Annotated in this window: 49 protein-coding genes and 1 other annotated feature (2 of these 50 only partly in view); of the genes, 30 read left to right on the plus strand and 19 right to left on the minus strand. The window is 46.6% G+C overall.

Features of this window, described 5'->3' with window-relative positions; genetic code table 11:
* The 5 genes from JOE49_RS10950 to JOE49_RS10970 form a co-directional block, all read right to left on the minus strand.
* On the minus strand, positions 1-1,270 hold the 5' portion of the coding sequence (locus JOE49_RS10950; protein ID WP_209941085.1) for a sugar porter family MFS transporter. It extends 131 nt beyond the left edge of the window; the window shows 1,270 of its 1,401 coding nt (coding positions 1-1,270); its start codon is at positions 1,268-1,270; its stop codon lies off the left edge, out of view.
* A 227-nt stretch (positions 1,271-1,497) separates the two neighbouring features.
* Positions 1,498-2,835, minus strand: coding sequence for a response regulator transcription factor (locus JOE49_RS10955; protein WP_023987285.1), 1,338 nt, complete (start codon positions 2,833-2,835; stop codon positions 1,498-1,500).
* Positions 2,810-4,255 (minus strand): sensor histidine kinase, encoded by a 1,446-nt coding sequence (locus tag JOE49_RS10960; protein ID WP_209941087.1) that lies wholly within the window; start codon positions 4,253-4,255, stop codon positions 2,810-2,812. Before JOE49_RS10960 ends, JOE49_RS10955 begins: the two co-directional genes overlap by 26 nt.
* Positions 4,252-5,250, minus strand: coding sequence for a sugar-binding protein (locus JOE49_RS10965; RefSeq protein ID WP_209941096.1), 999 nt, complete (start codon positions 5,248-5,250; stop codon positions 4,252-4,254). Before JOE49_RS10965 ends, JOE49_RS10960 begins: the two co-directional genes overlap by 4 nt.
* Positions 5,251-5,584: 334 nt before the next feature.
* Positions 5,585-6,430: a Cof-type HAD-IIB family hydrolase gene (locus tag JOE49_RS10970; protein ID WP_023987289.1), complete on the minus strand. Its 846-nt coding sequence runs from the start codon at positions 6,428-6,430 to the stop codon at positions 5,585-5,587.
* A 263-nt stretch (positions 6,431-6,693) separates the two neighbouring features.
* On the opposite strand from JOE49_RS10970, the gene melA reads away from it, so the two are divergent.
* From melA to JOE49_RS11005, 7 genes are all read left to right on the plus strand, one after another.
* The gene (melA, locus tag JOE49_RS10975; protein WP_068938525.1) at positions 6,694-8,193 is read left to right on the plus strand and encodes an alpha-glucosidase/alpha-galactosidase; all 1,500 of its coding nucleotides are present in this window, start codon (positions 6,694-6,696) and stop codon (positions 8,191-8,193) included.
* A gap of 544 nt (positions 8,194-8,737) precedes the next feature.
* Positions 8,738-10,891, plus strand: a complete 2,154-nt coding sequence (locus JOE49_RS10980) for a glycoside hydrolase family 6 protein (protein ID WP_209941098.1) — start codon at positions 8,738-8,740, stop codon at positions 10,889-10,891.
* Between the two features lie 174 nt (positions 10,892-11,065).
* Complete coding sequence (locus JOE49_RS10985; RefSeq protein WP_028543206.1) at positions 11,066-12,001, plus strand: nucleoside hydrolase; 936 nt, start codon at positions 11,066-11,068, stop codon at positions 11,999-12,001.
* A gap of 164 nt (positions 12,002-12,165) precedes the next feature.
* Positions 12,166-14,841, plus strand: coding sequence for a PAS domain S-box protein (locus tag JOE49_RS10990; protein WP_023987293.1), 2,676 nt, complete (start codon positions 12,166-12,168; stop codon positions 14,839-14,841).
* Positions 14,842-15,002: 161 nt separating this feature from the next.
* Positions 15,003-15,392, plus strand: coding sequence for a GntR family transcriptional regulator (locus JOE49_RS10995; RefSeq protein WP_023987294.1), 390 nt, complete (start codon positions 15,003-15,005; stop codon positions 15,390-15,392).
* Positions 15,385-16,287: an ABC transporter ATP-binding protein gene (locus JOE49_RS11000; protein ID WP_209941100.1), complete on the plus strand. Its 903-nt coding sequence runs from the start codon at positions 15,385-15,387 to the stop codon at positions 16,285-16,287. The genes JOE49_RS10995 and JOE49_RS11000 overlap by 8 nt, the downstream gene beginning before the upstream one ends.
* Positions 16,262-18,358: a DUF6449 domain-containing protein gene (locus tag JOE49_RS11005; protein WP_160789078.1), complete on the plus strand. Its 2,097-nt coding sequence runs from the start codon at positions 16,262-16,264 to the stop codon at positions 18,356-18,358. The genes JOE49_RS11000 and JOE49_RS11005 overlap by 26 nt, the downstream gene beginning before the upstream one ends.
* Positions 18,359-18,688: 330 nt before the next feature.
* Here JOE49_RS11005 and JOE49_RS11010 read toward each other — a convergent pair whose 3' ends face one another.
* Entirely contained in the window at positions 18,689-18,961 is a 273-nt protein-coding gene (locus tag JOE49_RS11010) for a hypothetical protein (protein ID WP_209941102.1), read from the minus strand.
* A gap of 99 nt (positions 18,962-19,060) precedes the next feature.
* On the opposite strand from JOE49_RS11010, the gene JOE49_RS11015 reads away from it, so the two are divergent.
* From JOE49_RS11015 to JOE49_RS11030, 4 genes are all read left to right on the plus strand, one after another.
* Positions 19,061-20,515: a PstS family phosphate ABC transporter substrate-binding protein gene (locus tag JOE49_RS11015; RefSeq protein ID WP_209941104.1), complete on the plus strand. Its 1,455-nt coding sequence runs from the start codon at positions 19,061-19,063 to the stop codon at positions 20,513-20,515.
* A gap of 146 nt (positions 20,516-20,661) precedes the next feature.
* Positions 20,662-21,891, plus strand: a complete 1,230-nt coding sequence (locus JOE49_RS11020) for a beta propeller repeat protein (RefSeq protein ID WP_209941106.1) — start codon at positions 20,662-20,664, stop codon at positions 21,889-21,891.
* Positions 21,892-21,903: 12 nt separating this feature from the next.
* Complete coding sequence (locus tag JOE49_RS11025; protein WP_209941108.1) at positions 21,904-22,767, plus strand: aldo/keto reductase; 864 nt, start codon at positions 21,904-21,906, stop codon at positions 22,765-22,767.
* Positions 22,768-22,781: 14 nt separating this feature from the next.
* Positions 22,782-23,318, plus strand: a complete 537-nt coding sequence (locus JOE49_RS11030) for a mismatch-specific DNA-glycosylase (RefSeq protein WP_028543200.1) — start codon at positions 22,782-22,784, stop codon at positions 23,316-23,318.
* A gap of 91 nt (positions 23,319-23,409) precedes the next feature.
* On the opposite strand, the gene ald is transcribed toward JOE49_RS11030, so the two are convergent.
* Positions 23,410-24,540 (minus strand): alanine dehydrogenase, encoded by a 1,131-nt coding sequence (gene ald / locus JOE49_RS11035; RefSeq protein WP_209941116.1) that lies wholly within the window; start codon positions 24,538-24,540, stop codon positions 23,410-23,412.
* Between the two features lie 244 nt (positions 24,541-24,784).
* Here ald and JOE49_RS11040 point away from each other — a divergent pair, with 244 nt between their 5' ends.
* The 8 genes from JOE49_RS11040 to JOE49_RS11075 all read left to right on the plus strand — a co-directional run bounded on the left by JOE49_RS11040 (position 24,785) and on the right by JOE49_RS11075 (position 35,955).
* On the plus strand, positions 24,785-26,449 hold the full coding sequence (locus tag JOE49_RS11040; protein ID WP_209941118.1) for a PucR family transcriptional regulator: 1,665 nt from the start codon (positions 24,785-24,787) through the stop codon (positions 26,447-26,449).
* Positions 26,450-26,550: 101 nt separating this feature from the next.
* Positions 26,551-28,074 carry a copper amine oxidase N-terminal domain-containing protein gene (locus tag JOE49_RS11045; RefSeq protein ID WP_023987305.1) on the plus strand — a complete coding sequence of 508 codons (1,524 nt, stop codon included), beginning with the start codon at positions 26,551-26,553 and terminating at the stop codon, positions 28,072-28,074.
* A 189-nt stretch (positions 28,075-28,263) separates the two neighbouring features.
* On the plus strand, positions 28,264-29,559 hold the full coding sequence (locus JOE49_RS11050) for a galactokinase (protein WP_209941120.1): 1,296 nt from the start codon (positions 28,264-28,266) through the stop codon (positions 29,557-29,559).
* Between the two features lie 131 nt (positions 29,560-29,690).
* Entirely contained in the window at positions 29,691-30,608 is a 918-nt protein-coding gene (locus JOE49_RS11055; protein WP_209941122.1) for a PD-(D/E)XK nuclease family protein, read from the plus strand.
* Positions 30,609-30,783: 175 nt separating this feature from the next.
* The gene (locus JOE49_RS11060; protein WP_209941124.1) at positions 30,784-32,049 is read left to right on the plus strand and encodes a beta-propeller fold lactonase family protein; all 1,266 of its coding nucleotides are present in this window, start codon (positions 30,784-30,786) and stop codon (positions 32,047-32,049) included.
* A gap of 231 nt (positions 32,050-32,280) precedes the next feature.
* Positions 32,281-32,940 carry an SGNH/GDSL hydrolase family protein gene (locus JOE49_RS11065; protein WP_039269422.1) on the plus strand — a complete coding sequence of 220 codons (660 nt, stop codon included), beginning with the start codon at positions 32,281-32,283 and terminating at the stop codon, positions 32,938-32,940.
* A 140-nt stretch (positions 32,941-33,080) separates the two neighbouring features.
* The gene (locus tag JOE49_RS11070) at positions 33,081-34,421 is read left to right on the plus strand and encodes a hemolysin family protein (protein WP_209941132.1); all 1,341 of its coding nucleotides are present in this window, start codon (positions 33,081-33,083) and stop codon (positions 34,419-34,421) included.
* A gap of 262 nt (positions 34,422-34,683) precedes the next feature.
* The gene (locus JOE49_RS11075; protein WP_209941134.1) at positions 34,684-35,955 is read left to right on the plus strand and encodes a methyl-accepting chemotaxis protein; all 1,272 of its coding nucleotides are present in this window, start codon (positions 34,684-34,686) and stop codon (positions 35,953-35,955) included.
* Between the two features lie 93 nt (positions 35,956-36,048).
* Here JOE49_RS11075 and JOE49_RS11080 read toward each other — a convergent pair whose 3' ends face one another.
* A complete protein-coding gene (locus tag JOE49_RS11080; RefSeq protein WP_013309048.1) occupies positions 36,049-36,261 on the minus strand; it encodes a hypothetical protein in 213 nt (70 codons plus the stop codon).
* A 140-nt stretch (positions 36,262-36,401) separates the two neighbouring features.
* Here JOE49_RS11080 and JOE49_RS11085 point away from each other — a divergent pair, with 140 nt between their 5' ends.
* On the plus strand, positions 36,402-37,184 hold the full coding sequence (locus JOE49_RS11085; protein ID WP_209941136.1) for a YwaF family protein: 783 nt from the start codon (positions 36,402-36,404) through the stop codon (positions 37,182-37,184).
* A 119-nt stretch (positions 37,185-37,303) separates the two neighbouring features.
* On the opposite strand, the gene JOE49_RS11090 is transcribed toward JOE49_RS11085, so the two are convergent.
* Positions 37,304-38,095: an SDR family oxidoreductase gene (locus JOE49_RS11090; protein ID WP_209941138.1), complete on the minus strand. Its 792-nt coding sequence runs from the start codon at positions 38,093-38,095 to the stop codon at positions 37,304-37,306.
* 258 nt (positions 38,096-38,353) lie between these two features.
* Here JOE49_RS11090 and JOE49_RS11095 point away from each other — a divergent pair, with 258 nt between their 5' ends.
* Positions 38,354-39,727 carry an N-acyl-D-glucosamine 2-epimerase gene (locus tag JOE49_RS11095; RefSeq protein WP_209943598.1) on the plus strand — a complete coding sequence of 458 codons (1,374 nt, stop codon included), beginning with the start codon at positions 38,354-38,356 and terminating at the stop codon, positions 39,725-39,727.
* A 122-nt stretch (positions 39,728-39,849) separates the two neighbouring features.
* The gene (locus JOE49_RS11100; RefSeq protein WP_053324781.1) at positions 39,850-40,521 is read left to right on the plus strand and encodes an MgtC/SapB family protein; all 672 of its coding nucleotides are present in this window, start codon (positions 39,850-39,852) and stop codon (positions 40,519-40,521) included.
* Between the two features lie 226 nt (positions 40,522-40,747).
* On the opposite strand, the gene JOE49_RS11105 is transcribed toward JOE49_RS11100, so the two are convergent.
* Positions 40,748-41,425, minus strand: a complete 678-nt coding sequence (locus JOE49_RS11105) for a peptidylprolyl isomerase (protein ID WP_209941140.1) — start codon at positions 41,423-41,425, stop codon at positions 40,748-40,750.
* 330 nt (positions 41,426-41,755) lie between these two features.
* Positions 41,756-42,013: a YqkE family protein gene (locus JOE49_RS11110; protein ID WP_023987317.1), complete on the minus strand. Its 258-nt coding sequence runs from the start codon at positions 42,011-42,013 to the stop codon at positions 41,756-41,758.
* Positions 42,014-42,144: 131 nt separating this feature from the next.
* Between JOE49_RS11110 and JOE49_RS11115 the strand changes: the two genes are divergently transcribed.
* Together JOE49_RS11115 and JOE49_RS11120 are read left to right on the plus strand one after the other, a co-directional pair.
* A complete protein-coding gene (locus tag JOE49_RS11115) occupies positions 42,145-43,377 on the plus strand; it encodes an MFS transporter (RefSeq protein WP_209941142.1) in 1,233 nt (410 codons plus the stop codon).
* Positions 43,378-43,527: 150 nt separating this feature from the next.
* Positions 43,528-43,707 (plus strand): aspartyl-phosphate phosphatase Spo0E family protein, encoded by a 180-nt coding sequence (locus JOE49_RS11120; RefSeq protein WP_025723205.1) that lies wholly within the window; start codon positions 43,528-43,530, stop codon positions 43,705-43,707.
* A gap of 117 nt (positions 43,708-43,824) precedes the next feature.
* Here JOE49_RS11120 and JOE49_RS11125 read toward each other — a convergent pair whose 3' ends face one another.
* Positions 43,825-44,727, minus strand: coding sequence for a DMT family transporter (locus tag JOE49_RS11125; RefSeq protein ID WP_023987320.1), 903 nt, complete (start codon positions 44,725-44,727; stop codon positions 43,825-43,827).
* A gap of 155 nt (positions 44,728-44,882) precedes the next feature.
* Between JOE49_RS11125 and JOE49_RS11130 the strand changes: the two genes are divergently transcribed.
* Positions 44,883-45,743 (plus strand): TrmB family transcriptional regulator, encoded by an 861-nt coding sequence (locus JOE49_RS11130; RefSeq protein WP_023987321.1) that lies wholly within the window; start codon positions 44,883-44,885, stop codon positions 45,741-45,743.
* 85 nt (positions 45,744-45,828) lie between these two features.
* Here JOE49_RS11130 and JOE49_RS11135 read toward each other — a convergent pair whose 3' ends face one another.
* A complete protein-coding gene (locus tag JOE49_RS11135; RefSeq protein WP_209941144.1) occupies positions 45,829-47,451 on the minus strand; it encodes a DUF1593 domain-containing protein in 1,623 nt (540 codons plus the stop codon).
* Between the two features lie 236 nt (positions 47,452-47,687).
* Positions 47,688-48,770, minus strand: coding sequence for a bifunctional 3-deoxy-7-phosphoheptulonate synthase/chorismate mutase (locus JOE49_RS11140; protein ID WP_013309063.1), 1,083 nt, complete (start codon positions 48,768-48,770; stop codon positions 47,688-47,690).
* Positions 48,771-48,855: 85 nt separating this feature from the next.
* Positions 48,856-49,127, minus strand: a binding site (T-box leader).
* A 161-nt stretch (positions 49,128-49,288) separates the two neighbouring features.
* Between JOE49_RS11140 and JOE49_RS11145 the strand changes: the two genes are divergently transcribed.
* From JOE49_RS11145 to JOE49_RS11155, 3 genes are read left to right on the plus strand one after another with little or no spacing between them, the layout of a single operon-like run.
* Positions 49,289-50,149 carry a carbon-nitrogen hydrolase family protein gene (locus JOE49_RS11145; RefSeq protein ID WP_028543188.1) on the plus strand — a complete coding sequence of 287 codons (861 nt, stop codon included), beginning with the start codon at positions 49,289-49,291 and terminating at the stop codon, positions 50,147-50,149.
* A gap of 16 nt (positions 50,150-50,165) precedes the next feature.
* Positions 50,166-50,837, plus strand: a complete 672-nt coding sequence (locus JOE49_RS11150) for a GNAT family N-acetyltransferase (protein WP_160790389.1) — start codon at positions 50,166-50,168, stop codon at positions 50,835-50,837.
* 24 nt (positions 50,838-50,861) lie between these two features.
* A complete protein-coding gene (locus tag JOE49_RS11155) occupies positions 50,862-51,533 on the plus strand; it encodes a GNAT family N-acetyltransferase (protein WP_209941146.1) in 672 nt (223 codons plus the stop codon).
* A 372-nt stretch (positions 51,534-51,905) separates the two neighbouring features.
* On the opposite strand, the gene JOE49_RS11160 is transcribed toward JOE49_RS11155, so the two are convergent.
* Positions 51,906-52,166 carry a hypothetical protein gene (locus tag JOE49_RS11160; protein ID WP_069079713.1) on the minus strand — a complete coding sequence of 87 codons (261 nt, stop codon included), beginning with the start codon at positions 52,164-52,166 and terminating at the stop codon, positions 51,906-51,908.
* Between the two features lie 183 nt (positions 52,167-52,349).
* Here JOE49_RS11160 and JOE49_RS11165 point away from each other — a divergent pair, with 183 nt between their 5' ends.
* Positions 52,350-52,637: a hypothetical protein gene (locus JOE49_RS11165; RefSeq protein ID WP_023987328.1), complete on the plus strand. Its 288-nt coding sequence runs from the start codon at positions 52,350-52,352 to the stop codon at positions 52,635-52,637.
* Positions 52,638-52,769: 132 nt separating this feature from the next.
* Positions 52,770-54,659, plus strand: coding sequence for a sensor histidine kinase (locus JOE49_RS11170; RefSeq protein ID WP_209941148.1), 1,890 nt, complete (start codon positions 52,770-52,772; stop codon positions 54,657-54,659).
* 99 nt (positions 54,660-54,758) lie between these two features.
* On the opposite strand, the gene JOE49_RS11175 is transcribed toward JOE49_RS11170, so the two are convergent.
* The 4 genes from JOE49_RS11175 to JOE49_RS11190 all read right to left on the minus strand — a co-directional run.
* Positions 54,759-54,995, minus strand: a complete 237-nt coding sequence (locus JOE49_RS11175; RefSeq protein ID WP_013309068.1) for an NHLP leader peptide family RiPP precursor — start codon at positions 54,993-54,995, stop codon at positions 54,759-54,761.
* 75 nt (positions 54,996-55,070) lie between these two features.
* A complete protein-coding gene (locus tag JOE49_RS11180; RefSeq protein ID WP_068938483.1) occupies positions 55,071-56,006 on the minus strand; it encodes a hypothetical protein in 936 nt (311 codons plus the stop codon).
* Between the two features lie 177 nt (positions 56,007-56,183).
* Positions 56,184-57,257: a polysaccharide deacetylase family protein gene (locus tag JOE49_RS11185; RefSeq protein WP_209941159.1), complete on the minus strand. Its 1,074-nt coding sequence runs from the start codon at positions 57,255-57,257 to the stop codon at positions 56,184-56,186.
* Positions 57,258-57,294: 37 nt separating this feature from the next.
* A protein-coding gene (locus tag JOE49_RS11190) for a glycoside hydrolase family 11 protein (RefSeq protein ID WP_023987332.1) crosses the window boundary here: on the minus strand, positions 57,295-57,671 show its final stretch. It continues 712 nt past the right edge of the window; 377 of the gene's 1,089 nt are visible here — the last part of the coding sequence; its start codon lies off the right edge, out of view — the gene reads right to left on this strand; its stop codon occupies positions 57,295-57,297.

The following is a 57,671-nucleotide window of genomic DNA, read 5'->3' on the forward strand; positions in this document are numbered from 1 at the left end:
CTGAACTCAGCAGAGGAGGGAATGCCTGCGATACCAGATAATCGCCGGCCCACAATGCCATCGAAGCGATGGCGACCGCTTTGCCGCGAATGCGGTTCGGAAAGATCTCCGAGATCATAACCCATACGATCGGCCCAAGCGATATAGCATAGGAGGCCACGTAGATCAATATCATGATGAGTACGAGCGGTCCGGTGGTCAAACCCATTTTGAATGCGGCTCCAATAATGACCAAACAGCAGGTCATCAACGAGGTGCCGATTATCAGCAGGACTTTTCGTCCCGCTTTGTCGATCAGCCATACAGATACGATGGTGAACAACACATTGATCAACCCGATCCAAATGGTTTGGGTCAAAGAAGCGTCCGTACCGAGTCCCATTCCTTTAAAGATAACCGGCGCGTAATACAAAATGGCATTGATGCCGGTAATATGCTGCATAATGGCGAGCATAACACCGATAAAGAGAGCGACTCGAATACCAGGAGCGAACAATTGTTTCAATGAGTTGTTCTCATTTTTGAATGATTCCTTGATATCAAGCACTTCCTGCTTAGCGGCTTCTTCACCGTGAATTTTCAGCAAAATCGGCAGCGCTTCATAAGGCCGATTCTGTTTAATAAGCCATCTCGGGCTTTCGGGTATGAAGAGCATCAAGAGCATAAAGATCAGTCCCGGAACGGCTCCCACTCCGAACATCCAGCGCCAGGCTGTTGAGACACCCCAGGCTTCATCCCCCATGCTGACGATCCACGAATTCTGGAAATAAACCAGGAAAATCCCTGTTACGATCGCCAACTGATTTAAAGCAACCAAACGGCCTCGGTATTTGGCGGGAGCGATCTCCGCGTTGTACACCGGACAAACGGTGGAAGTGATTCCTATGCCAATGCCGCCGATCATGCGAAAGATAACATACCCGGTGAACGTGTCTTGAAGCGCAGAGCAGATCGAGCCGACGACGAATAAAAATCCGGCAGCCAGTAATACCTTTTTTCTGCCGATCTTTTCACTCATGTAGCCGGAGAGAGCCGCTCCGGTGACACTCCCGACAATCAGACTTGACACCGCCCAACCAACCTGAAATTCGCTCAGCGAAAAACGCTGCTGCAGGAATTCGACTGCTCCCGAAACAACCGCGATATCAAAACCGAACAGGATACCTCCGAGCGCAGCTACGATGGATACCAACGTCACAAAAAGCATATTGGGTTTTTCTGATTGAAGCGCTTTCTGTTGAGCGCTTTCATTATTGATGATTACTGCCATATGATCATCTCCCCTCCAGATCTCTGGAACCTCATTCCGTTCTTCGAGGAGAAGTATAACATGCGCTTATAAAAGAAAGGCCGGTTATCGTCTTCAATAAACGGACCTTTTCATGCACGATTTTGGCTTCGATTCCCGAATCGGAGATAGAGGGGCTGAACCTAGCATTACCTTGTCATTCGAGCTTAAAAAAATCCATGCCGATAGTCGGCATGGATGAATCTCTACTATTTTTGGCCTTTGAACTCAGTGGGAGGAACGCCCGTTATCTTCTTAAAGACGCGGCTAAAATAGTTCGGGTCCTTATAACCCACTTCAAAGCTGATTTCCTTAAGAGTAAGGTTGCCGGCCTTAATCAGAGAGATGGCTTTATCAATCCGCAGCCGGGTTACGAAGTCGATAAATGTTTCTCCGTATTCCTGTTTGAAAATTTTGCTGAAGTAGTGAGGATTCAAATGGACAAAATCAGCCACTTCTTCCAGCGAAAGATCATCGTTGAACCGTTCCTCGATATACATTTTCGCCCTACCCAGCATAGTCAGTGTTTGAACCTCTCGCTGTTCGCGTATCCGTTGCAGTGCTGACATGACGTACGTCTGCTGAAGCATTCCATTCTCCGCTTTGATGGCAAGCAAAGAAGCGTTTCCAGCCTCTGATGACTTCAGTTCGTCAAAGTGGCAGAAACCTCCATCCCGCTTGCGTAGGGTGGAGGCAAAAACGGCTTCGAAATAGGACTTGCGAAGTCCTTCCTCGCCGCTATGCAGCGATCCGATTCCAATGGCCGTCTTTATACCAAGTTGCTGCTGGGCAAGCTCAGAGAGCTGCTGAACAAGGTGTTTAACCAGCTGCCGCCAGTCGTTTTCGCCGGTGACAGGCGGCTTGCGTAAAAAGGTGGCTACATGATGGTCGATCAAGGAGCTTACAATGGCATTCGGGCCATGCATTTTTACATAGCTTCGGAAATGATCGTAAATTTTCTTTTTATCCTGCTCGTCCGTATATCCGTCAAAGGCGGCAATGATGGCGCTTCCCTGATCAAGAGGAAAGTCCAGCCATTCCGATAGCTGGGAAGCGCTTGAATCCACGGTCTGGTCGACCATAAGCATTAAAGCCAGCTCATTTTCTGCGAGCGGCATCAGCTGTGAGATTTTGTGCCTAAGCTCCAATTCTTCCGTACGTGCCCGCTTCTCGCACTCAATTTCTTCAATCAGTCGTTTCAGTGTACCGATGATCAGTTCTCGCTTCGCTGGCTTCAGAATATATTCTTTCACACCCAAAGAGAGCGCCTCCCGGGCATAGGCAAAATAATCATAGGCAGTGACGAGCACGAATCGGGTATCGGGAAGCCGCTCCTTTAATTCACGAAGCGCCGCAAGCCCGTCGATTCCAGGCATATTGATATCCAGAATGGCAATATGGGGACGGTGCTCTTCCGCACATTCAATCGCCATGCGGCCGTTGCCGGCATGAATAAACCGGAATATCCCCGGCATCGCCCGTTCCACTGTCAATTCCAGTCCTTCTCTCTCCAAAGCCTCGTCATCCGCGATCAACAACCGATACATCAGTCTGCTCACTCTCCTTCTTGACTGGAATTCGTATTGTTATGGTAGTACCTCGTCCGATATTGCTATTGATTTCAACCATTCCTTCCTTTCCGTAGAACAACTGCAGCCGCCTAAACACATTTTGCATTCCAAGTCCTGTTGAACTGCCGCTTTCGACTTCGCCTTTAAGATGGAGTACGGACAGTCGGGTTTCCTCCGTCATGCCCTTTCCGTTGTCCGAAATTTCAATTTGTACATCTTCGTTTGCTCTCGACAGCGTTAACATGATAATGGCTCCGTCTTCCATATCTGCCACACCATGAAGAAAAGCGTTTTCAATAAATGGCTGGATCGTCAGGGCCGGAATTTGCTGCTGAAGTACGGAAGCGTCAAAGTGAAGATCAAAGCGAATTCTGTCCCTGAAGCGCGCCTGCTGGATGGTTACGTATTCGCGGATATGATCCAGTTCCTCCTGGAGAGTTACGGGTTTGTCCAGCTTCTGCAGGCTGTACCGTAGCAGATTGGACAGCGAAACGATCAGGTCGCTGGTTTTCTCCGCCCCTTCCAGAATCGCCAGCTTGGAGAGCACATTTAAGGTATTAAATAAAAAGTGCGGGTTAATTTGATTTTGCAGAGCCAGAAGCTCCAGTTCCTTCACAAGCCGCCGCATTTCCAGACTCTGTTTATCCTTCTCGATGAGGATACTCAAATCGGCGGACATTTGCGAAATGGCGTCCGACAGTACGCCTAGCTCGTCATCCCGTCGCGGTTGGGGCTTGATATTCAGATCACCTGTGGCGATTCGCTTCGCCAGTCCGACAAGTCTGCCGACAGGGCCAGTAATGCTGCGCGAGACCCAGATTGCAAGCAAAACCCCCATCAGCGCGTTCATGCCGAACAACGCCACTCCCCATCCGTTCATTCGCTCATTCTTGTTCCGGATGTTCTCAATGATTGGCCGGTAATAAGCCAGTTCATCATCGATCAGTTGCTGACCCTCCTCATGAATATAGCTGACGGTTTTCTCCGCTTCAATATAATGTTCAAAAGCCGATTGAGGATCTTGTGCCTTTGCATCCAGAACTGCGGCTTGTTTCTCTTTAAGAAATGTAGCCAACAGATTCACGTAGTCCTCCTCGGCGAAAGAAGGGTCGGTCGAGGAGGAGACTTCCTGAATTCTGCCTTTCAACTGCATCAATTGGTATTCTGTCGGGCCCTGCACAGCCTTATCGCCTCTTGGATTAAGCAGATAGGCATATAGGAGATTTAAGTTGCTCTCCGCCGATTCGGAGGTTTGCTCGATGAGAAGAATGCGGCCAAGCATTTCATCGTAGCTCTGTTGTACGACCTTTCCGCTTTGGAATACAAAATAAGCGATGATATTGGCGAACACAACTAGAAGAGGGATGAACAGAAGCAGCTTCGTTCTGATCGTCATCGTCTGTCATCTCCGGTCATGTTGTCGGGAGTGTCCGCATGCATCTCATATATCCTGGTGTATGTTAATTCCTGGGGGGGATTCCCCTTTAGATAATCATTCAGTAATTTTATGGACTTAGCCCCCATTTCCTCTGGCTGTTGAACAATGGTCAGTTCGATTTTGCAATCTCTGATGGCTTTCAACGTCTCGGCCATATCGTCAAAAGCGAAAATCTGCAAATTCCGCGCTCCGCGTCGCTCCGAGGCTTCCAGAATGCCAAGGCCGTCCAGCGCACTGAATCCGACCATGTAGCGGATCTGCGGATACCGGGTGAGCATGTTCTGAGCTTGCTGTGCTGCCTGAAGCCGTGAAATATTTGAGGAGCGAATCTCCACAATGCGGAGCTTGGGATAGCGACCGATCACGGAACGAAATCCAGCAAGCCTGAGTCGCTGATTCTCGACGCGCTCGCTACTGATCATAACTCCAATGTCGCCACGCTCTCCAGAGGCTTTCGCTAACAGCGCGCCCATCCGTTTTCCTGCTCCTTCGTTATCCGTTCCCACGTAAGCTAGTCTACGGGAATCTGGTTCATCCGTATCGATCGTGATGACTGGGATGCCAAGTCCGGCTGCTTTGTCGATTAATCGGCGATACTCTGGATCATTTATCCCTTGAACCAGAATTGCATCCGCCTTACTGGCGATCGCTTTATCCAGCAGTTTGACCTGCTCGGACGGATTAATGCGGTCCGGCCCGATATAATCGAGCCGCATACCGTACTGTTCCGCTTCTTTTCGGGCTCCTTGTTCGATTGACCGCCAGTAATAATTATCCAACTCCTGGGATATCAGTATGACTTTTGTATCGGAAACCCCGTCTTTTGGAGAAACCGTCTTCAATAACTCTGCAAATTGGTGAATTTGAAAAGAAGACAGAGTGAACTGGAAGAGCAGCCAGGCAAATAGCAGGAAGACTGGGATAAGGATAAATGTCCATTTACGGTTTGACATGTCTTGCTCCTTTGTAAATATTTACAGACTCACTCATTATACAGCAACAAAACAACCGCACGCAGCTATCGTCAGCATAAGCGCGGTTATTGAGGAGGAATTCCATATTTTAATCAAGGTACATGACCAAAGTAGAAATCTTGAAGGGTAAGCAACAACAGATATTTGAAGAATGGTTTGCCCATCTTACAAGTAGTGAGGAGATGGAAGCCGAGCAAGTACTAAGTGAATTCCGTGGAAAGATAGCATTGGAGATAGGCCCCTACCAGTAGAATTAGGACATTTTTAAGTCCAGAAACTACTGCAGGGGCTTAAGTATAAAAAAATAACCTCACTAAATCAGACCATGCTTTTTAAAGCTGTGAAACAGTCCATCTTCATCGACAGCATCCGTAATGTCATCTGCAATGGCTTTGAGGCCCGGTTTGGCATTTCCCATAGCAATTCCTAGCGCACAATATTCAATCATTTCAGCATCGTTCATCCCATCTCCGATAGCAATGGTGTCTTCTTGGGATCTTCCCAAATGCTCAATAAGCTTTTCAATAGCTACGGCTTTGTGAATACCGGGAACCATTAGCTCGCCGCTGTCTTGCCCGAAAGCAGATACAGTACATTGAATAACCTCAAATTTCCCTGCAAATTCCTTTTTGATCTGTTCGAAAGGAACATTTTTGTTTTCCAAAAAGCATGCTTTGTTCACGTCACTACGGTACAGGTTGTCCTCTCCTATAGTTAGGCCAGTGATAAACGGATGCGGACGTTGTTCTTTTTTTTCTCTGGCTACGGGATCATTGTCCACATCACCATAGATAAGCCGTTCCACATGGGGCAAAAAGTTTTTACTCGCAAACAGTCCCCCGTTCGATTCCAAATAAAAGTCCAAGTCATGTTCATCAAAGTAATCGACCATATGTTTAACATCTTCATCCGATACTTTGTGGTGATATAACATCTCGCCTTCGATTTCTACAAAGCCCCCGCCAGCTCCGATGATCCCGTCAAAACCGACCTCCATGATAAAATCATAAATCTCCGCTTTGGATCGGCCAGTGCATAAATAAATCAGATGTCCGTTCTTTCTCGCTTCGATACATGCTGTTTTTGCAGATTCGGGAATCATACCATCATCATCCACTAGCGTTCCATCTATATCTAAAAAGATAATCTTTTTGTTCATCTTAGGCTGCTCCTTGCTCTCCAATGTTTTCTTTTATGTTACTACATTTACCGCACTTAAAGTACATATTGAACTGAAAAAACACTAGATAGAAAGAGAGAAACGGATGGAGCAAAATGGAAATGGGCAACCCTCTGCTAAAGCGAAAGTTAGGATTTTTGACACCTAAATACGAAACTGGTCATGATTTTGATAACGCTTTCCGCAGACCTATTGCTACAATGACGGTATATACCAATTCTAATTACCGGAGGTTGAATGCCGTGTCATTTAAAGTAGCTTTTATCGGAGCAGGAAGCATCGGTTTTACCCGTGGAATTTTACGAGATCTGTTATCGGTGCCGGAATTTAACGATATTGAAGTGGCTTTTACGGATATCAGTCAGCACAATCTGGATATGGTTACTGAGCTGTGCCAGCGGGATATTCGTGAGAATGGTTTGTCCATACAGATACAGTCCTCTACGGACCGAAAGATAGCTCTAAAGGGTGCCAAATACGTCATTTGTACCATCCGGGTTGGCGGGCTGGAGGGCTTTGCAACCGATGTGGATATTCCGCTGAAATATGGCGTGGATCAATGCGTGGGCGATACATTGTGTGCAGGAGGGATCATGTACGGTCAGCGTGGTATTGCTGAAATGCTGGCCATCTGTAAGGATATCCGCGAGCTAAGTGCACCGGATGTATTGCTGCTGAACTACTCGAACCCGATGGCGATGATTACGTGGGCCTGCAACAAATACAGCGGTGTGCGTACAATCGGTCTATGTCACGGCGTCCAGCATGGGCATCACCAAATTGCTGAGGTGTATGGTCTGGAGAAACAGGATGTGGACATTGTGTGCGCCGGAATCAATCACCAGACGTGGTACATTCAGGCGTCACATGAAGGCAAGGACCTGACAGCTGGACTGCTGGAGGCTTTTGAAAAACATCCCGAATATAGCCGCACCGAAAAGGTACGCATCGACATGCTTCGTCGTTTTGGCTATTACAGCACAGAGTCGAATGGCCATCTAAGTGAATATGTACCTTGGTACCGGAAGCGTCCGAATGAAATTCTGGACTGGATTGATCTAGGCAGCTGGATCAACGGAGAAACAGGCGGCTATCTGCGTGTATGTACAGAAGGACGTAATTGGTTTGAAACAGATTTCCCCAACTGGATGAAAGAAGACCCATTGGAGTACAAGGCGGAAAATCGTGGTGAAGAGCATGGTTCATACATTATCGAAGGTCTAGAAACCGGACGTGTATACCGGGGGCATTTTAATGTCGTAAATAACGGTGTGATTTCCAATTTGCCGGACGATGCGATTATTGAAGCGCCTGGATATGTGGATCGAAATGGTATCTCCATGCCACATGTAGGAGACCTTCCGCTCGGTCTTGCTGCCGTCTGTAATGTAAGTATTTCCGTCCAGCGTTTGGCTGTCGAAGCGGCTGTACACGGAGATGATAAGCTGCTGCGGCAAGCGTTTATGATGGATCCGCTAGTGGGCGCGGTGTGTAATCCGAAAGAAATTTGGCAGATGGTCGATGAAATGCTGGTGGCGCAGGAAGCATGGCTGCCGCAATACGGAGCAGCGATTGCCGAGGCGCGCCAACGTCTGGCTGCAGGCGATCTGATTCCAACCCGACCTTATGAGGGAGCAGCGCGACTTAAGGTGAAGACGGTTGAAGAAATGCAGCTGGATCGGGATGCCGCCAATAAAAATGCAGGGCAATCTGACAAGGGCAAGGATCGCGAAAAAGTGTAGAACAACAAGAGCATAGATTGACTTCACAACAATAAAAGGGTGTTTTCACGGTCATGTGGCCTGAAAACACCCTTTTGCTGTCGATAGATATAACGATTTGGCATAGTTGGCGTTCTGGAGTTTATCATTGTCGATTTAGGCTGACGGAAATTAAAGAATACAGTCTTGCTTTTTTTGAATTCGCTCTTTTGCTGTCGATCCTAAATCTCCTGAGAGCTTGTCATAGCAGGGATGTTCAACAAATGAAGGAACCGGTTTCAGAAAAAGAGGTGCCACAACGAACCGCTAGAGTGGCAATTCATATGCCTAATTAATAATGTAGTCCTTAATTTATTCAATTTACAGCAGATTTCCAGCTCACTATAATCTAACATAGGAGGTGACAAAAAGGGGAAAATGTGAGCGCATGGACAAACAGAAAGCGCTTACCTTTCGCAACTATGAACGCCGATTTTTTTTGGAGAAAGTAGGCGTAACTCATATTTAATCATGTAACAATCAGGTGCCGACATAGGAAGATTCAACAAAATCCACGGAAAGATAGGTGAAGCAATTGAAAACAAAGCAAGTGCTTCGTAAAAGCATGAAGTATGCTTTTGCGCTATCACTCGTCGCAAGCAGCTTTCTACCAGGTGCAGGATTTACGGATAAAATACATGCAGAATCCCATGTGGACAATCCTTACCAAGGGGCGACAAAATATGTTAGTCCTGATTATGCGGCTAGTGTTGATACATCGATTGCCAAGATTACGGATGCCAATCTGAAAGCAAAAATGCAAACGGTCAAAACATTCCCGACAGCCGTATGGCTTGATCGTATCGCTGCTATTAACGGCGGTGGAGGCAAGCTTGGCCTGGAAGCGCATTTGGACCAAGTATTGGCGCAAAAGAAAGGCAGCACACCGATTACGGCGGAATTTATTGTGTATGATCTGCCCGGACGGGATTGTCATGCCTTGGCTTCCAATGGTGAATTACCGCTGACTCAGGCAGGGCTGGAAACATATAAAAAGGATTATGTTGACAAAATTGCTTCTATTTTTGCAAATCCCAAATATAAGGATATTCGTATCGTAGCGATCATTGAACCAGATAGTTTGCCAAACCTGGTAACCAATCTGGATGATCCTAAATGTGCGCAAGCCAAGTCTACAGGGATTTATGAAGCTGGCGTTAAGTACACAATGAATAAGCTGAACGAGATTCCGAATGTGTACAAATACGTAGATATCGGTCACTCTGGCTGGTTAGGTTGGGATAACAACCGTGCAGCAACGGTATCCCTGTTTACAACTATCTTCAAAGACACTAGCAAAGGTCTGTCCAGTGTAGATGGCTTTATCACGAATACAGCCAATACTTCACCGCTGACAGAACCTAATTTGCCTGATCCAAATCTGAATGTCGGCGGACAACCGATCAAATCGTCCAAGTACTATGAATGGAATCCTAATTTCGATGAATCGGATTTCGCAGAGTCATTGCATAGAGATTTTGTCAGCGCAGGCTGGCCGAGCTCACTCGGTATGTTAATTGATACAGGCCGTAACGGATGGGGCGGACCTAACCGTCCGACTTCCGCAGTCGGCAATGATATTAACTCCTATGTAAACTCAGGCCGTGTTGACAAACGCTCGCACCGTGGTAACTGGTGTAATAACAGCGGAGCAGGTATGGGAACACCGCCACAAACGGCTCCAGCTGGCCATATTGATGCCTATGTATGGGCGAAACCTCCGGGTGATTCCGATGGTTCCAGCTCACTCATTCCGAACGATGAGGGTAAAGGCTTTGACCGTATGTGTGATCCTACCTATACAACCAAGGATGGCACATTAACAGATGCTCTACCGAATGCACCTATTTCAGGAGCATGGTTCCATGATCAGTTTGTGATGCTGGTACAAAATGCGTACCCTGCTATCGTGCCTTCCACTGGTGGTGTGGACCCAGCGCCTACAGCTCCAGCTGTACCGTCTGGCTTAAAGGCCGTAGCTGGTAATGCTCAAGTGACGCTGACTTGGAGTGCGTCTACGGGTGCCGATAGCTACACGGTAAAACGTGCCACTAGCGAAGCAGGTCCTTTTACACCCGTTGCGCCTCTTGTAACGGAAAGAGAGTACACGGATAAGGGGCTGACGAACGGAACAACTTACTTCTATGTTGTAAGTGCTACGAATGCGAAAGGAACAAGTAAGGATTCCGCAACGGTAAGCGCTGAACCAAAAGGTACACCGACAGATCCGACGGATCCTACAGAACCAGCGGGAGATCTGGTTGTAATGTATCGGGCCGGGGACACTGATCCAGCGAATAACGCAGTCAAGCCTTTCTTTAACTTGAAAAATAAAGGAACAACACCTGTGAAGCTGAGTGAGCTGAAAATTCGTTACTATTTCACGAAAGATGGCAGCCAGGAGCTGCAATCTGCAGTAGACTATGCGCAAGTAGGTAATGATAACGTGCTGCGTACCTTTACTGACAACTATATTGAAATTGGTTTCAGTCCTGCTGCCGGTACGCTTGCTGCCGGAGCGCAAACAGGTGATATTCAGATCCGCATCAACAAAAGCGACTGGTCTAATCTGGACGAATCCAATGACTACTCCTTCGATCCAACCAAAACCTCTTATGCAGAATGGAACAAAGCAACGTTGTTCCACAATGATAAGCTGGTGTGGGGAATCGAGCCTTAGGATTTAGCCAGAACAAGTGCCCTTGAGTGATTGAAAAGTATTAAAAGAAGGCTACGGCATAGCTGTCGTAGTCTTTTTTTACGTCTTCGAATAAAGAATTTGATGACCAAGGGAATAAGCATTGAAATTGTGTATAATGAAAAAAAGAATGCTGTTCTACTGTGGAGGATCATCATGAGCAAAAAGTTAATCTTAGATGTAGATACTGGCATTGACGACGCGCTTGCTATTGCGTATGCGGTCCATTCGCCGGAATTGGAGCTACTCGGTATTACAACCACCTTTGGTAATATCTCGGTGGAGGAGGCAACACGTAACTCACTGATTCTGCTGGAAAAACTGGGGGTAGAGGCTCCGGTCGTGTCTGGCGCTCACAAGCCATATGCTCGGGAGTTGTTCAAACCTTATTCCCGGCATATTCACGGTGAAGACGGTATTGGCAATCAATTGAAAGGAGCGCCCTCCCGTCAGGCTGCGTCTGGGGATGCGGCTGACTTTATAATCGGACAGGCTCGTCGCTATGAAGGCAAACTTACCCTGGTAGCTGTGGGACCGCTGACCAATCTTGCGATTGCATTGGATCGCTGTCCCGAATTGCCCCAATTGCTTGACCGCCTGATCATCATGGGCGGCGCGGTTACAGTGAAAGGGAATGTAACTCCGACGGCTGAAGCGAATATTTATGCCGATCCAGAAGCCGCAGCCTATGTGCTGGGAGCGGGCTTTCCGCTTACGCTGGTTGGGCTGGACGTCACGATGCAAACACTGCTTCCCCAGCAGGATGTGGACAAATGGCGTGAGCAAGGGACCGAGCTGGGCGCGTTTATGGCAGATATGACAGACTTTTATATGGAAGCCTATCGCAATTTCAGACCTGGTATTGCAGGCTGTGCATTGCATGATCCACTGGCTGTAGGATTAGCGATAGATTCTAGCTTTGTGGAGACGCGTCCAATGCACATTGCCGTTGAGGTGGGGGATTCCGCCGAGGTTGGTCGCACCCGTGAGGTGCAAAATGAGAACGAAGCTCAAGCACTGACTACGGTTGATGTGGCACTTAAAGTCGATGCGGAGCGATTTTTGCGTCATTTTCTTAGCCGGGTGGTATAAAAAAATAATTCGAAGATTGCCGATGAACCTGCATCGGCAATCTTTTGTGCATACATGTTTTAAGGGCCTTTATCTAGAGGTGGACTCACTGCTATAAAATCCCATATCATGTTAGAATAGGTGTAGTTAGAAAAACTGCCGGACCACAAAGGAGGAGATTCATTGTGTTTTCTGCTGCTCGACGACTGCCTTTGCTGGAACATATGTATAATCATGCCCCGACAGGAATCGTGATTTTGTCGAGGGAGGGGAAGTGCCTGTACGTCAATCCCGCCTTTTGCAAAATGGTCGGATATGAGCAGGAGGAATTACTGGATATCCGATATTACCATCTCTTGTATAAAGAGGCTCAGGATCAGCGAGGGTTGAGGGAGGCTTACGCAGGTTGGCTAAAGGCTACGGATCAAGTCTATAAGACAGAGCTGCGTTTGAAACATAAAAGGGGAACATCCGTCTGGCTATCGCTGGAATTAACCATATTTGATGATGAGGCTACCGAACAATCTTATTTGATTGCGTATGCAATGGATATCACGGAGAAAAAAGATATGGAGCAGGTGCTCTCGGATAATGAGGATTTGTACATGCTGATTACGGAAAATACGCCGGATGTTATCTCATATAGCACGGCGGACGGCATACTCCAATATATTTCTCCTTCGGTGGAAAAACTCCTAGGCTATACAAAGCAGGAAATGCTCGGCAAAAAGCGGCTCCAATTCTACCATGTTGAAGATGCCGATTATATGCGTGTACATGGACTCTTCAAGGAAACAGGCATCATGAAGCGGCGTGTTCGTCATAAGGACGGGCACTATTTGTGGCTGGAAGTATCGTACCGCATTATTCGGGATGAACAGGGCAGAATCAAGCGAGTACTGTCCATCGGACGCAACATCACAGAGCGCCAGAAGAGCGAGGAGAATTTGGCAAAAGCTCAAAGGTTGGCGATGTTCGGCTCATGGGACTGGGATCTGGTCAACAATGTTATGCATTTCTCCAAGGAATTTCGCAGCATTTTTGGTTATCGTGTCAAGTCGGTTGAAACAAGTATTGACGCGTTCATGGCGGCTGTTCATCCAGAAGATACAGAGCGCATGAAACAGATTATCACCAACGTTATATTAAAGGGAGTTCACGAAGAAACCTTTTACCGGATTGTATTGCCGAATGGGGAACAAAAGGTACTGCGTTCAATCTGGGAAGCTGAAATGGACGAGCATGCAGGCAAGCCCGTTCAAGTGGTTGGAATGATCCAGGATGTTACAGAGCACCGGGAAATGGAGCAGCGTCTGCGCGAAAGTGAAAACCGTTATAGGTCACTGTTTCAGCATAATCCACTCGGGATATGCGCCGTGAATATGGAAGGTCATATCTTGAGCGTGAATCCGAGCTTGGAGGAGCTTACGGGTTATACGAAGGATAAGCTGCTTGGGGCTGACATACTCATCATGGCTTCCTCTGAGGAACAGGACAAAATCAAGCGTCACATGGAGCTGGCCAAGCAGGGGGAGACGCAAACCTATGAATCGGAATTTATACATAAGGAGGGGGAGCGTCTATTCATCAAGATGACGAATATCCCGATTTTCGTGCAAGAGGAAATTGTAGGCTGCTACGGGATTATAGAAAATGTTACCCCTCTTAAAAGCTACATTGCTCAAATTGAAAAGCTCAGTAATGAGCATTCGCTTATTTTGAATGCCGTATCCGAAGGAATTGTAGGTTTAAGTACCGAAGGACATGTCCGCTTTATGAACCCGGCAGCTGTTGAGATGTTTGGCGTAGGATCTGCCAATCCGCTGAATGGCGCTTGCATAGACATGATCCTCCATGCTGACGAAATTGGCAGTCATTTTCCGGACGAACAGTCCTCTATTCTTCAAGCGATTCGAAGCGGAGCCTCTTATCAGGCAGAGGAAGCTGTATTTTGGAAAAAAGGCGGGTCCAGCTTTCTGGCCTCCTATCGAATCAGCCCTTTGATGGATAATGGCGAGCGAAAAGGGGCTGTGATGGTTTTTGTAGACAGGACGAATGAAAAGGAGATCATTCGGGCCAAGGAGTCTGCCGAACGCGCCGATCGGGCCAAGTCAGAGTTTCTTTCTGTGATGAGTCATGAGCTCCGTACACCGATGAACGGCATTATAGGCATGGCGGGGTTACTGGCAGATACTGAATTGGATGAGGAGCAGCGTAGCTATATAGACATTATTACCAGTAGCAGCGGTGCTTTAATGCAGATATTGAACGAGATACTGGATTTGAGCAAAATCGAAGCTGGCAAAATGTCTTTGCTGCACGAGTCCTTTGTGCTAGATGATGTGGTGGGCAGTGTGGCTGACCTATTCATGACGCAGGCTATGGAAAAAGGCATTGAGCTGGAGTGGCATGTGGATCAGGAAATGCCGGGGATGCTGGTCGGCGATCATGTGCGTATTCGACAGGTGCTGGTGAATTTGGTGAGCAATGCGATCAAATTTACGGAGCGAGGGCGTGTAAATATCTTTGTGGAGAGAAAGGCTTACAGCCGTCGTAAAAATAGATGCCTGATTGAGTTCAGTGTAACGGATACTGGAATCGGTATCCCAGCAGACCGCCAGCATCTATTGTTTCAGCCTTTTTCCCAGCTTCATCCGGCACTGAACCGAAAATATGGAGGGACGGGACTAGGATTGTCCATCTGTAAAAACTTGGTCAAGCTGATGGGGGGGGCTATTGGTGTAGATAGCGATGAGGCCAGAGGAGCGACGTTCCGGTTCCAGCTGGATCTTAAGCTGCCGGAAGGTTCAACGCTTGCGAATATAAGCCGTGATGAACCTTATGAGTCAAAGGAAGGCTAAAAAGAGATAGCCGTGATGCGTGATGCATCACGGCTATTTTTGTAAGGAATAACCAAAGAAAAGATTGACAAACTGTTCTAACTGTACTATTAATGATAGTACAGTTAGAACAGTTCAGTATATACAAGTGAATCAGAATAAGTCTTGAAAGGAGGAAGTCCATGTTCGAGCTGGATATCCGCAGCCGCAAGCCGATCTACGAACAGCTTATGGACAGGGTAAAGGAAATGATTGTGTACGGATCACTTCAGCCGGATGAGCAATTGCCTTCCGTACGGACATTGTCCGCTCAGCTAACGGTGAATCCGAATACGATTCAGAAGGCGTATCGAGAGTTGGAACGAGAAGGATACATCTATTCCGTCCAAGGCAAGGGCAGCTTTGTCACCCCTGCCGAGCATCAGCCGCAGCAAATAAAGCGGGATGAGATTCGGGCAGCGCTGTTGAAGCAGATGATCGAAGCCGTCCATTTCGGTTTTACACAGCAGGAAGTGGACGACATATACGTGGAAGCTATACAAACAAAGGAAAGGGGGATGTCCCTTGATTGAATTAAGGGAAGTCACAAAGACATTTACAGAAGAAAAGGCTGTCGATCAGCTCGCCCTTACGGTGAAGAAGGGCTCTATTTTTGGGCTGCTAGGCTCGAACGGGGCAGGGAAAACGACACTGCTTAAAATCATCGCCGGGATTTACCGACCGGATACTGGCAAGGTGCTAATCGGTGGACAGCCGGTGTATGAGCAGCCTGAAGTCAAGCAGCACATTCTGTTTTTGCCGGATACCCCTTATTTTTTTCCGCAAGCGACAATTCGTCAGATGGCCCGGTTTTACCGCTCCATTTATCCAAGTTGGAGTGAGGAACGCTACACACAGCTTACGGATATTTTCAAGCTGGACCCAAAGCGCAAACTTCACCGTTTTTCCAAAGGGATGAAGCGCCAAGCCGCTTTTTTGCTTGCCTTGAGCTGCATGCCTGAGCTGCTGGTTTTAGATGAACCCATTGATGGTCTGGACCCCGTGATGCGTAGAATGATCAAAAATCTCTTGTTTCAAGAAACCGCTGCACGTGAGATGACTGTCGTGATCTCGTCTCATAATTTGCGTGAGATTGAAGACATGTGTGATCATGTCGGCATTATGCACCAAGGGCGGATGCTGTTGGAAAAAGAGGTCGACGACCTCAAATCCGATACGCATAAGGTGCAGGTTGCCTTTCGGGACAGCATGCATGAGGAAGCCGTCTGTGGCCAACTTTCGGTATTACATAAGGAGCGGAGGGGCAGTGTTCTGCTGCTTATTATCCGGGGTGAACGAGAGCGGATTGCAGAGACGATTGAAGCGTATGAGCCGCATGTGTTCGATTTGCTACCGTTGACGCTTGAAGAAATTTTCATTTATGAAATGGAGGACGCAGGTTATGACATCCAACCGATTCTTCTGTAGCGGCGGCGTAATTCGCCAAAGCCTGAGACAGCATGGCTGGATCGGTCTGTTGTACTTGGTGGGATTATTGTTTACGGTGCCGTTACCATTATTTATGAGCATTGGTGATGAACAGCCGCGAACGGTTTTAAGAGGCTTGTTCGATAGTACAAACTCAGGTAATGAATTGCAAAAATTGATTTTATTAGTTGTACCGGTGCTGGCGGGTGTGATGCTGCTTCGTTTTATTCAACGACAGGGTTCATCGGATTTATACCATAGCCTACCTTTGCGTAGAGAGCATCTATTAACGGCACATTTTATTAGCGGTCTTATACTTTTACTTGTACCTGTATGGCTGACTGCGGGAGTAACTGTTTTGGTAAACATGTCGGCCGAACTGCCTTATATTTTTCATATCAATGATATCGGATCATGGGCTTTGGTCGTCTCAGTCATTACGATTTTCCTCTTTACCTTTACCGTGTTTGTAGGCATTTGTGTGGGACAATCGCTACTACAGACCGTAGTAGTATATATTTTGCTGTTATTACCTTATTACCTGTCAACCATGATTAGTCGTCTTCTGGAGCGTAACTTGTATGGTTATGTGCAGGTGCGAGAAACCATTGTTCAATATATGAATGGTGGGGAGTTTCGCAGTAGTAATAATATTTGGGAAAGCTTGTCGCCGCTTGTACGCATTATGGACTACTTGCCGCGTAACGCCTTTTCTTACATGGAGCTACTTGCCTATATGGGTCTCTCCCTACTGTTTGTCGCTTTGAGTTATGGATTGTATCGTAAACGGTTGGTCGAGAAGGCGACTCAGGCAATGGCGTTTACTTTCTTTCAACCCTTTTTCAAGGCAGGGGTCATACTGTGCTCCATGCTTGTATTAGGCGATTATTTTCATGCTACAGGTAGCAGAGGAGAAAACTGGTCCTTTTTTGGATATGTACTTGGAGCTATTTTAGGTTATGTCATTGTTGAGATGGTCATCCGCAAAACCTGGCAAATTGCACGTGTTCGTGCTTTGGTGGAACTGGTCGTTTACGGTGTGATCATGGGGTTGGTCATATACATCCCGATTTCAGGTTGGTTAGGCTATGAGGGACGGATTCCAACGGCACACTCGGTAGAAAAAGTTTATGTGGGGCAAGAGGTACCTCTAGGGGGAGATGCAGAAAAAGAAGCGTATTTTTCCCAAGACAGGGCCTATATTGCTTCTGTGCTGAATTTACATCGTGAACTCGTACGTGCACATGCAGCTGGCGAGAAGTCGTTGTCCAAAAACCTAGCCGTCGAAATGGCAGTCATAGTCTACCATCTGGATGATGGTTCCATCATAACTCGGCGCTATACATTCCCTGAGAAACCTTTCCGGACAGAACTGACTAAAGTGATGGAAGCAGAGCCTTATAAAACGGTAAGATACAAGCTGGATAAGCTGCAAGGGAAAGCAGAAACGATCAATATCCAATCAGTAGATGATAATGAACGACGAGTGGTTTTGACCGATCCGAAAGAAATTCATGAATTTGAAGCTGTACTCAAAGAAGAAGTTTTAAATATGAGTTATAGCGAAATACAATCAGATCGATATCCCTTGGGGAGTGTTTCCATTACAAACAAAGAGTCATCCCTTACCAAGGACGAGCCGAAATGGAATCGTGAACTTTCATTTAATTGGCCAGCTTCTTTTCACAAGCTTACAGGTTGGCTGGGGCAAAAGGGGTATGCGGATAAGGTCATCATTCATTCCAAGGATATTATGTCTATACGGGCTGTTCCTATTATTTCTCAGGAGATGGAGCCTTATCAGCCTAATCAGTATATTGAAGACTATAAACTATTTAAAAGCATTCAACAGAAGCACAAAGCAACAACTATTGAAGATTCGAAGCTTTGGAGCACTGTACTGGAAAAGCGCAGACCTTATAACCTTACTCCAAATATAGAGAAAGGCACTTATATGTTTCAAGTTAAGGTTAAGCCTTTATACAGTTCAGATGCCCACACAGGCTATTACTTGTTAACTCCAAAAGATATGACACCGGAGCTTGCAAAGGCTTTACCGACAGTTCCTTAAGCCCACGATATGGCTATACAGGATGACGATTCCCTTCCGTTTGGCGATGCCGGGTTCGACCTCGTGCTGAATAAGCATGAGTCATTTTCGCCAATGGAGATACGACGTATTTTGCGCTTGTCTACTATTTAAAAGCCATTGAATGGCAGATTGCAGACTTTCAGTCAGAGAAATATATAGAACAACTGTATGGTCTGTATTTGGATATCCAACGTGATGGGTACTGGGACGTGAAGCAGCACCGTTTTTTGATCCATGCCAGAGCAATATAAAGAAGATTCGATACCAAAAAGGCCTTTCCCGTGGGGGAGGCCTTTTTTGCCATAAGCATTAGGGTAAGAACAATATCAGAAGCCACATGGCGGTTGGCAGTGAAATACCAACGGCTATCGCTATATAGGGCAAGGGAGTTCGAAAGTAGTTTTTACAGTCCGCCTCCTTGTCCTTTTTCTCGTGATAGAACGCTACCTGGGTTGCAAAGCTGTGAAGTAGCTTGAGTGCTTCATCGCTGGGAATATGCTGTAAGGAAAGCCATAGATCATCGTGTACTTTCCGGAGCAAGGTTACATCAGATGTATGATTCGGATGATCGGATAAGGACATTTTTATCCTCCTCTCGTATACTAATCTTTACCATAATTGTACAATGAAGAAGCAATGGCTTACAGTCTCATTTCATTCATTAGATATAGGGGGATGTACATGTCTGATCCAAAGGGAGTTATAAGCAAGCCGGAAAAGGACGAGTCTGTGCGGATAGCATGGTTTTGGCCATGGCTGGGCGGTACGTTTATGTTTGGATTGTTTTCAGTCATGTTTAATGTATTTTGGAGTATGGTTGTGGCACCCCAAGTGCAGCTTCTGCTGAGGCATGAGGGTGTGACGGACACAGCTGTGATTGTAATCATGCTGCTATATGCATGGATTATCGGTCTCATCTTTGCAGCTTATGGTGCCTTGAGTGCGCGTATGTCCAGCATGGGCAAGCTTTCGCTGATGCTGACCGGGCTATTATCATTATTATGTGGACTGTGGTTGTGGATTGTAGGAATACAAGGGTCTGGTGGCCAACCTGCTGAAGTGTCGAGAGGGGCGTGGGAGCTCTTTTCACTCTATCACGCTTGGGCGGAGCCTGTGTTGGAGGTATTGGGGCCATATACACAGCATGGTGAAATCTGGTTTCTACTGGCAGCACTGCTGCCGATAGCTGGCATGGTAGTAGGAGTTGGGGTGAATCGCTATCCAGCGCTAACCGACAAGAATGGTAAGGTGGATCATAGATGGCAATGGATTGTTGCCGCGATATCTGCTGCGCTCGTCATTGTGCTGACGATTACACTGATGCTTCCTCAACGCCCGTACATTGCAGAGAGGGATTTTCCAGTAGTTGACGGGGCTACGGCGGCCATTCCGTTTGCGCAGGATATGCTGCATGAACTGACTGGAATGAGCAAGGCGCGAGCAGCGCACGAACTGAGATTCAACACGACCCATCAGGCATATGTCAATTTGATCGAAAAGAAGGCGGATTTGATTCTGGTGGCCGGTCCTTCCGATGAGGAACTGCGTCTGGCAAAAAGCCGGGGAATTCAAATGAAGCTCACACCCATTGGGTGGGATGCGTTTATTTTTCTCGTACATCAAGACAATCCGGTTGACGGACTTTCTTCGGAGCAGGTACGCCGCATATATGAAGGGGCTATCCATAATTGGAATGAAGTAGGGGGCAAGGATCAGCCGATCATTGCTTATCAGCGAGAAGAAAATTCAGGCAGTCAGACATACATGCAAAAGAAAGTGATGGCAGGCCATGAGATGGCTGACCCGCCACGTGAACTACAAATTGGCATTATGGGTGGTATGATTAATGCAGTCGCAGATTTTAACAAGGATCACAACGCGCTCGGATATTCATTTTATTATTTTGCAAATGTGATGCATAATCGTCAAGAGGTCAAATTTTTGTCTATTGATGGAGTAGAGCCGAACAAAGAACACATTCGCTCGAAGCAATATCCATTCACAGCTCAACTGTTCGTGGTCACACGGGAAGGCGAGAAACCAAGCGCTTCGATGCAACGATTACTCGAATGGCTGCAAAGCGAAGCAGGAACCCGGGCCATCGAAAAGGGTGGCTTTGTTCCTGTAAACTCGTAATCCTGAAACGATGGTTCGCAAACAGTCACCCGTATATTCACCTTAAGAGTGAAACGAAGACAGCAGGGTAATACATAGAATATGCTTTGCTGTGAATACAATACCCGCACAGCATGTATATCACCAACATAAGGGGATGAACGAAAATGAAGAAAAAAACATCGGTATGGGTGCTTTTGCTCGCCGTAGCCATAGTGACAGCGGGGTGTGAAACAGGCTCGCAAACAGGACAAACGGCTCAAAAGGAGCAAAAGGGTGCCGCCTCGGCACAAGCGAATGGTTCGGGAACGACTGTAGATACACCGAAAACAGGAGGACAAGCAACCACAGACTCTACTATAGCGAAGGTCCGCATGGACAATATTACCGCGCTGCGTTTGATCGACGGTCAATCCGGCTGGATCGGCGGAAATGGCTGGATTGCCCGAACGGACGCGGCTGCATCCGATTCAGTCGGATCGACGTGGAATGTGCAATATCAGGGCCAAGGTACGGTTCAGCAGATTTTTGCCTTGAACGGACAGCAGGCCTGGGCTGTTATGGCAGACAGCGGATCGCTGCTGGCCACTCGCGATGGCGGCAAACGCTGGGAGGTTGTGGGGACTGTACCTGAGCAAGGGCAAGCGGGCTTTTTACACTTTGTATCGTCCAAGGAAGGGTTCAGTGGCAGCCAATATACGAAGGATGGCGGGCATAGCTGGTCTTCGCTCCCCATGCCTGGCCACATGGTAGGACAGCCATATTACCATGATCGGCAAAACGGCTGGGCGGTTACGCAGGACACAGACCGTTCGTTTCAGATTTTACACACTGTTAACGGGGGCCAAAAGTGGACTACTGTCATGTCACGCACAACGGAGGCGCCTCTAAATGGAGCCATTATTCGTTCGGTAGAACGTGGCAACGCATGGATCGAGCTGGTTGGAGATACGGGGATGAATCAGACGTCGTATTCGCTTTGGCATACTGCCGATAGTGGACAAAGCTGGCGTGCTGTGCTAGCGAATGCCACCGCTGGCGGCGGTCCGGCACCAGGTATTAGCCAGCAAGAGAACCAGGTTGCCAAAAATGAAGGGACGGCACCAGGTATGCTCTATCCGGTTAATAGCAGTACCGCATGGATGGGTGGCTACTGCGCACCGTGCGACAAGCCTAATACGATCGGCTGGACGACTGACGGCGGCAAGACGTGGAACAATGGCAAGCAAGGCTTTGACGGTTATGGCGGTCAGCAAATCGGGATGGCAAATGCCAAGGAAGGCTGGGCTATTTTCTCAGATTCAGAGCAGGCCCCAGTTATGTATACCACCTCGGATGGTGGACAGCATTGGACGCAGAGCCATGTATTTGACAAGCCTGTGGCATCAGGATCCTAAGGAGGGATGAATATGAGCCAACATAAGAAAAGTGTGATTAGATGGACTGACGGTCGTGAAGTACCACTAATCGGGCAGGGCACGTGGCATATGGGGGAAAAAGCGTCACTCCGGCAGGAAGAGGTGCGCGCACTTCAACTTGGCTTGGAGCTGGGTATGACGCTGGTGGACACGGCTGAAATGTATGCTGAGGGCGGCGCAGAAGAGATCGTCGGAGAGGCCATCCGGGGTCGCCGGGACGATGTCTATCTTGTTAGCAAGGCTTACCCCCATCATGCGGATCGCCAAGGACTGGCTCAAGCGTGCGAAGCGAGCCTAACCCGAATGGGAACGGAGTACATGGACATGTATTTGTTACATTGGCGTGGGAATATTCCGCTGGAAGAGACGATACAAGGTATGGAAAAACTGCGTGAGCAGGGTAAAATCCGTAGCTGGGGAGTGTCCAACCTGGACAAGTCCGACATAGAGGAGTTATGGAGCCTAAGTGGAGGCGAAGCCTGCGCTGTTAACCAAGTGCTGTATCACGCAGCTTCGCGTGGCATCGAATATGATCTGCTACCTTGGAGCCGTACGCATGGAGTGCCTGTGATGGCCTATTGCCCAATTGCCCAAGGTGGCCGCCTGCGACGGGGGCTGCTGGAGCATCCTGTTATGGTAGACATTGCTGCCAGCCACGGGGTAGCTCCATCCCAAATTGCGCTTGCGTGGGTCATACGGGACGGTGATGTCTGGGCAATTCCGAAGGCGGTGCAGGAATCGCATGTACGGGAAAATGCAGCGGCAGCAAGTATTCAGCTCACTTCTGAACAACTTCAACAAATAGACGAAGCTTTTCCTCCGCCAACGCGGAAGCAGCCACTGGATATTGTTTGAGAAAGGAGGAGCCCATGACAGAGCGAGAGACAGAACTGCATGAGGTAGATGATCATCTGGATTATGGATTATCCGTTGTATTCATCGGCTTTAATCCCAGCTTGAAATCAGGCGAGGTAGGACATCATTATGCGAATCCGCGCAACCGCTTTTGGCGCATACTGGAGGGAGCAGGCTTGACACCTCGCTTGTACGATCCATCGGAAGATCGGGAGCTGCTGAAGCTGGGCTTCGGCTTTACGAACATTGTTTCCCGTCCTACGAGGGGAGTAGAGGACATTGCACGCGAGGAATACGCCGAAGGACGTCTGAAGCTATACGAGAAGCTAAAGGAATACCGCCCGAGGGTTGCTTGCTTTGTCGGCAAAGGCGTGTACACCGAATACAGTAAAAAATCCAAAGTAGATTGGGGATTTCAGCCTGAACCGCTAATTCCCGAGATGCATGAATTTGTGGCACCTTCGTCTAGCGGACTGGTGCGCATGTCGCTGGAAGAAATCACAGATATTTATCGCCATCTTCAAACGTTCCTTTCGTCAGAAATCGTCTGAAATGCAGTAAGTATGGTGAATACAGCTAGCACAAAAAGAACCACACGCTCCAGTCCCTGCTGGGAAGAGCGTGTGGTTCTTTGAGCTGTTTCTATTGTAAGGCTTTCGCCTGCCATGCCTGTTCCACGGGAACATAAGGATATCCCAGATCACGTGCGACCGCTTCGTAGGTAATATGTCCGTTCAGGACGTTGGTGCCGCTAAGCAGCGGCTTGCTTCTGCGAAGCGCCTCCTGCACACCCAAATCTGCGAGCTGGAGAGCAAAGGGGAGCGTCGCGTTCGTCAGAGCGAGCGTCGAGGTTTGCGGTACCGCGCCCGGCATGTTTGCTACCGCATAGTGAATGACGCCATGCTTCACATAGGTAGGCTGGTCGTGTGTCGTGATGTGGTCAATCGTCTCGACTATGCCGCCTTGGTCGATGGCGACATCCACAATCACAGAGCCGGGCTGCATCGTCTGTACCATGGCTTCCGTTACGAGCCGCGGGGCTTTGGCACCAGTGATCAGGACAGCACCGATCAGCAAATCACTTTGCGCCACGGCTTCAGCAATGTTGGACGGGGTGGACACCAGCGTATGGAGCTGATTGCCAAAAATATCGTCCAGTTGGCGCAGTCTTGGCAGGCTCAGGTCGATCAGTGTCACATCTGCCCCGAGACCGATGGCGACCTTGGCAGCATTGGTGCCGACCACCCCTCCGCCAATAATGGTCACTTTACCGCGTTTTACCCCCGGCACACCTGCCAGCAGGATGCCTTTGCCACCCTTTGGTTTTTCTAGCAGTTGTGCTCCAATTTGTACAGCCATTCGTCCGGCAACCTCACTCATCGGGGTAAGCAGCGGGAGGCTGCCTTCAACATCTAGCGTCTCATAGGAAATGGCGGCTACGCCGTTGTCTGTTAAAGCGCGGGCCAGTGCTGGCTCGGCAGCCAAATGCAGATAGGTGAATAAAATCAATCCTGGTCGAAAATACCCGTATTCAGAGGGGAGCGGCTCTTTTACCTTGATAATCAGATCCGCCTGGGACCACACGTCCGCAGCTTGCTGCACAAGAGTCGCACCCGCAGTGGCATAATCTCCATCCGTAAAGCCGCTTTCAACACCTGCATGGCTTTCCACAAATACGTGATGTCCGTGTTGAATCATTTGAGCTGCACCTGCAGGCGTTAGAGCGACACGATTTTCGTTGTTTTTAATCTCTTTCGGAATCCCAATTTTCATTTCATTCACCTCTCCTAAAAATAATTGTTAAGAAAATTACACTATCATTTTTGTGCAGTTTGCCGATTAGTTACATGGACTCAAGCCGATAAATGCAATTCATGTTAGATTAGGTACAGTTTACAAGGGGGGAAGCTCCTTGACATCATACATTTTGTCGGATTATCTGACTTAAAGGCTCGACTTTTTGATGAATATATGTCATATAAAATGACATAAAGACATATACATAAGGAGAATGCCGATGAACGGTAAAAAAACATTTACCATTGCGGATGTGCTGGAACGTCCCGTTTTCCGGCGGGCAAAACTGGCGGCGGGGGAACAGGGCGTAAATCGCCGTGTGGGTTGGGTACATGTACTAGAAATCACAAATGTTTCTCCGTTTGTGAGCCGTCATGACTTGATTTTGACGACCGGCCTGTGGCTCACCCGGAAGGGGGAAGAGCGTGCCGAGTATATGGAGCAACTGATCCGCTCGGAAGCCGCAGGATTGTGTGTGGAGCTGGGCACGAGCATTCATGAAATCCCCTCTGAAATTCTGGAGTTGGCGGAACGACATCACTTCCCGGTCATCGTATTTGAGCAGCCAGTGCGTTTTGTTGAAATTACACAAGATATTCATTCCCTACTTATTAACCGACATCATGAACTTCTAAAAGATCTGGAGCGATTTTCACGTCAGCTTCAGCAGGAAACCCTGCGCAGCACTGATATGGACGCCCTCTTGCGTGTGCTTCATGACTATGCAGCCCGGCAGGTCATCTACATGTCTTCCATTGAAACCAATCGATTCGTACCTTCCGTCCAGCCGGATCTAGCGGACCGTATTGCAGATTTTTATGCCAATGAAGTGGAATCTAGTATGACCGCCGATCGGGAGGGGCATCTGCTGTTTCACCTGAATGAATCCACCGCCGTCTTGTTCCAGCCCGTTGTATGCTTCGGTCAGGTGTTTTCCGCAGTAGGTTTGGTGCTGCATAGTGAAATGCCAACGGAAGAAATGTCGCTGTTACTCGATTACACTGCCAAGGCAGCCGCTACATTGGTGCTGAGAACACAGTTTCTTGAAGACCGATTGCTGCGTAATCAAAATGAATTGATTCAGGATGTACTGAGCGGACAGCTTCCCAGTGAAGAACAGGCCCAGACCCGAATGGGCCTGCGATTGTTATCGAAGGGACAGTATTTATTTTGGGCAGGGGTCATCGAGGTGGAACATCAGGACAAGGATGCCAGTCAGGTACGCAAGGAATCCATCAATCAGGATGTGCTAGTGCTGCTTCGTTCATTGTTGAAAAAAGAAGCGTTGCACAATCTGCTGATGATGAAGGGGAGTCAATGCTACATCCTTTGTGCCAAGGAGGAATTAACACTGCGTTCCGCAGCGCAAATGAAAAAAGTGCTTGCCCATACTGTTCAATATATTCAGAACTATGCCGCAGGACAGCTTGATAAGGTGCGCATTCATGCAGGCTTTGGTAAAGTAAGGCATCGCATGACGGGGACGGATCGCAGTTTTGAAGAGGCATATGAGGTCATTGAAGTGGCACGAAGCGTCCCAGTCATGAAGGATCGGTTGTTTTACGACAGCATCGGAATCTATCAGTTGTTGAAGGCGGTGCCCCGCATTCCTTTTCTACAAGAGTTCGTAGAGGACCATTTGGGCGGGCTGATTGCGCATGATCGTGAGCACCATATGCAGCTTCTGGATACACTGGATGCCTATTTTCAATCCCATGGCTCCAAGCGTGATACCGCCGGAATTTTGTACATTCACAGACAGACCCTTTATAATCGGCTGGATAAAATTAATGAAATCATAGAGGGAAATCTGGCAGACCCTGACAAACGTCGTTGCCTAGAGATGGCGCTACTGGCTTACCGAATGCTGCAGGCTGAAAATTGATCCTAAATAACTAGTTCTATTTTCCATTCTACTCATTTACAATGCGTGTTAACACTGAGATAATAGAAGAGATAACGGAAATATCTTGAAAGGGGATTAATATGAATATAAAAAAATGGATCGCCGTCCCTCTTATTCTGTTAATGGTAGCTTTGACAGGTTGCCAGGCAGTAGGTGGATTTGATGTAAGTAAAAATTTATTGGGAACACTTGATGTGAAGTCCCAGCAAACAACGGAGAAAATCTCTCTTAAATTGACTCCAAAAGAAGGAATCACGCAAGGAGATAAAGAAATCGTAGATTTGATTAATTCGATTTCTGTCACTGTGGATGAAGCCAAGGTACAATCGGAGGAACTTGCTTCTGCCAAAGGTACATTGCACATCGATAAGTATAATTTACCGTTTGAACTTGCTTTAGACCGCCAAGGTTTGGCTATTCAACTGGAAGGTGCCAAAAAACCTTATTACATATCTTTGAACTCGCAAGAGAGTTTGAGCGGTCTGCCTGCTGGATTTGATCCATATGTATATTCCAAAGACGTGAGAGAACTGACGAAAACAGCCGCTGCACTTATGCTCAAGCATGCGCCTAACCCTTCGACCATTTCTGCAACGTCTGTAACCGAGGAAGTATACGGTGAAAAAGACAAAGTGAAACTGACCCATCTGCATGCTGAACTTCGTGGTGATGAGCTGGTAACATTGGTAAAACCGTTCCTGGCGAATCTGGCGAAGGACGAAGCAGGCTTGAAAGAGCTGATCGGGCAAGCCATTGATATGACTAAAACGATTGCTTCCGGCATGAATATTGAAGGTAGTGATAAAGTAACAACGGAACTGAGTGCTAACAAAGAAAAAATGGTCAATGAGGCTTATACCGAAGTTAAAAAGTATTTGGATCTGGCCGTTGATCAGTATGATGTAGGCGTTAGCACCATGTATGCACAGTCCCCTGAAATCAAAACGGTTCTGAGTGCTAACACGGTTCTGAAAAGCGACATGTATTTTGATGAAAAAGGAAATGTTCGCAAAGCGGCGACAGACCTGACGGTTGCTTTGCCAGATGTGGACGGTCTTCCAGTGAAGTCCTTCACAATTCTGACCGAAACTCAATCTTGGAACGTCAATGGTAGTGTGACGGCTGATAAAGTGGATATTTCTAACGGTGTTATTGATTTGAATAAACAAGCTGAATTAACTCCGGGAGCGACGCTGCGCAATTTTGAAGCGAATTCTCCGATCTACAACATTTTAAAAAATGATTTAGAAATTACAAAAGTAGAAACCATTTTCGATCCTAAAGACGATTACTACGTCTTGGAGAATCGTGGTGGCACTGCCTTTATTCCATTGCGTGAACTGACGAGCGAACTGAACTCCGAGTTAAAATGGGATGCAGCTGCTAAACAAACTACCGTAATTGATGATATTACAGGTAAGACGATTAAGCTGAAAAGTGGCTCCAAACAGGCTGTATTGGAAGGAAGCACATTGACGCTGCCACAAGCTCCATATACGGATGAATATGGCACATTGTATGTTCCTTTCAAATCAGTTGCCGAGGCGCTTGGCGCCACAGTAACTCGTAACAATGATGGGGAATATGTACTGAAACGCGACTAAAAAAGATATTCAAGGAACCGGCCCAATTAGGGCTGGTTCTTTTTTAGTTAAATTGGTAAAATGCTCAGTAAAGCGATTAAAATAAGCGCTTACAAATTTTAAAAGTGCCATACTTTTATACAGGGAAAATTGAGATAATTATAGTATCATTCCAGCATAGGAAAACACATACAATTAGGGGGATATACGATGAATGATATGGAACTATTGAATTCCAGAGAGGGACAAATGGTGCTTGCCCGAATGTACGGTCAACAGCAAATCTCTGAGCAAACGACTCGATATGAATCACTTATACAGGCGTATCGGGAGCATTTTGGTGTAGGGGATATTGAACTGTTTAGTGCTCCGGGACGTTGCGAAATTGGTGGAAATCATACAGACCACAATCACGGGAAGGTGCTGGCAGGCAGTATAACACTCGATACCATCGCTGCAGCTTCTAAAGTGGAGGAGTCTGTAATTACATTCTTTTCTGAAGGCTATAAGACGAAGTACGTCATCGATTTAACCGACTTGTCGCCAAAACCGGAGGATGACAGTACGATGCTGCTGGTTCGTGGTATTGCCGCTGGTCTACTTGAATTCGGATACCGTATCGGGGGATTCCAAGCTTATATATCAAGTAATGTATTCTCTGCTTCAGGTTTAAGCTCTTCCGCTTCTTTTGAAATGTTGATATGCACGATATTAAATCATTTTTATAACGAGGGAGTGTTAGATGCTGTTGCTAAATCCAAAATTGGTCAGTATGCGGAAAATAGCTATTGGAACAAGCCGTCGGGGCTGCTTGATCAGATGGCTTGCGCGTATGGCGGCTTGATTTCCATTGACTTTGAAAATCCCAAGGAACCGATCATAAATCCTGTTCATTGGAATTTTGAACAAAACGGATATTCCCTCGTTATTGTAAATACAGGCGGAAATCATGCTGATTTAACGGACGATTACGCGGCGGTGCCCAACGAAATGTTTGCAGTGGCTCAATCTTTAGACGCTTCGGTTTGCCGTGACTTATTGCCAGAGGATCTATATGCCAACCTTAAAATGGTCAGGGAAAAAGCAGGAGACCGTGCAGTACTGCGGGCGTTGCATTTTTTTGAAGAAAATAGGCGTGTGGATGAACAGGTGAAATCACTGGAGGAGGGGCGCTTTACTGATTTCCTGAGGCTCATTACCGAATCTGGTAATTCCTCATGGAAATGGCTCCAAAACGTATATAGAAGTGGGGTTGCGCGGGAACAAGACGTATCGGTTGCACTGGCTTTAACCGAAATGTATTTACAATCAATAGATAACAGCGCATGCAGGGTACATGGTGGTGGCTTTGCTGGTGTCATCTTGACGATTCTTCCGAATGATCATGTGGATAATTATAAGGAGTGGATCAGCGGAATGCTGGGAACTCCGGTACTTGTTGTCAACGTCCGTGAGGACGGTGCCGTTAATGTTAGTGATTTGATAAATGTTGAACGGACTCATTGAGAGTTTACAAACTAGTCAGTCAGTAGAAGACTTTAACCCATGGGTTAAAGTCTTTGTCCTTTTTATCGCCGACACAGCTTAGGTTTGCGTTATAATAAAGAGATGATAGTTTTAATGAAGGAGGGCCTGTCATGGCTATATACCCGTCCTGGTCCTATTCGCAATCGAGGGCTCAAACGTTCGATGAATGCTTACGCAAATACTATTATCATTATTACGGCTCGCATAATGGCTGGAATTCGGCACAGGGCACTGAAGAGCAAGTTACGTTGTATCGGCTCAAGCAACTGAGCAACTTATATATTTTATTCGGGAATATCACGCATCAAATGTGTGAATCAGTCATACGTGGATGGATGGAAAAAGGGGCTATCCCGCGTACAGCATACCTCGAGACAGCTATGAAGAACATGTTGAATGACAGCTACAAGGAATCGCTACACCGTGAGCTATGGCTACAAGATCCGAAAAATCGCGTCATGCTGGCGGAGGTTTATTACGACGACGAGGTGCTTTCGGAACGGATCGCCCTTATTAAGGAGCGACAGCACGCGGTGATACACAATTTATACCGTACTGCGGTTTGGCATGAACTGCAACAGGGAAAGGCCCGAATTGTAGAAGTGGAGAAGTGGGATACGATGCTCCTTCATGAGACGAAAGTGTATGTCAAAATGGATTTGCTCTACCGTAGAGACAATGGAGACATGGTCATCGTGGATTGGAAAACAGGCAAGGAAGGCGATTTTTCCGACCAACTTTTTTTGTATGCTTCCTATGTGCAGGAGCACTATCAGCTTCCATTGGAGAAGATCGAGGTACGTGTGGAGTATCTGATGACAGGAGAGCATGAGGTGTATCGTCCCGCGCAAGAGGATATCGACAAAGTGGTTGGTAATGTCGGACGATACATCGAGGAAATGAAGTCCTGTCTCGATGACGATTACTATAATCGCCCCAAGCCTGAATCTTTCTTCACTCCGATGCCTTCACGCAGAGCGTGCGGAGGCTGTAATTTTCGTGAGGTGTGTAAGTACCGAGCGGTGTGAGGGGAATAGAGTAAAATAAAGACACTCCTTTTAATTAAAATGGGTGTCTTTCTTTTACTCTATTGAGTTAATGTCCAATTTATATTAAAAATCCTGCATATATTACAAATAGAATTAGTAGTCTTTTAAGACTGGAATTTAACTGTAATATTTGAATATAGGAGGTTTCATTTAAATGGCCATTCTGTCAACTGGACCTATTAATAATAGTGCTGTCAGTGGTATAAGACCCACTCAAGAGGTGACGATCAAAATCGAAAACCAGGATTCTGTCAATTTTTCGACTCTAATGATAGAAGGCTATATATTAAACGGATCGAGAACGTCATATGTACTTGAGTCTTTCTCAGTCGCTCCGAATCAAGTCATTACTAAAAATTATTCTGCAAATTTTGATGCATATTCATTCGTTTTTACAACGGGAGGTGTTGCCGCAAGTCAGACTGAAATTTCCGTTTGGGGAAAAAATGCAGCTGGAGAGTTGGTTACGGCTCATCGGCTTGTATCGTCTGAGCTGTTAGGGGCTGGGGCAGAGTCCGGCCCCCTATCAATCAATCGCATTTTTGTAGCCAATTTTGATAGTAATGATGTTTCTGTGATTGATGGATCGACCAATGAGGTGATCGTGTCCATTCCTGTTGGCGTTAATCCCGCGGGAGTAGGAGTTAATCCATTAACCAACCGAATTTATGTAGGAAATTTGAACAGTGATGACGTTTCCGTAATTGATGGATTAACCGATACGGTGATTGCTACCGTTCCTACTGGAGATGGAGCAAGCTCAATTGGGGTCAATACTGCAACCAATGCTATATATGTAGCAAATTTTAATGACAGCACAGTTTCCGTAATTAACGGTTTGACCAATACAGTGATTGCTACCATTATTCCTGTCGGAGGTCTGTCTCTTCCAACGGGGATAGGTGTCAATTCATTAACCAATCGTATTTATGTAGCAAATTTTAATTTTGATGTCGTTACGGTCATTGATGGAGCAGCAAATACCGTGATTACCCAGATTCCAGTTGGGGTGAATCCATTTAGAATAGGTGTCAATTCACAAACTAATCGTATTTATGTGTCAAATTTCACGGGTAACAGCGTTTCTGTAATTGATGGAGTAACGAATACGGTGATTGTAACCGTACCAGTTGGGATGACTCCAGGTGAAGTGGGGATTAATCTTTCTACAAATGCTATATATGTAGCAAATCGCGATACGGATAATGTTTCCATAATTAGTGGGTTGACGAATACAGTGCTTGCTACGATCCCGGTTGGGAATAATCCGAATGGAGTAGGTGTCAATCCAATAACTAATCGTATCTATGTAACAAATCAGGATGATAACAACGTTTCCGTAATTGATGGAGTCACCCAAACTACGATTACTACCATTCCGGTGGGAGCTCGTCCATTCGCAGTAGGAGTAAATCCTTGAATTGGAGAGGGGTCTTGGGAAGAACTCAAACTAGGAACCGAGGAAGGAGCATTAGTGATAGCCCGCGTGACGACGGGCTTTTTACTTGCGACTACAGATGCAAGGTGAACAGAAATGTATATCATAATGCAAATCTGTAATTCCTCTATATTTTGAAACCGCTTTCTAATTTAGATGATACGAGGTATGATAAGGGTATTATTGGAAAATGCGAAGGAGGAAGTTAGGAAGATGACGAGTACAGAACATGCACGTATTCTTTTTCAGGGAGATTCTATAACAGACGGAGGAAGGGGACGAAATGAGGACGCGAACCATTGGCTGGGTCAGAGCTATGTGTATCTGATCGCAGGTGCGTTGGGGAGCCGTTTGACTACCACGCAGCCAGAGTTTGTGAACCGGGGAATTTCGGGGGATCGAGTTTCGGATTTGTATGCACGCTGGAATGAGGACATGTTTAGCCTGAAGCCGGACCTACTCAGTATTCTAATCGGAGTGAACGATGCCTGGCGGATCGTGGAGCAGGAGCCGTCCGGGGTGACGGACCGATTTGAACGAGCCTATCGCCACCTTCTGGAAGAAACGCGTGAAGTGATGCCTGATCTGGGACTCGTGCTGTGCGAGCCGTTTATTTTGAAAACGGGAGCTACCGAGGCGCGATGGGACATTTGGCAAGAAAAAATAACGGGATACCAGCGTATTGTACGTCAGCTTGCGGACGAATTTGGGGCCGTATTTGTGCCGCTCCAGAGCATGTTGAACGAAGCCGCTACCCAGGCGGACGCCTCCTATTGGCTGCATGACGGGGTTCATCCGACAGCGGTTGGGCATCAGTTGATAGCTGATCAATGGATAGATATTGTGCAAAAGAGTCCGCTGGCGATTCGCTAACAGGGGCATACATAGTCTACTCCTTGTCATTTTTGGGTAATACACGATTATGGACATCATTACTTATGTTATGGTTCCATCCAAAAATGAATGTCAAAGGGGGGCTTCTTGCTTCGTCATGAACGGAGCAAGAGAGGGCTATGGAAACGATAAATATCATTCTGGTTATATTGCTTATCGCATTAACTGCTTTTTTTGTGGCCTCGGAGTATTCCATCATTCGTGTGCGGGTATCTCGCATCAATCAATTGGCCTCTGAAGGCAACAAAAATGCGAAAGCCGTTAAAAACATTTTGTCTCGGCTGGACGAGTATTTATCTGCTTGTCAGCTCGGAACCACATTAACCTCAATGGCGCTAGGCTGGCTAGGGGAATCTACTGTTGAACATCTGCTACACCCCCTGTTTGTGTTGGCTCATATTCCGGCAGGCTTGACGGGAGTGCTCTCCTTTTTGCTGGCTTTTTTGATCTTGACCTACTTCGAGGTGGTCATTGGGGAACTGGTACCGAAAACATTCGCCATACAGATTGCTGAACCGATGGCCTTGTTTTTTGCCCGTCCGATCACGATATTCTATAAAATGACCTATCCCCTGAATTGGGTGCTCAGTCGTTCATCGCGTGTCATTACGGGTCTCTTCGGGCTCAAAAGGGTATCTGAAGAAGATGCGGCACTCAGTGAAGCCGAGCTTCGCTTGGCGTTATCTGAAGGCTTTCGTAATGGTGAAATTACACCGACAGAATATCGATATCTAAACAATGTATTTGATTTTGACGACCGTGCGGCGCAGGAAATTATGGTACCGCGCATCCACATCCGTTCCATCTCCCACCAGGCAACAGTGGCCGAGTTTATGGAGCTGATCGAGGACAAGGTTTATAATTTTCTACCTGTAGCTGAACATGGCGACCGGGATCGTATTATCGGGATGATTCGCGTCAAGGAAGCCCTGCATGATTTGGCACGTGGGCACAGCACAGGGAATACGACGATGGCTTCTTATATTCACCCGGTGCTTCAGGTTATCGAGACGGTTCAGGCTCGGGATCTGCTGATTCAGATGCAAAAACGACGCATTCCTGTAGCGGTGCTGGTGGATGAATATGGTGGAACGTCAGGACTTGTCACACTAGAGGATATTATGGAGGAGATTGTTGGAGACATTCCTTCCTATACCGACACCGAAACCCCCGCAGCGTTAACTCCACTCATTACAAAAACAGATGATCATCGTTACATACTCAAATCACAGGCGCTCATTCATGAGGTCAATCGACGCTTGGAGACGGATATTGAGGCCGGGGACGTATATACCATTGGGGGATGGATGCTTTCAGAGCGTTTTGATATCCAGCAAGGAGAGAAGCTGACCATCGGTTTATGGGAGTTTACCGTACTGGAAAAAAACGGTCACCAAATAGACACAATTGAAGCGATTAAGAAAGCAGTCGTTGAACAGAAAAATGACAATGATTTTTAATAATGGAAAATGACTTTGTCGAGTAACAGCTCGCTTAAGATGTGACGAATGGCCTGTAAAGCTTGTAGCAACACGATTCGTCCATTTTAAGATGCAGGCTGTTACCTGGTAACATATTGTTTTTTTAATTAGGGTAGGGGACTTAAGACTCTGTATCTTTATGCTCATAAATATATCTGTCTGTGAAAAATTCTACTAGAAATGTAGCAATTTTATGGTAAAATGGAATCAAATTTGAGTTTTTTGGGGTGGGCTACAGTACATGAAGATGTCACTAGGTACGAAAATGGTTACTGCATTTGTCTCAATTTCTGCAATAACCTATGGAACAAGCGCTTTTTTTATTTTTGTACTCAAGGACTGGCTTGCTCAAGGTACACAAGAATGGGTGTATACTTCGATCATTCTGTTATTGGGTGTCCTGTGGAGTGGCATTTTGGGCTGGTTGATCTCAAAATTACTCACACGGCCAATTGTTAGGTTGGCAAAGGCGGCAGAGGAAGCTTCGGCGGGGAACTTGTCTGTTGTAATTCCTGAACGTCGTTCGGAGGATGAAATCAAAGTTCTGTATGATGCATTTCGGCATATGATGCTGAACATTAAAGATATGTTCAATGAGATCTCGTACAGCACCAGAACAACTTCGCAAAGTGCGGAAAATCTGAGCTTGGCTATTGTGCAGGCTACCACACAAATTGAGTCCATGTCTTCGGTGGTAGAAGATATTTTGAATGGCGTGGAGCAGCAAAAGCAAGCCTCTGCCCAATCTATTAAAACAGCAGACCGAATGCTGGGCGATTTTAAAATGATGCGTAGCAAATCGGGGCATATGCTGGAATTGTCAGGCCATATGGAGCATTCAGTAGATTCGACGCAGACCGTATTTTCATCCCTGATGGATGGAATGGGAGAGCTGACAGCATCACATGGTCGTTCGAAGCAGGTAATTGCACGACTGGAAAAAGAAGCTTCCCAAATTGAAGCGATTACAAGCACCGTGAAGGATATTGCGGAACAGACCCATTTGCTGGCGTTAAATGCTTCCATAGAAGCGGCGCGTGCGGGAGAAGAAGGGAACGGGTTTGCTGTAGTGGCTCACCAAATTCGCGCACTTGCTGCCCAAAGTACGGAGTCTGTGCAGCAAATAAATGCCATCGTTAGCCGTGTCCAGTCACAAATCGTAGAGACAGTGCAGTTGATGCATCAGCAGACGTCATTGGTCAGTGCTGAGGCGGAACGGACAAGCTCTGTGGATCAGACGCTGAACCGTTTGAACGCTATTGTACGTGAATTTGTCGAGAGCATCCGTTTAATGGAAGAAGCCGTGACGGAGCAGACGAACCGGGTAGATCAAACCTTTGAGCAGATCCATCGTATTCAGCAAATGTCAGGGGCCTTCTCTGAAGGAGCTCACAAAATTTATAAGGCTGCTCATGAGGAGACAGCAATTATGCAGGAAATTTCGTCTTCTTCCGAGGATTTGAAAGTGCTTACGAATAAACTCATGATGAAAACACGTGGAATGCAACTATAACAGAAACCATCATGTGAGGCATGATATATACAAACAAAATATAGCCGCTATACACCGGAAAACGCAGCAAAATGGTTCCCCGGTGTGTAGTGGCTATTTTTTAATTTCAAAAAACTCACATTGTTTTCTGGGGTGGTAAGCCAGATCACTGACGCTGGATTGCACGACGATGGTTTGATCGTCGAAACGGATAATGATTCCGCCAGAGCCAATCAATTGGTCATCCTGAAATACTCGGACACGAAGATGACGTTCCAGTGCCTCATTGAAATCCTGATCTGTAATTAATCGGCGATTAATGGCCATGAGGGTTCTCCTTTGAATATAATATCTTTTATCATAAAGGTAAGATATTGAACAAGCAAGAAACACGGCTAGAACATCATCGGCTATTGGGTATAAAATAGAATGCAACGAAGAGAGAAAGAGATCAAAGGGGGCTAGCTATGGATAGGTCGTGGTCAGGGCCTTGGTTTGATGCCAACGCGCCAGAAGGGTTCGAGGCTTTTACTCCGTCACATGGGTTGGCTATATTGGGACTCATTGTATGCGCTTTGATGCTGTGGCTGACTCGGGGATGGATTCGATCGAACAAGCCTGTAAGCGAGGGAATTCGCCGGTTGTTAATTACAGTCCTCATTCTGTCAGAGCTGACTCTGAATATTTGGTATGTGATGCAGCGTATTTGGGATGTCCAGACCTCATTGCCATTAGAACTGTGCAGTGTGACACTGCTGCTGTCTATCCTGATGCTCATTTTTCGAAGCCGCTGGTTATACCCGATCATTCTTTTTGCCGGAATTGGAGGGGCGCTTCAAGCAGTACTCACGCCTAATTTGGCATACGCATTTCCGCATTATCGTTTTATCCATTTTTTCATAGCTCATAGTGCTATTATTCTGGCAGCCTTGTATATGACCTGGATAGAAGGACTCCGACCGACGTGGAAGAGTGTGGGAGGAGTGATGCTTTTTCTGAATGGCCTGGCGCTGATGGTGTGGATCGTAGACGATGCTCTCGGAGCTAACTACATGTTTCTGACCGGAAAGCCGTCAACACCGTCGATATTGGATGTTTTAGGGCCATATCCTCTGTATATTGTGGCAGAAGAAGTCATTGCACTGCTGTTCTTTTCTCTTCTGATGCTGTTGTTCGAGGTGCTTCCAGGAGGCAGGCTGTATGTCCGCTTTCGCAAAGGAGCTCTGCATGGTGCTGACAGGTCGATATAAAGCCGTTGTAAAGCAGCGATATAAAAGCAGCCTATTCCACAAGTATATGACCAGGGATAAGGCTGCTAAGAATGCCTAAACAGTAGTACACATGGGTATAACGTTCCCCATTCTAATACTTAACGCAGTAGTGATTCTGCTCCGTCTACATAAATTTCCGTACCCGATACATGAGATGACTCGTCTGAGGCGAGAAACAGGACCAGATTGGCAACCTGCTCTGGCTCACCAGGGGCATCCTCTAGCGGATGCTCTCCGCCCTTCGGAAATTCGACTGGAATTTGTACCTGCTTCAAGTCTTCCGAAGGGTACGTGTTATCGTCAATTTCCGTGTCGATAGCTCCCGGGCATATCGCGTTGACCCGAATTTTGTAACGTGCCAGCTCCAGCGCTGCCATTTTCATAAAAGCAACCTGAGCTGCCTTGGTGGAGGCGTAGGCTGAGAATCCAATACCTGAAAAGGTTCGATTACCGTTGATGGAGCTGGTAATGATAATGCTGCCGCCGCGTTCTTTCAGGTAAGGGACGGCATATTTAACGGTAGCAAAGGTGCCGCGAAGATTGATGTTCATCGTGCGGTCCCATTCCTCCAGTTCCAGTGTCTCGATAGGGGCCATGGTGCCGTTAATGCCTGCGTTGGCGAATACTATGTCAAGCTTTCCGTACGTTTCCACGACTTTAGCGAACCCCTGCTGAATCATGTCCGGCTTGGAAATATCACATTCCAGTACAAGTGCCTCGCCGCCAACCTGCTCAATGATTGCTTTGGTCTCCTCTGCATGCTTGGGTGTCCGATCCAGCATGACCACCTTGGCGCCTTGTTCTGCAAAACGGATCGCGGTCGCCTTGCCGATTCCTGAACCTCCACCACTGACCACTGCTATCTTCCCTTGCAATCTCTGCTCTGCCATTGACTATTCCTCCCATTCCGTTCATAAACTAAACCTGACTCGTTATTTCATACCTCTGTACGTTGATGGTGAAACAGTCACACTGGATTTCATCCCATTTGCGAAATATGGTAACATAGGCGAACCAGCAGGAACTTATAGCAAAAACATATAGCAGGAACAAGTATGGAGAAGACCGAGTGACGGAGGTGGATCGAATTGAGCTATGACGCAAATGACCGACCCGAATCGACAGACGCTATAGCACTGACCGGAAAAATGAAACCGTGGGCACTGAGCGGCCCCAGTATTCAAATCGATCCGTTGTTTCCCTATTACGCCAACCGTTCGCGGGACAGTATAGCAGATGAGATCGCCCTTGCGGGCTACCAGACCGTTCATTATTTTGTCGTGCGTGAAAATGAAGTGGATGGAGCGCTTGTTGCTGCTTTTCAACGCAGAGGCATAGCGGTGTGGGCAATGGTGCTAGGCAACGGTTCTTTTGGCGTGTCCCAGCTACCGCCGGAGTGGAGAGAATGGCGCATGGAGCTGCTGCGCGAACCGAACGACGGATTTCAGCGGCTTTCGCATTTTGCTCAGGAGTATGTGGAATGGAAAAAGAAAGCCGCTGCCCGGCTCGTCACCGACATTCCGTTCGACGGGTTCGAGGTGGCGGAGCCTTATTTCCCCGAATGGAACGGGCTGCGCAGTGGAGTGTACGGGGATGTTGGGCCGCATGCACAGCGTGCCTTTCGCGAGCGCAGTGGTGAGAACATTCCGGATTTCCGCGACAAGCATGCGCGGAATTATTACCGGAAGGTTCCGAAGCTGTACGCGCAGTGGGTTGATCTGCGTGTGGACGCCGTGAACGGCCTGATCAGCGAGCTGGTGAACGGCGCGGGCGGTGTGCGTGATGTCCGGCCGGACATCTGCGTGGCGACATGGTCGCTTGCTGTGAGCGGACGCGGCGATGTCCCAGGCCAGCTGCGGGAATGGCAGGGGCTGGACGCGGTAGCTATGATCGGGTGCGTCGCCCCGGATATGCACGTACTCCAGACCCATTGGCCGGACTGGATGCGCTGCCGTCTACCGCCACAGTATACCCGGGGCTATGCTCGCATCGCTCAGTCGATACGGGCCGCTTATCCGGGCCTGCCCCTCGGGGTGCAGGCGGATATTGGCTCCCTTGCGCGTATGGTTCGGGACCGTGAGTGGACGCAGCAGTTTGGGGCTACCGCCCTCGAGGGCGGCTACAACGCCTGGACCGCCTATGAATACCATTTGGGTGGTTACATGTACGATGAGCCGCCCAAACCGCTTAAGGCGGAACGTTCAGCCGAAGATGAGGTAGTTATTTCTTTCAGCAAGCGGATTGCCACACCGTCTGTAGATGAGCTGCGTATTTGGAGCCGGGAGGACAGAGCAGGTACAACACGCGACCTGAGCCGCCATCTAAGGAGCGATTCACTAACGTTGCTGGAGCTTGTGGATGCCGTAGCAGACGGAAACCGTCTATTGCTGCGTATACGCAATTTACCAGCAGAGGCGTTCAGCTTGCGCCTTGATGGTGTGCAGGATACACCGGAGCTATGGCTGCTCAAGGGAAGGAAGGCACATCGCAATCTGCCGGAGAATGAAGTGAGGGTTCCTTAAAATTTGGGTAATAACAAAATAACAGCTGTATAAACGGCTCATTTGCCATAGCATTTTCGAATTGTATATATTTGAGGAGCAGCATCTTTTCAAAACATAAACGATAGTGGAGTGAAAAAAGTATGTGGGATTGGGATTACCTGATTCGGGTCATGTTTGCCGGACTATGCGGCGCCTTAATTGGCTATGAGCGCAAAAGTCGCATGAAAGAAGCGGGCATTCGCACCCATTTCATTGTCGGTATTGGCGCAGCGCTCATGATGGTGGTATCCAAATATGGTTTTCAGGATCAAACCGTCTGGTCGAACCTGTCGCTGGACCCTTCCAGAATAGCAGCACAGGTTATAAGTGGAGTCGGCTTTATTGGCGCAGGGATGATTTTTACACAAAAAAATAGAATCAAAGGGCTGACCACTGCCGCAGGCATCTGGACTACCGCCGGAATCGGTATTGCCGTAGGTGCAGGGATGTATGGGCTTGGTGCAGGTGTAACGCTGTTTATTTTAGCGGCTCAGTCCTTGCTCCATAGTCGTTTTTATCAGATGGCTACTCCGTCCACGCGACAAGTAGTTGTTCAGGTCGACAATGAGCCGGGCGTGCTGAATCGGATCAAAGAACTGCTGGAGCACAAGAAGCTGACGATTCACAGCTTTCACGTCGAGCGCATCAATAATGGTGAGCAGTTGGTTATTCATATGCTTGTAAAGCTGTCCCGGTCAGAGGGAGTGGAGGAACTGCTGTCACTGCTGCAAGAGATGGAAGGTATTCGTTCAGTCGAGACTAAGTCCAATTAGACGAATTTACTGCTCATACAGTAGCTTTTTTGTCGAACGCTGACAGACCCATTTAACAGTAAAAAACTTTAAAAATAATGATTGAAAACGCTTCCTTTTGTGTATATACTCTTACTACATCACAGAGACAGCAGCTTAGAAAGCATCAGGGGATAAGCAAAAACGACCTCATGCGTATGCACAAGGTCGTTGCTGTTATCCCGTTTTGAAAGACTGATTTGATGTCTTACTTTACTTTGACTGGAGCTGGATATTTTTTACCCAGCGTATCCACAGTGACTTTTTTCATCGTAGCCGGTTTGATCGGTTTGTCATTGCTATCTCGTTTGGAATTGACGATAGCATCGACCACATCCAACCCGGACGTTACTTTACCGAAAGCGGCATATTGACCGTCGAGGTAGTCCGCATCAGCAACCATGATGAAAAATTGCGATCCGGCCGAATCCAGATCCGCTGAGCGGGCCATGGATAATACGCCACGTGTATGTTTGAGTGTATTGTTAACACCATTGCTCTTGAATTCGCCTTTGATACTGTAGCCGGGGCCACCTGTACCGTTACCTTGCGGATCACCACCCTGAATCATAAAGCCTGGGATGACACGGTGGAAAATGGTACCGTTATAGGCTCCCTTTTGCACCAAAGAAATGAAGTTGTTAACCGTGTTCGGTGCTACTTCCGGATACAGCTCAAGCTTAATTTTCTTGCCATCATTCATGACAATCGTGACAATCGGATGGGAAACAGTCTTGCTTTTGTCTTTAGTCGCAGCAGGAGTTGTAGTGCTTGTCCGGCTGGCAGCTTCCACATCGGCCGCTTTTGTGCCGCATCCAGCAACCAGCACGAGCATGATGGCCAGCAGGCACAGCGTGTACCATGGGCGTATCGTTTTTCGGTTCATTGATATTCCTCCTGAAAGGTTGGATGGTGTAACATCCTAAATTATAGTTTGGGGGCAGCGCAGAACACTTTTCCATTTTCTATCATACCTTTTTTGCTGGGGATAAGGAAATACGGGTTTGAAAGCCGTATTCTTGACCCATACTGCTGCTATTCCCAAGGAAAGGGGCAGGATCATGATGGAGGTAGACAAAAAGCTGGCGAAAGGTCTCATATGGGGTATGGCGTTCAGTCTGCCGGTTTGGGTAGGGGTGCTGTACTCAGTACAACATATTCGTGACTGGCTATAACATAAAGCGTAAAGATAGGCCAAAACCGTTGTGGTTTTGGCTTATTTATATTTGTGCCAGTCCAAATTGCTGTTATTCAGTAGATGCTCGAAGTTGTTATCCAGCTTCTTCTGTTCAGCTTTTTTTGCTTCGACGGCACGCTGCCGTTCGTCTTCTTTACGCTTGTCCTGTTCTGCTTGGGCTTCATTGGCTTGAGCCTTAAGCTTATTCAGCACATCCTGACTCAACAGATCTTTTAACGTAGCAGGTTTGTCCTGAGCCGCAGGAGCAGGGGAAGACGAATTTCTCTTCTTAGCCATGTCATCATCTCCATTCCATTCGATTATATCAGCTTCTGCACGGTTGTTCCACGATTGAAGGATGAGCTGGGCGGTAGACTTTTCTAATTTAGAGGGTAATAATGGAATGAGCAGAAGGGACGTGTGGCATCATGCATCTATATTGGAAGCGAAACCTGGTCATTTTGTGGATTGGAGTATTGTTTTGCAGCATGGCCTATTCCGTGTCTATTCCGTTTTTACCTATTTTTCTGAATACGGAAATGGGCGTAAATGATCATCTGGAACTGTGGTCGGGGATTGCCTTTGGAGTCACTTTTTTAGCCAGCGCGCTGATTGCCCCATTTTGGGGTTCGCTTGCAGATAAGTATGGACGTAAGCCGATGTTGATTCGTTCAGGCTTTAGCCTGGCGGTGTTGTACCTGATATGTGCTTTTGTGACAGATCCGTATGTGTTCGTAGGAGTACGGTTGTTTCAAGGCCTTCTATCCGGGTTTATTCCTGCTGCGATTGCGCTGGTCGGAACGGGCTCGCCTGAGGAGAAAACCGGCTATGCACTCGGTATTATGGCGACCGCTGGGGCGACAGGCAGCATTATAGGTCCGCTGATTGGCGGTGTAGTGAGCCATTATTATGGCAATCGAAATGCCTTTTTTTTCTCTGCAGCTCTTGTGCTGGTATCTGCGTTAATCGCGACTTTTGGCGCTAGAGAGGACAGCTTCAAGGGAACCAGTACCCGCTCGCATGTTCGTGATGATATCAAGGAGGCTATTGCTAATCGGCCTTTGTGCTTTTTGCTTATTCTGGCGGGATTAAGTACCTTTTCCGTCATGATATTGGAACCGTTAATTACGGTATATGTGCTTGAAATGGGAGTTGACCGTAGCCGGGCGTCTTTAAGTTCCGGGATTGTATTCTCAGCCGTTGGTATTGCGGCGGTGCTCATGGCTCCCCGATGGGGACGGATTGGAGGCCGGACCGGATTTGCACACGTGCTGCTGATTGGACTGATCGGTTCGGGAATCGGGAATATCTTACAATTTTTTATAACCAACTTTGTTGGTTTTGGTGCGCTTCGGTTTGGATATGGATTGTTTTATGCGTCCGTCATGCCGGCTATCAACGCAATGACTGTGGAGGTCACCAAGCCGGAGTTTCGCGGACGAGCCTTTAGCTTGAGCCAATCAGCCACTCAACTCGCGACCATGGCGGGGCCGTTGATTGGCGGTATGCTTGGCAGCTGGATGCCAATCCGCTGGATCTTTGTGTTAAACGGTGGCATACTGCTGCTTGCAGCGTTGTTGCTATGGGCGAAGGGAAAAAACGTGTTCCCGGTTTCAGCCAGGAAGAACGTAACGGATCAGGATATTCATTCTGCCGGATAAGCGAATCACACAGGATTGTCTAAGAGGACAACCTTAGAGCTCATAGAGCAGGTCTTTTTTTGTGCTATTAGATAATTATCCCAAACCTTTACTTTTAGTATACTTATTCATAACCCTCTACACTGATAATATGACAAGGAGGGATATATTATGATAAGAGACGACATTTTGCGTCAACAGCTTGAGAAAGCTCGTCAAAAGCTGTATATTTTGCAAGCAAAACATGGCTTTAATCATGCCAGTGTGCTCAGACAGTCTGTAATTATGGATAACCTCATCAATCAATATAACCACCTTTTTTATATAAAAGAAAAAAAGCCGACTGCATAAATGCAACCGACTGGGCGAGAAACTTTTGGTGAGGTCACTCGCCCTTGTACTGTAGCGCTAATACCTATAACAACGATGCTTATCTTAACTTTTATAACTAGTGTGCAATCTATCATTTTAGGTACGGTTCGTTTGATGAGCACTCAGTAGGACACCTATAATGACGACCAAACCACCAATGATTTGGCGCCATGTAATCGTTTCTTGCAAAAGTAACACAGAAAATAAGACTCCAAATATCGGAACCAAATTCATCAGAGAAACGGAACTGCTCGGTGACAGCTTGATTAATCCGTAATTGTAAAGCAAAAATGCGATGACGGAGCAGAATACGCCCAGATATACTAACAACATAAACGATCCTGTTGTCGGAGCCTGCCAACTATCCTTTTCTAATAGAGCCAACGGTATAAAAAAGATACTTCCTGCAACAGTTTGATAAAAAGATAACGTCACAGGCGGATATTTGTCCACTACCTTGCGCGTCATGAAAGTGTAAAACGCCCACGCAAAACCCGTTCCAATCAATATTAAATTTCCGATTAGTTGATTCTTACTATCCGAGCTTTCGCCAACTGAAGTCAAGAAATATACCCCGATCATGGCCAATGCTATACCGCAAATTTTATATTTGGATATTTTCACTTTATACAAAATAAGTTCAAGCAGCGATGTAATTGCGGGATATGATGCAACAATTAATGCTGCGTTGGAAGCGGTAGTCAAGCTAACCCCTATATTCTCCATTGAAAAATAGAGAGTGATTCCCAAAACACCACTAAACGAAATCGTAACCAAATCTTTTGGCTTTACTTTGATATGTTCTTTTTTAATCAGCAAAACGATGCCTAGCACAACGGAAGCTATAATAAATCTGGATAGACCCAAGGTAAGAGGGGGGAACGTCGTGTAGGCTGCTTTGGTGGCAATAAACGATGTACTCCAGATCAATAGGGCGAGAATCGTAGAACCGTAGTAAATCCGGCTGCTTTCGCTGTGATGAGCTATGACTTTGTTCAAGTTAAATCCTCCCTGAGGTAATCCCCTGTGAAATGATGATAGTAGCTACTAAAGTGACTACTATAAAAACGTTACTAAAAAGATAGTGTGTATATCAGTTTTTGTCAAGGGGAAGTGATATAGTAAGGATGAACACGAATTGAGGAGAAGACGTCATGAAACCAAAACCAAATATATTAGAAATTCTACGGGATTTGAATTTTAGTGAATATGAAGCCAAGGCTTATGTGACCTTATTGGAAAGTTCTCCACTTTCGGGATACGCCGTTTCATTGAATTCCGGGGTACCGAGATCCAAAATTTACGAGGTTTTGTCTGGAATGGTCAACCGTGGGGATATCATGGTCAGTCAAGAAAATACGCCTCTGTATGTGCCGCTCCCGCCACATGAATTGATTGCCCAGAGAAAACGCAAAGCAGAGCAGATTTTCAATGTGGCGCAAGAGAGTTTGGAGCAGTACACAGCATCATTTCAAAATAGAGAGAATATTTGGAATATTTCGGGGTATGAAGCCATTATCAATCGCATAAATGAAGGGGTAAAGGGAGCAAAACACCGAATTTTATTGGAAATTTGGAAAGAGGATGCCGAGGTGTTCCGAGATGCCTTAGAGCAAGTCGCTCAACAAGGAATTGAAGTGATCATTGTAGCGTATGGGGAGCTTAATTTTGATTTCGCTACTGTTTACCGCCATGATATGAGTGAGGAGATTACGTCTGAAATTGGTGGTCGGTGGATTGTACTTAGCGTAGACGACCGGGAGGTCGTAGCTGGCATACTTTCACTTGGTGATGACAGCCGCGCTGCATGGACGTTACATCCGGGTCTGGTGATGCCGATTACAGAAGTGATTATTCATGATATTTATATCATGGAGATCCTATATGAGTTCCGTGAACAATTAGAGGCGAAATTCGGCCCTAATCTAATTCATCTTCGCAATAAATTTGCTATGGGTCCGAATGGCAAAGGATATTATGTTCCTTTGACTGAAAAAAGCATTAAACGTGTATAGAGATTGTCTGAGTTCCGATGTGCAAAAATAAACAGGCCCATGGAGTGTTATTCCATGAGCCTAATTTTATTGATGTTGTGTTCAATTATTTTACGGTTACAATCACACGTTGATAATGCTTTAAAGGATGTTTTCCATTATCCTGTACTTCTGCAATGATATGAAGCGTATTCCCTGACTTAGCATTTGCAGGAACTGTGAAACTAACTGCATTCGTATCACTACCTTGCAAGTCAATCGTGTTTACTTTCTCGCCTTTAGCTACTTCTCGATGAAGCCCAAGCTGCATTTCCCCCAGCAATTCAGGTTTAACTTGTGCTGGTTTTACTTTAGAATCCTCATACGTGTCTGCTTCAAAATATCTCCACCATTTATAGGCCAATTGATTACCGTCGGGATCTGAACCTTCTGCATGCAGGGTTATTTTCTCCCCTGGACTAGCGGTTAGGTCTAATCCTTCTTTAATGGTCAACGTTGGATTGTGGTTGGCATCTTTGTAGTCGGATGCAATAGCCCAATCTGCACGAGCAGCAAAGTCATTTTGAATATCATCAAACCAACGCATCAGAGAATACTCTGCTTCGAATTTTTTCGTATGCACATCATAATCTAACACGGTATTTCTAAATAATTTATCGTTAACGACACCGAAACGACCTCCCCAGCCACCATAGGTTGGGTTTTCCATACTCCGCAATCCGTTATCAATTAAATAGAAGAAGGATGGAGAATCACCTTCAGAAATAAAGTCATACTTGTCGTATTGTGGATTTTTCTTTAAGTAGGCTTCACTGCCTCTTTGTTCTTCATCCAACTCGCCTTTGATGATATTGCCATCGCCCATCAAGGCATACATATTGAGCAACTTGCCATGACCATCTTTAATATTTTTGAAGTTCCATTCCCCGTGCAACTTGCTGTTTACTTCTTCTGTGTGCATTTTCCAAGCATAAGCGAAATGCCAGAAGTTAGATTGATCATTGATAATTCTGATATCAGGCCAATTTTTAGCGATGTAATTATTGTAGCTATCGTCCTGGTCCAGAATGATGTACAGTACGAGTTTATCACTTACTTTTTTTCGAATCGTTTCCCATTGATCTGTATTTTTATATTCGTCTTCAATGGACTTTAAAGCTCTGGCCGTGGTATTGGTTCCACCCCAAGTTTGTACGTACAAATCTCTTTTGTCATCGTCCATGAAAAGTGTTTTAAGGAAATTGGAGCCTTCCGTTTCTTTGTCCATTTCACCTTTATTTGAAATGTTACCTATTTTGGTAACGCTCTTGATATATTCAGGCTTTGGATATCCCTCGGCATGTTTGATTAAGTTGGGGTAAATCTCTCCGTAGGCATCAATCATGTCCGTTACCCATTGTGTTCCGGTCCATCTAAATGGCTTGATGCCAGCCTTTTCATCACCTGCATAATGATATACGGAGCTAGTCAGTACAATCCCGGACAAATCCATTTCATTGGAGTAAAGAAGAAAGCGAATGACAGAGTTCATATCATCTACTTCTCCATCGGTAGTGATTACCGTTCTGGCCTTAGTTGCTTTATTTTCTACTTTATTTTCCGTTTGTTTTTCTGTTGGAGCAGCGCTTTCATCCTTCACAACGGCGGGAGCCTTACTACTACAGCCACTGATGATCAAAATACAAATCATGGCTAATAAAAAAATGCTTAACCCTTTTCTTTCTCTCATTTCTGTTCCCCTCTCTGAACGTTCCTATGATGTTTTTTTAGGATTATAACCATGTAGGTATTCTTTTTATTCAAGATTTAGGCATAAAAAAAACCTAAACCTATATATGCCTCAACAAAAGTCGAGCATATATACATTTAGGTTTTGCCTGCATGATCAGTCACAATCCTGATTCAATTTTACATCATTGTCCGAGAAAATGAAAGCGGTTTATGAATCCCGGCATAAAATTGGTTTTACGCTTTGAATAAACCGGATTCTTTAACTTCAGACAGGAAGTTGTGGAACTCAGGAATGTTCAGCTGTTGCTGAGCATCGGACAAAGCGACTGCTGGGTTTGGATGGACTTCCACCATGATACCGTCGGCTCCAGCAGCCAAGGCAGCTTTGGCGCAAGGAGCCAGGATGTCCTTACGTCCTGTGGAGTGAGTCACGTCCACCAATACAGGCAGATGGCTTTCCTTTTTCAAAATCGGAACAGCGGAAATATCCAGCGTGTTACGCGTCCATTTTTCGTACGTACGGATACCGCGTTCAATCAGCATGACTTGCGTGTTACCACGGGAAACGATGTATTCAGCAGCATGAAGAAACTCTTCCATTGTGGCAGCCAGTCCGCGTTTGAGCAGAACCGGAGTTCTGGTTTCACCCGCAGCTTTGAGCAATTCAAAGTTGTGCATGTTGCGCGCGCCAATTTGGATAATGTCGATGTATTGGATCGCTTCCTCCAAATGTCTTGGATCGACGATTTCACTGATTGTAGCCAGCCCGAACTCGTCGCCTACACGTTTGAGAATTTGCAGTCCTTCCACGCCCAGTCCTTGGAAATCGTACGGAGACGTACGTGGTTTGAACGCGCCACCACGAAGAATCGGCACACCGGCTTCCTTGAGAGCCGCACCTACTTCGCGAGTTTGCTGGTAGCTTTCGACCGAGCAGGGACCTGCAACCATGATGGAGGCTTTGCCGCCCACCAGGGTATCTTTAACCTTGATAACTGTGCTATCCGGTTGATTTTTGCGGCTGACGATCAGATGTTTTTTGTGTTCTTCTTTTTGATAGTTCAAAGAAGCCTTGAAAATATTTTTGAACAGCTGGCGAATCGTAGCATCGTCAAAAGGCCCACGGTTAGCCGCGATCAGCTTGTCCAACATTTGTTGCTCACGTACCGGATCAAAGTCAGGTACCCCTTGAGCTTCCTTCAATTTTCCAAGTTGTCCCGCCAGTTCAGCGCGTTGGGACAGCAACTCCAGCAATTGCAAATTTGTAGCATCGAGCTGTTCACGCAGCAGCTCCAAAGAATTTTCATTTGTAGACATACAGTACACCCTTCCCGAATTTAAATTTTTTTTTGTGCTAGCCCATGGACTTTTTTGCAGAAAATAACACAAAAAGGCACTCGTCGCAAGGGACGAATGCCGTGGTACCACCCTAATTACAGAAGTATACATACGAATCGTCAACGTCGTTCAGTCGACGGCAGTAACTTCTGAGCTTGATGCCCGTAACGGGGGCTTCCGGAAACCTCTACTGCGGACAAAGGAATGAATCCTTCTGTCGGTTCAAGGCTCGACTCGGGAGTGAATTTCAACGCGGGATTGCGGTACGCTCTCAGCAATTCGTACCTTTCTGTGGGAATCCGTTAGACGTTTACTTGTCTCCGTCACTGTCTTTGTTCATGGTATTCAAAAGATTTGACCTTATTTTAAACAAAGTAGGTGCAGAAGGCAAGCCCTGATTATCAGGTTCAGTTTTCGCACCGTTTTGAATCGGTTATAATGTGAACAGCAACGGGACCCCCTTGCAATCTAAAAGACGTGATGTCCGAGGAGGAATTATGAGCAAAATCAGAGTATCGGCGGTTCAATATCATCTGCATACGATTGACTCATTCGAGCAATTTGCCCTGCAATCGGAACATTATATCAAAACAGCGGAGGAATTTGGCGCGGAATTTGTTCTGTTTCCCGAGTTTTTTACGACCCAGCTTATGTCGATTGGTGATAGTGAAGGCAAAGCTCTGACGATCAACTACCTGCCGGATTTTACGGACCGGTACCTTGAATTATTCACTTCGTTCGCACGTCGAACCGGGATGCATATTATCGGTGGCACTCATGTAGTTAGGAGAAACGAACGTTTATATAATACGGCACATTTGTTTTACCCGGACGGGCGTGTGGCCACTCAGGACAAAATTCACATTACACCGACAGAGGTGCATGAATGGAATATGGCTCCCGGTGAGGGGCTGAATGTGTTTGAGACGTCCAAGGGCACCATAGCGATGCTGACCTGCTATGATATTGAATTTCCCGAAATCGTTCGCATGGCGAAGGCCAAGGGAGCAGATATTATTTTCTGTCCTTCCTGTACGGACGATCGTCACGGATTTTACCGGGTACGATATACAAGCCACGCCAGAGCGGTTGAAAATCAGGTGTATGTCGTTTTAACGGGAACTGTCGGCGCTTTGCCTACGGTTGATTTTATGCGTGCCAATTATGGACAAGCCGCAGTCATTACACCCAATGACATTCCTTTTCCGCCACGCGGCATTATGGTGGAGGGTGAACTGAACAACGATATGATTGTGACAGCAGATCTCGATTTGCAGCTGTTGTACGATGTGCGCGAGCGGGGCTCGGTTACAACCTGGCGTGACCGTAGAACAGATTTATACACAGACTGGAGCTAATGAAAGGAAATAAGCCATGTATCGCAAAGAATGGTTCATCTTTGACGGCGATCGGCCGCTACGGGCGGTGATTCGTAATTATTCTACAGCCGATTATGAGGGATTGCTGCGTATTCAGCAGGAGAGCTTCCCCCCACCATATCCGCAGGAGCTGTTATGGAGCCGGGAGCAGATTGCTAGCCAGACAGAGCATTTTGCAGATGGAGCGCTGTGTGTGGAAATTGAGGGGGAACTGGCGGGTTCGGTAACCAGCCTACTGATGCATTATAACCCCGAACATCCCCAGCATACATGGGAGGAAGTAGCAGATGACGGTTATATTCGTACGCACTGTGAGGACGGCAAGGCGCTGTATGTGATTGATTTGGCGGTACGTCCTGCTTACCGCAGATTGGGTCTGGGCAAATGGATGATTTTTTCCTTATATCATCTTGTGATTGAACGGAGACTGGATCGTTTGCTGGGCGCGGGGCGTATGCCTAGTTATCAGCATCATGCCGACCAATTGAGCGCAGAAGCGTATGTGGATGCCGTAGTGTCTGGTGAGCTGAAGGACCCGGTATTAACTTTTCTGCTTCGTTGCGGACGGGTGCCTGTTTGTATCCTGCCGAATTATTTGGATGATGAACAATCGCGTAATTATGCTGCCCTCATGGAATGGCGAAATCCGTTTCATACCCATCACTAATTGTAGAGGAGCGTGTCCTATCCTATGGAATATCATCGCATTACTCATATTAAAGACCCCTTGTTTGCGAGCATGCATCAGCTAATGCAGGAAGTATTTCCACCAGAGGAAGTGCTGGAGTACAGTCTGTGGAAGGAACCGCTGGAAGACCCGGGTATTCGTGTCTTTGTTGCGGTACAGGATGATAAGGTAGTTGGTGCAACAGAGTATCGTTATTATGAGGACTTTAATGTAGCTATGACAGATTTTACGATCATCGGACAACCGGGACTGGGCATTGGCCGTTTTCTTTGGACACGACGCCAGAATGACTTGCACGCGCTTGCTCAGGCCAGCGGACAGCAGTTACAGGGGATGTTTGCTGAAATCTATGACCCTTACCGTGGCAACGAGCATTCCTTTGGTGGTGTCAAGCCAATGGACCCGTACGTGCGACGTGAGGTGCTATCTCATCTGGGCTATAAGCGTTTGGATCTGGACTACGTACATCCGTCCTGGAATAACGATGGTGTAGCAGTAGAAGGGCTGAATTTAGGCTTTATGCCTGAGGATGATAGCGTGGAAGAAGTGAGCGCCAAATTGGTGGCAGCTTTTATACGTCGGTACTATACAGTATTGCCGAACAAGCCTGCTGTCTGGAACGAAATGGTAGATGGATTGGAAGCTAAATCGACAGTAGCATTGCTGCCATTGTAAACATATGAAGTACAAAAAGGGTGCACTCAAGCCATGTATCATCTGCGTGGCTTAGGTTGCACCCTTTTTGCATTCTCTAATTGACCCTTTCATTTTCCTTGATCCCTGGGAACAGGTTTGGGTGATGCGACTCCTCGTGGGTTGTCTTCGCCCGCCAGACTTTGCGAGATATCGTCCGTAATTGTCTTGTCCGCGGTCCTACGTTCGTCTGCTTCCACAGGATTCAAGGTTTTGTAGCGCTTATACTCCATATCGGCCTGAGACATCGGATCTTTATACATAGGAGATCAGTCAACTCCTTTCTGTTATACACTTCATTACCCGCATACCAGAATTGGTAACCGTTTTCTTTCACCTGATAAAATGAAGTGGTTAATCCAGCATATCGTCGCTGTCCAGTTGCTCTTCTTCGTCCCCATCCGTACCATTCAGCAAATCGGTACCATGCAGGAATTCAGCAGGAGCAGAAGGATCGACAGGACTGTTCGGTGTCAGTTCATCGGCATCTGGGACGTCCTCCAGAGGAGTATCTGGACCTTCCGTCAGATTCTCCCAGTTGGTTTCTGCATTTTGCAGAGAAGGCTCAAAATCATTGTCATGTAGCTCAGTAGTTCGATCATCACGATTGACCATGTTGCTCAGCTCCTTTACTTTTTGTTGCTTATTCCGACCTTACCCAAACAGCAGAACGGCTAAACCTTGAGTTAGTGTGTCTGTAGGAAGTTAAAATCATGCGAATAGGGATATGCCCATTCTCAATTAGCGTTTTTTTGGTAACTGCTGTGATATGATAAAGAAGATAGGGAGGGATATGAATTGGAATGGTACATGTTTGGTCCGATGATTAGTCGTATCCGAGTAGGTCAAAAGGCATCTACCCCGGGATTTTCCCGCACCCTCATTCGGCGCCCTGAAGGCTTATACTGGACAGATGGCGGACAAGCCGGAAAAATAGTAGAAATACGCGATTATTTATTTTCCGATATTTGGACGATCTATGAAGATGAAGATTGTGAACCATGGTTGGGGCTTAGAGAGCAGAAAGAGCGGCGCGAACAGGAAATGATCATTAATCAATATGAAGATTTTACAAAAAATGAGTAAAAAGAACATGATACCCTTCTTATGAAGAAGGTATGCACATCATCGTATAGAATAATATAATTTCAGGACGTAAAAAATGTTAAAACGTATACAAATTTGTAAATCCTACTATGTAACTTTGAGGTGCTTAATATGAGGCATGTGCCCAAAGCTGTCGCCGCCCTGCTAGCGGTCATTGTGTTGCTATTGTCGCTGGGCCATTCCGCCTATGCGGCCAAAATGACCCCGGAAAGGGATTATAAAATACCCTCCTGGGATATGAGATGGGGAGCGGTAAACGAGGATGGCTCTTTAGATGAGGTAAAGGATCGCAGCAAGGTCTGGATGCATATTGAAGATGATACACAACTGCTTAGGCAGCCCGGTAATATAGGCTCCGCCTGGATTCGTATTAAGTTACCTTCGTTAAATGATGAAACGCCAGCGGTACTTTTTGAAAATATTTATGGCAGGCATATTACGCTGTATAAAGATGGGACCAATTTTTACGAATCCTACCGTGGGTACAATTATGAGAATAATCGTATTCTGATTCCGCTGAAGCCGGAAGACAGCGGTAAAACATTATACATATGGACGGAAAGCAGTAAGAATAGACTGGGCATTATCGGCAATGTGATGACCGGTGATTATCGTGATTTATTGGGAACCTTGGTCAGAATGGATGTTTTAGATATTGTACTGGGCAGTACGTTTATCTTTATCGCCCTGGTATTACTGATCTGCTCGTTTTTTCTGTTCCGTCCGAGTATGGCCATGTGGCTGTCCCTAAGTGCGATTGTATTGTCTATTGGTCTGATGATCGTAACGTATTCACCATTCTTGTATACATTCTATCGCGGCTATGGCAAGCTGTACTTACAACTTTTTGATGTGGCACTATTTATTCTGCTACCTTCATTAGCCTACTTTTTTGAGCAAAATATCAATTCGATTATACTGATTCGCAAATTCAGAAAGGTGTTAACCGCCTACTCTTTGTTCTGCTTTACCATGATGATTGTTAATTTAGGAGCACAGGAGCGGTTGAACGATATATATTATTTTTTTAGTGTAGTCATCCTGGGTATATTACTCGTCGCCTTAATGATACTGCTGGTATTTGCTTCGGTTCGCATGGCACTTAAGGGTGATCACGAAGCGATCATTTTATCGACAGGCTTTGCATTTTTTGCAGTCATCTCTATCGGGGAACTGAGCTGGTTCTTCATTCTAGACGGACACTACAATATGTTTTTGTGGAAATGGGGCGTGTTCGGTTTTGTACTGGCGTTGATCGCGATTTTGGGCAGAAGACTGGCAGAAAAGCACAAGCAGGTGGTTCGGTATTCCAGAGAACTGGAGATGTTCAATAATGAGCTTCAACGTTCGGAGAAAATGGAGATTATTAGCGATCTGGCTGCATCTGTAGCTCATGAGGTACGTAATCCGCTTCAGGTTACACGTGGATTTCTTCAGTTGATGAGCAAGCAGGAGGATGGTAAAAACAAAGACTATCTACATATCGCTCTGGAGGAGCTGGATCGAGCTTCCGCGATTATTACTGATTTTTTGACTTTTGCCAAGCCAGAGTTTGACCAAACCAAAACGTTGACCATATTGGACGAATTCAAACATATTGAAGGAATCATCAGTCCAATGGCTAATTTGCAAGGTGGAAAAATTTCACTGGATATTCCCCAGGAAATCAAAGTACGCGGGAATTCCTCCAAGTTCAAGCAGGCGTTCATCAATATTATCAAAAACAGCATTGAAGCGCTGCGAGACCAGGGTCATATTCATATATGGGCTTATGTGGACAACGGAGAAGCTGTCATTCATATTCGGGATAATGGTGAAGGGATGGATGCTCAGACTTTATCCAGACTAGGTGAGCCTTATTTCTCGAATAAGACAAAAGGCACGGGTTTGGGGATGATGGTGACTTTTCGGATTATTGAAACGATGAATGGAAAAATAACTTTTACAAGTGCAAAAGGGGTGGGAACGGAAGCGACCATCCGCTTCCCCGTAGCCGGATAATATCCGGCTTTTTTGCATTCGGAGAAAACGGAGGGAAGCTTGCTGAGCCCACCCACATGAGATTAAGGAATATAGATTAAATAAGCATTAACAACCAATTTACCACATCGAGCGAGGTTTCTGGGATGCAGCGAGTACACCGGAGGGGTCTGGAGGAATTACCAGAAAAAACTGATCAGGCGTTTCCTCTAACGTTTTGATTTGGATATGATCGGGGATCACGACTCCTAACACATCACGAATTGCAGATTTGGGATCTGTCATCAGTTTCTCTCTGAAACTGGCATCCTCCCAAGCTTTTTGAATGACTTGTGTTTGAAGAACTTCAGTAGCCATCAAAAATCACCCTCTCATTCAATTGGTTATATTTACCTAGTCAGTATACCACGAAAGACTCAGAAAAATCTAGCATTATTTCATATTTTTGGAGAGCCAGTAATCAAGTCCGCCTCTTCTCAAATGCGAGCGTCCGCCTTCAATTTCCGCCGCCACTTCGCCCAGCTCCGCTGCGATAGAATGTGCAAAGCTACGTAGGCCGTGGATAGAAGGCTCCAGGGTCTCTAGCTGTTGGACTGCTTGATCGGCAATGTTCACATAGCTGGCGAGCGCACCGCGTACATAAATCGCTTCCTGAATCTGTTTGGGTCCCAATCCTTCACAGTAAGCCGTCTTCTGCTCGGCACTGATATGAGACAAAAGACAGTTATAGCTATGTTCGACCAAATCTTCTGACCAATCCGCCCAATCATCCGACATTTGAAGCACGAGTAGCGCCAAGTCCGTCATATCTGTAATGATCTGGATCAGATCGGCACGGCCTGCAAGCAGTAAAGCACCCGTTCCGGCCATTTTTAATGGACTTGCTTTCAGCGCGACCTTATTTCTTTCCCCTTGAAAATAGTCCTCTGTTCCTTCGGATGTCACACTAACGGCCCATTCATCAATATACGTTCGGGCATATGACCAAAAAGGAGAGGTTGCCGGAAAAAGGTCCCGATATACGCTTAGACACTCGGTATAGAATAGCTGGCTTAACGCGAGTTGCGTTTTACGGTTGTCTGCTGCTGTGTCCATCACATCATCTTGAATTAAATAGTGAGCCATGACGAACACGTTGCCAAGTGACAGCTTGCGGCATGTTTCGGGGGGGAGTCCGGTGAGTTCTTGCAGCCAAAATGGAAGCAAATAGCATATGTAATTACGCGTGCTGTCTTCCCGCAACGGATTAAAACGCGCCAGATAGTCCAACCCCTCTTGCTGAAAGGGAGCTGGAAACGTGGACGTCCGTTCCTCCGCTTGACGAAATACTTTTTCCAATTCGTCTTTGTATGCAAAATACCATTCCATCGCCATCACCTGCATCTCTTATGAATATTTTTATAGCGACTTCTAGTTGTTACCCGCCATTATACAACAGATTGCAATTTTCAAGATTTTGTTATTTTTACATTGAGAATGTTGTAAAAAGGATATCGACAAAAATCCCGGCTGGGAAGATCCCGCCGGGATTTTGTTTTTTTAAAATTAGATGATCTCTAAATAGTCAATATAAGCATCCCATGTCCCATTATCGGCTGTTACAACAAGCTCAATCTCTTGATTTCCGGTTCCATGGCTGACATTGTTTAAAGTATAGACCGCAGGACTGCTCCCGCCGTAGTAGAAGGTACCCTTCGTTTGTCCACCAATTTTCAAGTCAACTTTGGCCATGTTGGAATTATTTGAAGCACCACGGAGTGAAAAACTATGGGTGCCGCTGGTAAAATTCTGTGTGAATTTCACTGAATCATTGTTGGAGTATAAAGCCACTCCGTTGAACGGCGAGCTGATATTTGAAGTATACTGACCGCCTTTGGTCATATTCTCTGCTTCCACTTTTGTGCCTTTGTTTGGCGGCGTTTCGCCGTTTCCGCCATCAGGCGCTACCGCCCGGCCATTGCTTGGTGAGATCATACCAGAGCAAAGGTTACGGTTTTTGAGGTTCTGTGCAATTTGTGGAATAGCTTGGAGTGTAGTCTGGTACTGATCATGCATCAGGATCACATCGCCGTTTTTAAGTTTGCCCGCAGCAGCTACGATCTGTGCGGTGGAGGCGCCGTTCCAGTCTTGGGAGTCAACGTTCCACAATACTTCGGTAAGACCGTTTTGGGTCTCAATGGATTTGAGGGTTGTGTTGGTCTCGCCATACGGAGGACGGAATAACTTTGGTACCGTGCCAGTAATGGACTGTATCGTTTGCTGCGTGCGTGTAATTTCCGATGACATCTGCGATGTGCTCAGTTGTGTCATATGCGGATGTGACCATGAATGGTTACCGATCCACATGCCTGCTGCTTGCTGGTCACGTACAAGCGAAGGATTATTCTGCACGTTTTGTCCAAGATTAAAGAGCGTCGCCCGTAAACCGTTTTGCTTCAAAGCACTAAGCAGCGCTTTGGTGTTAGAGGGATTGGGACCATCGTCGAAGGTTAACGCTACATAACCGCTCGAGCAATCAGCCGCAAGCGCCTGGTTGCTCGAGATCACCAGCGAGCCTGTGAATAAAGACAAGGTGATTGACATAATCGCCGTCCATTTTCCTGCTTTAGCTATAAACAAGGTTGTACCTCCTTAACAATTTTAATAGATAATAAGGTTAGTTGATCTCCAAATAATCAACATAAGCATCCCATGTTCCGTCATCGGCTGTTACAACGAGCTCGATCTCTTGGTTTCCGGTGCCATGGCTGACATTGTTTAAAGTATAGACGGCAGGGTTGCTTCCACCAAAATAGAAGGACCCCTTTGTTTGTCCACCGATTTTCAAGTCAACTTTGGCCATGTTGGAGTTGTTCGAGGCACCACGTAGTGAAAAACTATGGGTGCCGCTAGTGAAATTTTGCGTATATTTCACCGAATCATTGTTGGAGTATAAAGCCACTCCGTTGAACGGCGAGCTGATATTTGAGGTATGCTGACCGCTTTTGGTCATACTTTCGGCTTCTATTTTCGTACTTGTGCCTGGAGGAGTAG

Source organism: Paenibacillus sp. PvR133 (genome assembly GCF_017833155.1).
Lineage (GTDB): Bacteria > Bacillota > Bacilli > Paenibacillales > Paenibacillaceae > Paenibacillus > Paenibacillus polymyxa_B.

What these genes read in the sequence shown, in the direction of transcription:
- JOE49_RS10955 (WP_023987285.1), bottom strand. Translation starts at nt 2,835, where the DNA reads ATGTATCGGTTGTTGATCGCGGATGACGAGGCTTTGGAGAGAGAAGGA.
- JOE49_RS10960 (WP_209941087.1), bottom strand. Translation starts at nt 4,255, where the DNA reads ATGACGATCAGAACGAAGCTGCTTCTGTTCATCCCTCTTCTAGTTGTG.
- JOE49_RS10965 (WP_209941096.1), bottom strand. Translation starts at nt 5,250, where the DNA reads ATGTCAAACCGTAAATGGACATTTATCCTTATCCCAGTCTTCCTGCTA.
- JOE49_RS10970 (WP_023987289.1), bottom strand. Translation starts at nt 6,430, where the DNA reads ATGAACAAAAAGATTATCTTTTTAGATATAGATGGAACGCTAGTGGAT.
- JOE49_RS10985 (WP_028543206.1), top strand. Translation starts at nt 11,066, where the DNA reads ATGAGCAAAAAGTTAATCTTAGATGTAGATACTGGCATTGACGACGCG.
- JOE49_RS10995 (WP_023987294.1), top strand. Translation starts at nt 15,003, where the DNA reads ATGTTCGAGCTGGATATCCGCAGCCGCAAGCCGATCTACGAACAGCTT.
- JOE49_RS11005 (WP_160789078.1), top strand. Translation starts at nt 16,262, where the DNA reads ATGACATCCAACCGATTCTTCTGTAGCGGCGGCGTAATTCGCCAAAGC.
- JOE49_RS11010 (WP_209941102.1), bottom strand. Translation starts at nt 18,961, where the DNA reads ATGTCCTTATCCGATCATCCGAATCATACATCTGATGTAACCTTGCTC.
- JOE49_RS11015 (WP_209941104.1), top strand. Translation starts at nt 19,061, where the DNA reads ATGTCTGATCCAAAGGGAGTTATAAGCAAGCCGGAAAAGGACGAGTCT.
- JOE49_RS11020 (WP_209941106.1), top strand. Translation starts at nt 20,662, where the DNA reads ATGAAGAAAAAAACATCGGTATGGGTGCTTTTGCTCGCCGTAGCCATA.
- JOE49_RS11025 (WP_209941108.1), top strand. Translation starts at nt 21,904, where the DNA reads ATGAGCCAACATAAGAAAAGTGTGATTAGATGGACTGACGGTCGTGAA.
- JOE49_RS11030 (WP_028543200.1), top strand. Translation starts at nt 22,782, where the DNA reads ATGACAGAGCGAGAGACAGAACTGCATGAGGTAGATGATCATCTGGAT.
- ald (WP_209941116.1), bottom strand. Translation starts at nt 24,540, where the DNA reads ATGAAAATTGGGATTCCGAAAGAGATTAAAAACAACGAAAATCGTGTC.
- JOE49_RS11040 (WP_209941118.1), top strand. Translation starts at nt 24,785, where the DNA reads ATGAACGGTAAAAAAACATTTACCATTGCGGATGTGCTGGAACGTCCC.
- JOE49_RS11045 (WP_023987305.1), top strand. Translation starts at nt 26,551, where the DNA reads ATGAATATAAAAAAATGGATCGCCGTCCCTCTTATTCTGTTAATGGTA.
- JOE49_RS11050 (WP_209941120.1), top strand. Translation starts at nt 28,264, where the DNA reads ATGAATGATATGGAACTATTGAATTCCAGAGAGGGACAAATGGTGCTT.
- JOE49_RS11055 (WP_209941122.1), top strand. Translation starts at nt 29,691, where the DNA reads ATGGCTATATACCCGTCCTGGTCCTATTCGCAATCGAGGGCTCAAACG.
- JOE49_RS11060 (WP_209941124.1), top strand. Translation starts at nt 30,784, where the DNA reads ATGGCCATTCTGTCAACTGGACCTATTAATAATAGTGCTGTCAGTGGT.
- JOE49_RS11065 (WP_039269422.1), top strand. Translation starts at nt 32,281, where the DNA reads ATGACGAGTACAGAACATGCACGTATTCTTTTTCAGGGAGATTCTATA.
- JOE49_RS11070 (WP_209941132.1), top strand. Translation starts at nt 33,081, where the DNA reads ATGGAAACGATAAATATCATTCTGGTTATATTGCTTATCGCATTAACT.
- JOE49_RS11075 (WP_209941134.1), top strand. Translation starts at nt 34,684, where the DNA reads ATGAAGATGTCACTAGGTACGAAAATGGTTACTGCATTTGTCTCAATT.
- JOE49_RS11080 (WP_013309048.1), bottom strand. Translation starts at nt 36,261, where the DNA reads ATGGCCATTAATCGCCGATTAATTACAGATCAGGATTTCAATGAGGCA.
- JOE49_RS11085 (WP_209941136.1), top strand. Translation starts at nt 36,402, where the DNA reads ATGGATAGGTCGTGGTCAGGGCCTTGGTTTGATGCCAACGCGCCAGAA.
- JOE49_RS11090 (WP_209941138.1), bottom strand. Translation starts at nt 38,095, where the DNA reads ATGGCAGAGCAGAGATTGCAAGGGAAGATAGCAGTGGTCAGTGGTGGA.
- JOE49_RS11095 (WP_209943598.1), top strand. Translation starts at nt 38,354, where the DNA reads ATGAAACCGTGGGCACTGAGCGGCCCCAGTATTCAAATCGATCCGTTG.
- JOE49_RS11100 (WP_053324781.1), top strand. Translation starts at nt 39,850, where the DNA reads ATGTGGGATTGGGATTACCTGATTCGGGTCATGTTTGCCGGACTATGC.
- JOE49_RS11105 (WP_209941140.1), bottom strand. Translation starts at nt 41,425, where the DNA reads ATGAACCGAAAAACGATACGCCCATGGTACACGCTGTGCCTGCTGGCC.
- JOE49_RS11110 (WP_023987317.1), bottom strand. Translation starts at nt 42,013, where the DNA reads ATGGCTAAGAAGAGAAATTCGTCTTCCCCTGCTCCTGCGGCTCAGGAC.
- JOE49_RS11115 (WP_209941142.1), top strand. Translation starts at nt 42,145, where the DNA reads ATGCATCTATATTGGAAGCGAAACCTGGTCATTTTGTGGATTGGAGTA.
- JOE49_RS11120 (WP_025723205.1), top strand. Translation starts at nt 43,528, where the DNA reads ATGATAAGAGACGACATTTTGCGTCAACAGCTTGAGAAAGCTCGTCAA.
- JOE49_RS11130 (WP_023987321.1), top strand. Translation starts at nt 44,883, where the DNA reads ATGAAACCAAAACCAAATATATTAGAAATTCTACGGGATTTGAATTTT.
- JOE49_RS11135 (WP_209941144.1), bottom strand. Translation starts at nt 47,451, where the DNA reads ATGAGAGAAAGAAAAGGGTTAAGCATTTTTTTATTAGCCATGATTTGT.
- JOE49_RS11140 (WP_013309063.1), bottom strand. Translation starts at nt 48,770, where the DNA reads ATGTCTACAAATGAAAATTCTTTGGAGCTGCTGCGTGAACAGCTCGAT.
- JOE49_RS11145 (WP_028543188.1), top strand. Translation starts at nt 49,289, where the DNA reads ATGAGCAAAATCAGAGTATCGGCGGTTCAATATCATCTGCATACGATT.
- JOE49_RS11150 (WP_160790389.1), top strand. Translation starts at nt 50,166, where the DNA reads ATGTATCGCAAAGAATGGTTCATCTTTGACGGCGATCGGCCGCTACGG.
- JOE49_RS11155 (WP_209941146.1), top strand. Translation starts at nt 50,862, where the DNA reads ATGGAATATCATCGCATTACTCATATTAAAGACCCCTTGTTTGCGAGC.
- JOE49_RS11160 (WP_069079713.1), bottom strand. Translation starts at nt 52,166, where the DNA reads ATGGTCAATCGTGATGATCGAACTACTGAGCTACATGACAATGATTTT.
- JOE49_RS11170 (WP_209941148.1), top strand. Translation starts at nt 52,770, where the DNA reads ATGAGGCATGTGCCCAAAGCTGTCGCCGCCCTGCTAGCGGTCATTGTG.
- JOE49_RS11175 (WP_013309068.1), bottom strand. Translation starts at nt 54,995, where the DNA reads ATGGCTACTGAAGTTCTTCAAACACAAGTCATTCAAAAAGCTTGGGAG.
- JOE49_RS11180 (WP_068938483.1), bottom strand. Translation starts at nt 56,006, where the DNA reads ATGGAATGGTATTTTGCATACAAAGACGAATTGGAAAAAGTATTTCGT.